The following is a 57,671-nucleotide window of genomic DNA, read 5'->3' on the forward strand; positions in this document are numbered from 1 at the left end:
GGGCACAAGTTACCAGCAGTTTTCTTGGATCGTTTGCCATACTTAATAATCGCTTCTAATGATGTATAAAAAATAGAGAGTAATACTACCTCATCAAGCTAGTGACTCCAAGGCATCAACGACTGGAATACCCTAGTTTTTTCAGGGTTCAGTATCGGCTGGTGGAGTGTTACGATTAGATGCATAAGGAGGACCTATGCGTCAGTTCACTTCAAAACAAGATTTTTGTGATTGGTTAAACCAATTTGAACACTCAAGCCTTGCACCTGAATGGGCATCAACCCCAGGTATTGTTACGGTAAAAGCCGATGGTTTTATTGTTTGTTTGCCCTTTGCTGCCAATGCATTGGTGGAGTCACTCGCGAGTTGGGTATCAGCCCAGCAAGCAGAAGGCGAGGTCGCTTCGTTCAACTGTGAGATTAAGGTTGAACCGAAGTCGTTAGAAACCAATGTTTCAGCGCAAGTCAAAGGCGTGAAGAACATCATTGCTGTTACATCGGCGAAAGGTGGGGTGGGCAAGTCGACCACTTCTGTGAACTTGGCGTTAGCGATTGCCAAATCGGGGGCTAAAGTCGGCTTACTTGACGCGGATATCTACGGCCCTTCTGTTCCTATGATGTTAGGACAGCAACATGCTCAGCCGGAAGTTCGCGACAACAAATGGATGCAGCCTATCTCGTGTCATGGTATCTACACGCATTCTATCGGCTATCTCGTATCGAAAGATGAAGCGGCTATTTGGCGAGGTCCTATGGCTGCGAAAGCACTTGCTCAGTTGCTCAACGAAACTGAATGGCCAGATTTGGATTATTTAGTGATCGATATGCCACCGGGCACTGGGGATATACAACTCACTCTTGCCCAGCAGGTGCCAGTGACAGGAGCTGTTATTGTTACCACTCCTCAAGACTTGGCTTTGGCGGATGCGCGCAAAGGTGCTGCCATGTTCAACAAGGTTGACGTACCTGTCATTGGTTTGGTTGAGAATATGAGTTATCACATCTGTAGCCATTGCGGTGAAAAGGAACATATCTTTGGTGCTGGCGGTGCGCAGAAGATGTCTCAAGAGTATGGTTTAGATTTACTCGTGCAAGTGCCTTTGCACATCAATGTAAGAGAAGACATTGATAATGGTTGCCCAACAGTCGTGGCACGCCCTGAATCGGAACATACGAAGCGTTACATAGATTTAGCTGAGTCTGTTTGCGCGCGATTATACTGGCAGGGTAAAGCAAAACCTGATTCGATCTTGTTTACTATGGTCGAATAAGTCTAAACAATGATTCAAAATGGGTGCTTTTTAAGCGCCCATTTTTCTTCTTATTCCTTGTAATCGTTTGCGTTTGGTTCTTTTATTCCAATTCCTAAATTGACGCCAATCACGACTGGCAACTGCAGTCTGAACTCCCTATAATCAGGCGGTTTACCTAAAATTGTCCTAATACACAGAGCTCATACCAGTGGGCACTGCTAGTATTAGCATATGACACCAATCAACATTCATCGGGTGCAAGAATAATGTCTGATAATAATCAATGCGTCATCGTCGGTATTGCTGGCGCGTCTGCTTCTGGAAAAAGTTTAATCGCGAGCACTATCTATAACGAATTACGTGAGAAAGTAGGCGATCATCAAATTGGTGTGATTACGGAAGATTGCTACTACAACGATCAGAGCCATCTGAGCATGGAAGAGCGCGTTAAAACAAACTATGACCACCCGAGCGCACTTGATCATGATTTACTGTGTGAGCACCTAGAGAAGCTGGTTAAAGGTGAAGCGGTTGAAGTGCCTGAATACAGCTACACGGAACATACTCGTACGGACAATACAACAACAATGACGCCAAAGAAGGTGATCATTCTTGAAGGTATCCTACTTCTGACTGATCCTCGCCTGCGTGACCTTATGCACGCAACGGTATTTATGGATACTCCGCTAGATATTTGTTTACTTCGCCGTGTGAAACGCGATGTTGAAGAGCGTGGTCGTACAATGGACTCTGTTCTTAAACAGTACCAAGAAACAGTACGTCCAATGTTTATGCAGTTTATTGAACCATCAAAACAATACGCAGACATTATTGTTCCTCGTGGTGGTAAAAACCGTATCGCGATCGATGTGCTGAAAGCTCATATTGCAAAACTTCTGAAAGCTTAAGCTATTAACAAGCTGTAAGACTTTATTTTTTATGAGAGAAGTGGCACTTTAGGTGCCACTTTCTTTTTATGGTCCTTAGTAAATCTGAGTGATCATTTATACTTGGGGCTGGCGTCATTTACAGTGAGCGTCAGTTCACACAGCAAGGATAATGCTAATGAAGAAACTGTTCCTTATTATAGCCATTCCTGTCATTGCGATCTTAGGTGCTCTATTAGCTCTAGTACTATTGGTTAACCCAAACCAATTTAAGCCAATGATTGTCGAACAAGCGAAAGCACAGACGGGCTTAGAGCTTGTTATCGATGGGGATATTAGTTGGCAATTTTTCCCTTCAATTGGCTTTGAACTCGGTCAAACTGAGCTTCGCAACCCGCAGGGTTTTAGCAAGCTCAATATGTTCAAAGTTGATAGTGTCATGATCGATGTATCGGTCACGCCATTGTTTAGTAAGCAGCTAGAGATTGGCAATATTGTGCTCGATGGTGCGCAAGTTTCTATTGAAACTCTAAAGGATGGACGAAGAAACGTTGATGCGTTAACTCAAGCGCAGTCTGCTCAGGCAGATGAACCAACGCCTTCAGCGCAGGAATCTACGTCGACAGAATCTGAAACAACTCAAACGTCTTCTTCGGCTTCAGATTGGTCAATTCAATTAGCTGGTGTGACGTTGTCTAACGCTGGCGTAGAGATTCAAGACTTACAGGCCGGTAGTTTCACCAAGCTTTACGATGTAAACCTGAACTTATCTGAGTTCGCTTTCGATAAATGGGTTGAAGCGGATTTTGGTGTGAAGGGTGAAACTAATCAGCAGAAATTCGCGGCGAATGGTCATGCGGAATTTCAGCTTGCTAAAGGTTTTGTTCAGTATGCTCTGCGTAACATTGAGCTAGATAGTCGTTTTAGTGATCCGACGACGAGCATGGAGAGCATCAAACTCTCATTGGATACGTTTGAGTTCGACAAAGCCAATGCACTGACCTACAGCGTAAAAGGTAAGGCGGCGGACTTAAAGATTGATATGAAGGGTGCCGCGACTTTGATGGTCGATAAAGCGATCAGCAAAGTAGTGATGAATAAGATGACACTCGATGCGAGCTTTGAGGGTGAGACTTTACCTCAGTCTCCGATGAAAGTTGATATGGCTTCAGACTTAACGTTTGATTTAAATAAGAGCCACTTAGCCTTTGTTCTTGAGTCACTAACAGCAAATGCATTGGCGTTTGATGGTAAAGCTGACGTGACGTTATCTGAGATACCTAAAGTGCGTTTCGCTTTGCATAGTCCAAATATTGATCTCGATGAGTTCCTTGGATTAAACCAAGCGTCGCAGGATACCAATCAAAAATCACAACAAAGTGCAGGTGAAACACAACCTTCCTCTCCAACGAAAGAAGTTGAACCTGATTTGACGGCGTTAAAAACTTTGGATGTTAAAGGTGATATCACCATTGATAAGTTCAAAGCAAGTAACGCCCACATGCAGAGTGTGAAAGCGGGTTTTTATGTGAATCGCGGTATCATGGAGCTCACGTCATTTAGCTCTAACTTGTACCAAGGCTCTATTTCTGCAAAAGCGAAATTAGATGGCCGCAAAACTCCAGCGACCTACACCGTCCACAAACGCATTCAAAATGTACACGTACAGCCTTTGCTTAAAGATGTTGCTGACAACGACATGCTAGAAGGCACAGGTAATATTAACGTTGACCTAAGTGGTAAAAGCCTCACACCTAGCGGAATTCAAAGTAACCTTATGGGCACTGTTGTGATTGACTTTGCTGACGGCGCGGTGAACGGAATTAACGTTGCCCAATTGATTCGTGAGAATTACGCGAAAATCAAAGGTGAAAAATTCGATGATACTGAAGGGGTACAAAAAACTGACTTCAGTTCAATGAAAGCGACCTTAAAACTGAATAAAGGCAATGTGTCCACTAACGATTTAGCGATGCAATCACCACTGCTACGAATTCGAGGCAAAGGGGATGCAAACTACATCAAGCAGACCGTCGATTTCACGGTTAGTACTTCGATTGTAGGCACGTTAGAGGGGCAGGGTGGTAAAGATATCGACGATTTAAGAGATATCACGATACCAATCAATATTTCAGGTAAGTGGTCTAAGCCAAAGTACAAATTGGTCTTTGATGATGTATTGAAGCAGAAAGCGGAAAAAGAAATTGACCGCGGCGTTGAAAAGCTGACTGATAAGATTAAAGATGAGAAAACTAAAGAGGCAGTAAATAGCTTGATCAAAGGGTTGTTTAACTAGGGATCTTTATTGGTAACACAAATGGCGCTATTCATAGCGCCATTTTTTATGGGCTTAACTAGGTTACCAATCGACCCCTTTCAGTGCTTTTACACCGGACTCGAACGCGTGTTTAACGTTCTTAACTTCTGAGACGGTATCAGCCATTTCAATTAGTGTGCGATGCGCCGCGCGGCCTGTGATGACCACTGATTGCATTTTAGGACGCTTGTTCAATGCCTCGACAACTTCATCTAATTCAATATAGCCATAGCTCACCATATAGGTTAACTCATCGAAAAGAACGACATCGATAGATTCATCTTGGAGCATGCGTTTACACTCTTGCCACACGATTTGCGCAGCTTCAGTGTCTGCAGTTTTGTTTTGAGTTTCCCAGGTAAATCCAGTTGCCATTACTTGAAACTCAACACCGAGCTTTTCCAAAAGGTTGCGCTCACCATTATCCCAAGTACCTTTGATAAACTGCGCAACAGAACATTTGAGCCCATGGCCAACTGCCCGGGCTACAGTACCAAACCCAGATGTTGATTTACCTTTGCCATTACCTGTAATTACAAGCAGTAAGCCCTTTTCTTCTTGAGCTGCGGCGACTTTCGCATCGACTTCCTCTTTCACTTTTTGCTGTCTGGCTTTGTGACGGGCTTCTTTGTTGCTTTCAGAGGTCATGGTAAATCCTTTTTTATTTCATAATTCTATGGCTATGATAGCGCAACATAACACAGGCAAACACCTTTGAATTTTATGGACAAAGGTGGCTAGGTAGAGAGAGAAAATGGCAAAGAAAATTTTGGTCGTGTGTATGGGCAACATATGCCGTTCACCTACTGGCGAAGCAATACTTCGCGCGAAATCAAACGAACGTGGTCTTGACGTCGAAATTGACTCTGCAGGTACCATTGGTTATCACCAAGGTAATCCACCGGATTCTCGTTCAAAATCGGCCGGTGAGAAGCGCGGTTATTCGTTTAAAGGGATTCGTTCGAGAAAGGTGATACCTTCTGATTTCGAAGACTTTGATCTTATTTTAGCAGCAGATAACGCAAATTTAGATGATCTTAGCGCTCAATGCCCTAAGCATTTGCAGCATAAACTCAAGCTATTTTTAAGCTACTCAAGCTCAAATTATGACGAAATCCCAGACCCTTACTATGGTGGCGATCAAGGCTTTGAACTGGTACTGGATTTGATAGAGGATGCCAGTGATAGCATCCTGGATATGCTTGAAAAGCGTTAAGCTGCCATGACTCGGCCGCTGAAGTAATCGTTAGAAACAATGTACTCGGTGTTACGGATCAGTTCATCTTGGATTTCTGCCCAATGCATCGAGTCATGCTCAACACCAGGCACCACTCCGCCTACTCGAATATTAAATGGCGTAAGTTGTTTCGCCCAACTTTGGGTAAAACCGGCGACCATAGACGTTGCGTTATCCAACCCGGATAAATCTTGATAATCGTTATGCGCGATGACATTGACGATGACACCATTTTTCTTCTCTTCTCTCATTCTTTCGGCTGTGGCTTGGCCAAACGTGAACAAAGTCGCTGCCATTAAAGAGAGTCTTTGAGTGAATACATCACTAGCGGATTGATCAAAAATATTTGGCATGGCTTGCACGGTGATCGCATTGATCAGTACATCTGGGGAGCGATGTATTTGCTGATCAATAAAATCGAATAGGGCTTGGGTTGAATTTACCGAATGGTCGGGAATTGGAAATTGGTAGATGTTTTGCGAAATATCGCTACACAGTCGATATGCTTCGGCTAGCTGGGGCGTTTCCTTATCGCACAGGATCACCGTTGCTCCTAGTGATGCAAAATGGCAAGCCATGGTGCTACCAAGCTGAGAGCCAGCAGAGGTGACTAACACAACAGAGCTATTTATATTCATTGGCATTTCCCCCGAAACCAATCAATGAGATTTGTCCACATAGCATGGTTGATTAACTGTTACTAAGTTGTGAATGAGCTCAAATTAATACACTACTCAACACAGTAAAACTTGTTTCTTTGCGGTCTTTCACATTAAAGGGGGTGGTTACTGAATCAGTACGAAAACTGAGACAGCAAGTTTGTGATCTTAATAGAAAAAGGTGCGCACTATGCTTGTGCAGAAATTTGGAAACTGCGCTGGGCAGCGATAAGCTGATTGTATAAATCGGCAGGCATAAGCTGCTTCGGCTCTTTTTCACCTAATTGACGACGTTGATGGCCAGAAAGATTGTGGTAAACCTCTTCTGGTAGATCGTAGGTTTCTTCTGGAAGATAGGTCAGTGCATCTGGTTTCAGGTAGTGGCTCAGCTTCGCACTTGGTAATCCGCTGCTATGGAATAAATTCGCTTGAGTTGCTGAAATATCGTATGAGCTTTGGTCTGAACGCAGGGATTGTGGTTCTGGAAGTTCGAAACGTTGACGAAGAATCTGTTCGCTAGATTCTGGCTGTTCGACTTTTTCCACTGGTGTGTTATCACGAACATCCTCTGAGAACATTGACAGTATTAACGCGAAATCAGCACGGCGTCCTTCGTGTACGGCATGGCTGATTCCACTGCCGAACTGAAGTTCGTTGATAATATTCGCTTTGTCTAAAGTATGGATCTGCATACGTGCCCTCGTTCGATGCTTTTATAGCGACGAAACACGCTGAAACTTTAGAGAAAATATTGAGCAGAAAAGAAAAAAGCCAGCTAAGTGCTGGCTTTTTAAGCGACTAAATTTAAAACCCTAGGGGAGGGATTATTTTGCTAGGTTCGCTGCAACGAATTCCCAGTTAACTAGTGCCCAGAATGCATTCATGTAGTCTGGACGAACGTTACGGAAGTCGATGTAGTAAGCATGTTCCCAAAGGTCAACAGTTAGAAGTGGAGTAGTACCTTCTTCTGTTAGAGGTGTTGCTGCGTTAGAAGTGTTAACGATCTCTAGAGAGCCGTCAGCTTTCTTCACTAGCCAAGTCCAAGAAGAACCAAAGTTGTTGATTGCAGAATCAGTGAACTTCGCTTTGAACTCTTCAAAAGAACCAAATGCAGCGTTGATTGCGTCTGCTACTGCGCCTGTTGGCTCACCGCCTGCGTTTGGAGCTAGACAGTGCCAGTAGAACGTGTGGTTCCAGATCTGAGCTGCGTTGTTGAATACGCCACCAGTAGAAGTCTTGATGATCTCTTCTAGTGTTTTGCCTTCGAACTCAGTACCAGGGATAAGACCGTTTAGCTTAACAACGTATGTGTTGTGGTGCTTACCGTGGTGGAAATCTAGAGTCTCAGCTGAGATGTGTGGTTCTAGTGCGTCTTTTGCGTAAGGAAGAGCTGGTAGTTCAAATGCCATTGCTCGATTCTCCGTTTATATGAAAGAGTGAGACTCTTTCGATTGCTTCCAATGTTATTTGTTATTCATGATCTTTAGAAAAATAGATCACGGTCATTGTGCTGACTTGCGCTCTAGTTTAGCAATTTTTTGCTTTATTAAAAGCTTAGCTAGGCAATTTCTATATGAAATTTCATTATGGTCTAAAACCCCATGTAGAATAGGCTTTTTATTCTTCACCAATGGTTTAGAATATCCGGATAACTTGCAGTAACTCCATTAAGAGGAAGCAATGGAAACAATCGACAAAATCAAACAGCAAATCGCAGAAAACACGATCCTTCTATACATGAAAGGTTCACCTAAGCTACCTAGCTGCGGTTTCTCTTCTCAAGCGGCGCAAGCTCTGATGGCATGTGGTGAGAAATTCGCTTACGTAGATATCCTACAAAACCCTGATATCCGTGCTGAGCTACCAGCGTACGCACAGTGGCCAACTTTCCCTCAACTTTGGGTTGAAGGTGAGCTGATCGGCGGTTGTGACATCATCATTGAGATGTTCCAAAAAGGTGAACTTCAGCCTCTAATCAAAGAAGCGGCTGCTCGCACAGAAGGCGGTGAAGAAGCTTAATTTGCTTCTCTAATGCACTAAATACTGTGTAAATTTACAGTTTTTCTTGATTTATAAGGGCCACATTATCAAAATGTGGCCCTTATTGTATCTATCTGACTCTAGGGTCTGTTGACCTTTTGAGCTGATTTTTGCAGCAGTTTGTGGGTTCTTTATACAAGGCAGAGGCTTTGAAATGTAGTTGCCCTACCTGATAAGCCGATAACGCAGTAGAAAGGAGCCACAAACGCTGCCCGAAGGGTTCGGCTAAAAGCGTTTTACTCTTTGTTGAGAGGTGTTTTGCTTAGAGTGACTAGGCGGCAAACCTCTCGCTGCGATTAAAACGCTTTTTCCTCGAACAAAACTTAACCGCAAAAGGCCAACAGACCCTATTTTATGTCCCGTCTCTTTATCGCCGAAAAACCCAGCCTAGGACGAGCGATCGCTGCTGCTTTGCCTGGTCCTAAAAAAAATGATCAGGGCTTCATTCGCTGTGGGAATGGGGATGTAGTGACATGGTGCATCGGACATCTATTGGAACAAGTAGAACCAGATGCCTACGACGATAGATACAAAAAATGGAACTTAGCCGACTTACCGATTGTGCCTGAGCAATGGCAACTGAGGCCAAGAAAGTCTGCGAGCAAACAGCTTACGGTTGTGCGTAAGTTGCTAAAAGAGTCCAATCAGATCATTCATGCGGGAGACCCTGATAGAGAAGGGCAGCTGCTGGTGGATGAAGTCTTAGACTATTGCAAAGTGAGTAAGAGCAAAAAAGAATCGACCCAGCGACTTCTTATCAGCGATTTAAACTTACCCGCGGTTAAACGTGCGCTCAGCCAAATGCGCAGTAATCGTGATTTTATTCCTTTGTCTGTTTCGGCCTTGGCACGCTCCCGTGCGGATTGGCTCTATGGCATGAACATGTCGCGTGCTTATACCCTGCTTGGCCAAAAGGCGGGCTATCAAGGTGTTTTGTCGGTTGGGCGAGTGCAAACGCCAGTATTGGGCTTAGTTGTGCGCCGTGACGAGGAGATCGAAAACTTTGTTCCTCGTGATTATTTCACCTTACATGCACTCATTCCTTATCAAGGAGAGGGCTGTGCATTTGATATTCGTGCGCGTTGGAAACCAAGTGAAGCGTGTAAGCCTTGGCAGGATGAAGAGGGCAGAGTTCTTAACCGTAAGTTGGTTGAGAATGTTGCTCAGCGTATAGCAAATCAGCCTGCTAAAGTTGTGGAGTCGGAGCAAAAGCAAACTAAGCAATCTGCACCATTACCTTATTCACTGTCGGCTCTGCAAATTGATGCGGCCAAGCGTTTTGGGATGAGCGCACAGCAAGTATTAGATACTTGTCAGTCTTTGTATGAAAAACATAAGCTGATTACTTACCCTCGTTCGGACTGTCGTTATTTGCCTATGGAACACTATGGGCAAGCAAATAGCGTTTGTGATGCTATTAGTAATAATGCTAAAGAGTTGGGGAGCGCCGTTTCTGGCGCTAACCTAAGTATCAAGTCAAAAGCGTGGAACGACAAAAAAGTGGATGCGCACCACGCCATCATCCCAACGCCCAAAAAAGCTTCGGTGAACGCGCTTTCTGGCAACGAAATGAAGATTTATCAGCAGATTGCCCGCCAATATTTAATGCAGTTTTATCCCGCGGCTGTCTACGTAGAAGCAAAACTAGTGTTCGATATTGCGGGTGGTACATTCGTTGCCAAAGGTCGCCAACTTGTTTCGGCGGGTTGGAAAGAGCTGATGGGCAAAGTAGATGATGACGATGCGAGTGTGGATGCCGTTCCACCGTTAGCGCAAGGAAGTGTCCTTACTTGTCGTGAAGGGGAAATTAAAGATCGCAAAACCGAGCCGCCTAAGCATTTTACAGAAGCTACGCTACTGCAAGCGATGACGGGTATTGCTCGTTTTGTCGAAGATAAAGAGTTGAAGAAAATCCTTAAAGAAACCGATGGTCTTGGCACTGAAGCGACACGTGCAGGCATCTTAGATACTTTGTTTAAGCGGCAACTATTAACTCGTCAAGGTAAATCTATTTTGAGTAGTTCTGCTGGGCGGGGCTTAGTACATGCGCTGCCTTCTGAATCGACGTATCCGGATATGACTGCGCATTGGGAACACCAATTGCAGGGCATGGCCGAACGAAATCAAGCCTATGGCCCTTTTATGCAGGCACTGCAAACCCGTATTGACGGTTTGATGTCTCAAGTTAAAACGGGCGAGATTCCACAATCGCTGCGTCATCTACCTAAGGTTGAACGGCCTGCGTTTAAGCGGAAACGCAGAAACAGTGGTAAAGGAAAAACAGCGGGAAGAAAAGGATCGTCGGGCGCTAAAACGCCCTAACCTGTGACGGTTTTCATATACTCTTTCGGCGTAATACCAAACTTGTTCTTAAAGCGTTGACTAAAGCGTTCTTCGGATCGATAACCACACATTTGGGCTAAGTTGAGAGTGCTCCACGGTGAGGATTGCATCAAGTGAAGAGCATGGTTAAGTCTTACTTCTGCCAGTAGTTCTCGATACTGTAAACCTTCTTGTTTAAGTTTACGAATCAGCGTGGCTCTGCTCATCGCAAACCTATCCGCCACCTCTTCCAGTGGATGATTTTCTCCAGGGGAAAGGGCAAGGTAACGACTCAACTTATGGCTTAACGATGCTTCTTGTGAAGGAAAGAGCAACTGCAATACCCCTTTTTCTGCTAGCTGTTGGTATAACGGCATAAGCCATAATATCTGTGTATCACTGCTCATGCTGCTTAGGTCGAAAGAGGCTAGGGCGTCTAAGCTAGAAATCAACGCCTTGTCATGCTTTAAGAGTGGGGAATCCAGGGAACCTTGATGCTCACTACTTAACTGCATCATCGATAATGTCGGCAGGTGATGGAAGCTAAATACCCGAGATAAAAACGGCCCTTTCTCAGGCATATTTTCGAAACTGAGAGAGCTGGATGCAGGGCAAAGTAAAAAATACTGGTGAGTAAGCGCGACTGCATCTTCTTTCCAGTACAGTCTCTTGCTCCCAGACAGTATTTGAATCAAGGCTGGGGAATGCATGGTGACATTTCTTAGCTTTTGCAGTTGCTTAGCTCGAAATGTGGTTACTTGGTACTGATAGTTCATTCCCCAATCCTTATTTTAGCGAGTATAAGCTGCTGTCAGCGTTGCTTTATCGAGAGCAAGGCTGTTTAGTGTAAAACCAATCACTGCTGGCGGTGTGTTTTCATCTAACCCTAGCTTAGCTTTCGGAAGAGCCCAAACGGTAAACTGATAGCGGTGCATGCCATCTTTTTCTGGAGGGCAAGCGCCACCGAACCCCACCAAACCGTAGTCAATTCGATGTTCCTGACCACCAAGTTTTTTGATGTTTGCTCCCCTTGGAAGCTCAGAAACACCGACAGGTATATCAGTAGCAACCCAATGCCAGAAGCCACTTCCAGTTGGGGCATCTGGGTCATACGCGGTAATCGCAAAGCTTTGTGTACCTTGAGGCACGCTATCCCATTGCAACTGAGGTGAAACATTATCCCCATCACAGCCCCAGCCAGAAAATTCGAAGGTTTTGGCCATCGGGTGACCTTCTTGGATATCTTTGCTGCTAATGTTGAATGCTTGTGCAGTGGTTGAAGTAAGTACTGCAAGAGTGAGTAGACTGAGTGTCGTTGTTTTCATGGTTTTGCTCCTACGCTTAAGTTCGAAGTTAGTGTAGCGAGCTTACGATTCTCAAGTTCAACAATAAGTATCAATATAAACTAATGTTTTGTCTATAATGATACTTATCGTAAAGCTTATGGTTGAGGGCTAGTTACCAAGGGAGTGGCTTTCCGTCATAGTTTATGAATTGTCCAGATTGACAGGCTTCTGCTGTCTCTATAACGTTGTATAAGCCACGTGCAGACGTCTCTGTATCGATAAGGGCATTTGGCCCACCCATTTCTGTTTGCACCCAGCCTGGATGAAGAGCTAAGACGGTGAAACCTTGAGGTGAGAGATCATTGCTAAGGCTTTTTACTACAGAGTTCAAGGCAGCTTTTGATGAACGGTAGATATAGCCGCCTCCAGATGTGTTTTCCGTCATGCTGCCGACCTTGGAAGATAAACAGGCAACTTTTTTGTATTGTCCTTGCAGTAAGTTCGGGTAAACCGCTTCGACCAGCTTTAACGGTGCAATAGTGTTTATTTCGAAGACTTTACGCCACTGCTCGACGTCTGTGTTGCCGAACCCGTAGCCTTTCGGACCATAATAACCCGCATTGTTAATAAGCAGATCTAAAGCAGGAAGTTGCTGTGCTAACTCTGAAACAGCAGCATAGTTTGTTACATCCAGCGCATGGCACACTAGTTGGTGATGCTTTAGGTTAAGCAACTCCTGTGAATTGTGCTTACTACGATAACTGGCGTGCACTCGCCAGCCGGAGTGTAAGTAGCGCTTAACTAGACTTAGTCCGATGCCTCGGTTGGCACCTGTGATTAATACGGTTTTCATGAGAAGACCTTGCGATGTCGCTTACTAAAATGACAGCCTAGCAAAAAATTATCGATAAATGGACTGGATTGATTGACTGGCGACGAGCTAATCCGATGAGAGTCTCTCGTTTGCAGTTATGCGATAACAAGGGAAACAAACAGGCCAGCACTTACAAACATGGCAATAAATAGCAATAGTGCCGAAACAGTGCCAGAGATAATTCCTAACAAAAAATAGAGTTGTCGGTACACGGAGTAAAATTGATTAAATGATAATTGTTATCATTTAATCAATTTTTCAATATCTGGTCAAGCTGTTAACATACACTCACAACTCCTAACTCGTTTTCTTGAATGATACCGATCATCTACCACTCTAATTACTCCCAGTTACCACTTCCTGAAGGGCATCGCTACCCGATAAACAAGTACCGTTTACTTTTTGAGGCTATTGAAGATAGAAGGGGGCAATGTGAAAAGTGGGAAAGTGCTTTTCGCTACGTGGAGCCATTAGCACTAAGTGAAAACGAGGTATCTCAAGTCCATTGCCATGAATACATTAAACATCTCACTTCAGGTACTTTGCCTGCTCACAAAATGAGGCGCATAGGCTTCCCATGGAGCAAGACTTTGATTACTCGGACTTTTACTTCTGCTGGTGGTACGTGTGAAACAGTCGAACAAAGTATCAAACACGGCCTGGCAATCCATCTTAGCGGCGGTTATCACCATGCTCATAGAGATTTTGGTAGTGGCTTTTGTTTGATAAATGATTTGGTACTTGCGGCAAAACGAGCCTTGGCTATAGAAGGTATTGGAAAGGTACTGATTGTCGACAGTGACGTTCACCACGGTGACGGTACGGCAACCTTATGTGCTGATGAAAATGATATTGTGACGCTCTCATTTCATTGCGACAAAAATTTCCCCGCACGTAAGCCTGATTCTGATCTTGATGTCGCACTTGCGCGCAATACAGGTGATGATGAGTTTTTGAACGCTTTTACTTCTGTTGTAGAGATGGCGGTCGCGATTCATCAACCAGACTTGATTATATACGATGCAGGTGTGGATATACATCACGCAGATGAGCTGGGTTACTTTGATATTTCAACTAAAGCCATATTTGATAGAGATAAGTTTATGTTTGCATTGGCAAAAGATTTGGGAATACCGATCGCCAGTGTCGTTGGGGGAGGCTACCGCTCCGATCATCATGAACTTGTGCCCATTCACATGCAGCTGATTAATGCTGCCTTTGAGGTGTTTAGTAATTAGAGGATAGACAGGGATGGAACATCGAATTCGTTCGGCAGGGATATTGATTGAAGATGACTCTGTTTTATTGGTTAAAGTCAGAGACTTTACTGGAGAATACTGGATTCCACCTGGTGGCGGTATGGAGCCTGAAGATCGGAGTAGCAAAGCGTGTTTGGTGCGCGAATTCAAAGAAGAGGCTGGTATCGACGTTACGGTGGGGGAGTTGATTTGTGTTCGAGAGTTTCTGGAGACACACACTAAGCGCTATCATGCAGAGTTCTTTTATCACATCACTGGTTACCGAGGTACGCCGAATATTGATAATCTCACAGGCCTTAACGATGAAGAGTACATACAAGCTGTAGAATGGGTTCCCATTGCTGAATTAGATGAGAGAAGGCTCTACCCCAAAGAGTTGGGCGGCGAGCTCATAGCGATGATCAAAGCGCAGCGCTTCTCTGTTCATTTGGGCAGCTATGTTCAGGGTAAACAAGAAAATGTAAATCAGCTTTGATGCTAAAGAGTAAGGATGCTTGCTTAAGGTTATGCTAACTGAGGGAGCCTAAAACTCCACATTCTTAAAACGACGAAAGCTCGCAATAAATGCGAGCTTTCTGAATATGGCGGAGTGCCGAGGTTGCGTTCAACTAGGAATTTACTAAATCCCGATTAAGTTTTCTGGCGCTAAAATGACGAAAGCCCGCATTAAATGCGGGCTTTCTAAATGTGGCGGAGAGATAGGGATTTGAACCCTAGATACGCTATTAACGTATGCCGGTTTTCAAGACCGGTGCTTTCAACCACTCAGCCATCTCTCCGTTGTTGAGGCGCATAATATATAGGTTCGAAAAACTTGTAAACCCTTATTTTTACTGTTTGCTTTAATAATGAGCGTTTAGTTGAGAAAAAGTATTCAAGTGACTGTTTTTTATACTTTTGATGGGCTCAGTTAACAAAAAAGAGAGCCGAAGCTCTCTTTTCTAGGTGTAATGGTCGGACTGACTGGATTTGAACCAGCGACCCCCGACACCCCATGACGGTGCGCTACCAAGCTGCGCTACAGTCCGATTCCACTAATGTAATCTCTCACCTGGAGTTCGTCAATCCTAACACTATGATTTAGTTACTTTTAACGTAAAATCGTTGTAGTTCCGTCAACCCCTGCATAAGAACAGGAAGTGTCGGGTTTTCATCTTTTAAGCGTTTGTAGTTGGTGTCATACAATTTGTAATTACCAAACTTATCAATCACGGTTGTATTCTTTGGTGTGATTAACGCGAGCTCGCGAGAGTCACCAGCAAGAATCCATTTTCTCGAACGTTCATCAAATAAGTTACGGCCACTACTGAAGTCATTTGGATTAGAAGAGACCCCCAATAGATCTTGTAGAAGCGTGACTGATAAATCTAGGTGGCTCGTTCTATGTTGATATTGAGCGGCAACTTTACCAGGCCAATGAATTACCATTGGTACTATCAGCTGATAACTACTGTAGTTAGAGTTTGCACCCCAGCTATTAGTATTGGTTTCGTTGAATTCAGTTCCGTGATTGGAAGTAAGTACAATCACGGTAGATTCTGATAGCTCAAGCGCTTCGATTCGGGCGAACAATTCGGCAAGCTCTTCATCGGCAGTTTGAACCGATTTTTGGTAGCCTACCTTCAGTTTTTCACTATTCGTTTGTTTCTGATTACCACTATCGTAAGCACTGAAATTATCGAGTGTGGTTAACTCTAAGAAGCTGAACCAAGGTGAGTCGCCTTGTTCCTTAACCCAGTCAGACCACGCGTTTATTGCTTGCTTATCTTGAGACTGCTCTCCGTTAAACGGGACGCCAGTAAATTTCATGCCACGGAAAACCGATTCGCCATAAATCGGGTCATCGAAGTTATCACCACTAAATAAGCCAAAGGCATACTCTTTGTCGAGTAAGGTATCGATTACTATGGGTTTGGTGCCTTGTGTTTTTATACTTGGCGCGTATGAACTTGGTAGACCGTAAAATAGGCCAAACACCCCGAATGAATCGTTACTTGAGCTGTAATGATTTGAGAAGTTGAGGTTGCTGGCGGCAAACTGGCTCGCAGCAGGCATCCATTCATCATTTAAAGCGTCGCCACGCAGGTTGTTGACGCTAATAACGAGAACATTTAGAGGGTTTGCACGACGACTAAACTCGAGCTCTTCGAGTGGATAGCTAACAAGCTCAGTGTTTTGCTCTTTGTTTTGCTCTAAACGTTTTAGGTACTCTTCACGATCCAAAAGCCCATGTCGTTCCATAAAAGACTTCGCAGTCATTGGGTAAGACAGTGGGAAGTTCGCGCGCTGAGCTGTGATTGGGTTATAGAAGTAGGCATCTGCCCATACATAGACCAGATGACTAGAAATGAAGCTGACGAAAAACAGTGCCGCTAACGGGCGGCCAACATGTTTATGCGATAACTTACGCTGTTTGCGCCATACCCACTCAGATAGACCGAGTTGAAGCATGAAAATAAGCGGCATCACAATAAAGAGGTGCTGAAGGTCTGCACTCACTCGAGATTTATCATCATTAAACAGCACTTCCCACACAACTGGGGTTAGGTGCAAATTAATCGTTTGATAGGCCTGAGTATCAATGAGAAGCAGAGTGAGCCCTAAAGTCGCGAAACAGACGGCAACAAGCCTAAACAATTTCCTCGATGGGATCAGAAAAGTCAGAGGAAACAGAACTAACAGGTAGAGAGCGAACACAAGGAAGCCAAAGTGCCCCACCCAAGATAATGCTAAATAGAACTGACCTAGCAAAGTTTCGGGCCAAGGAGACTGAGTGATATAACGGGTGCCGATCAACATTGCTGCAATAATGTTGAAGAAAGCAAACCAGTGCCCCCAACCTACTAAACGTGATACACGTTCGCCGTATGTGTTTCCGCTATCTACCATGTATGTCTGTTCTATTTATTGGCTATTAGTGTGATTTTTCTTCAATAGAAGAAACAAGTGCTTGTGCAAATTTTTCAGCAATTAGTTTGCGTTGTGAAGGAGCAACGTCCTGATTTAAGACATTGGTAGCGATATTGCCTGCAATCATCAATGATAGCTCAGGGGTTGCTGAGTGTTTTTCAAGTACAATCGCAATCTCTGTTAGGATCTTCTCAACGGTTTCGTCGCTGTATTTAGATGTAATCGGCATAAGTGTTCTAATGTTGATAATAAAGCGGCTTATGATAACCTACAATGCCACGCAACTGAAACCTATGCAGCGATAAATTTCATCATGAGCCTTCAACTATCTAACGTTATCCTCCACCAACTGCAAAAAAACGATTCAGACGAACTCATCGTTAATTTTAGAACCGATTCTCTAGCTAATGACGCTTCTACCGAGAACTTGATTGCAGAATTGCATCGTGTGTTCAATTCGAAAGCAGGAAAAGGTTTTGGTTCCTTTAAATCAGACAGCGAATTCCAACAATGGTTACAGCAACTGCGCAAAGGTGAACTGGGTTTCTATGACTTTTCGCAAAACAGCGCGACGCGTCTAAAAGAAGAACTGTGTAAATACCCGTTTGCTGATGAAGGCATTCTGGTTATTGCTGAGTACCAATCTCTGGCGACAGATTACCTGTTTGTTGCGATTATTCCATCGAACCAAAGTCTGAAAGTGACTGAAGGTCTCGATATAAGCGCAACGGATTATCTTGATTTAAGCAAAATGGATATTGCTGCGCGCATTGATTTAACTAGCTACGAAACAGATAAAGAGTCAAATCGTTACCTTGCTTATATCAAAGGGCGAGTGGGCCGTAAGGTTGCTGACTTTTTCTTAGATTTCTTACAAGCTGAAGTGGGGTTAGACACCAAGCAGCAAAACCAAGTATTAATGCAAGCGGTGGAAGATTTCTGCGCCGACTCTAAACTCGAAAAAGATGAAGTGATCAGCTACAAGAAGCAGGTGGCGGATTACTGTAATGAGCAGATTAAGTCTGGTGACGAAGTCCAAGTACGTGAGCTATCAGGCGAGTTACCTCCATCCCAAGATGGCACTAGCTTCTTAGATTACACTCAGGAACAAGGCTATGAGCTTGAAGAAAGTTTCCCTGGTGACCGCACCGCGGTTCGTAAGCTAACGAAGTACGTTGGTGCAGGTGGTGGCTTAAATGTGAGCTTTGATAGTTTGCTATTGGGCGAGCGTATTTTTTACGATCCAGAAACCGATACGCTAACGATCAAGGGCACGCCTCCAAACCTGCGAGATCAATTGACTCGTAACCGCTAATCTAGTGTCCCTCTCTTAATATAACTTTAGGACTAGGTGCAATTAATTCGCTCTTAGTCCTACCTTTCCTCACGATAACGTATATTCTTGTATTCATAGCAATTTGTTGAAATAGGTATTGCATGGATCGCAAGTGGGTCAAGTTTGGCGTTTTACTCTTAGGGTTATGGCTGCTGGTCTTAGTCGGAATTGCGACGAGTTATAAAGCGATTGAATCAAGTCGTTCGCAAGTCGAAGAGCTTGGGCATAGTGTCGATAACTTACGAAATTCATTCTTTTATGATGCGCCTTATCGAGCCAAAATGGCTGATCGTCAAGCGCTGGATTTGCAGCTTATTTACGCTCTAAGGTTGCAAATTGATGCTGACTACCAGAAAAGTTGGCTTTCTCCAGACCTCAATCAACTCCTTTTTACGACCGATCGCTTTATAGAACAGGCGCAGGCCTACCTAGATAATGAACTCGCTGTTCAGACACTCGCTCAACTTATCCATGAAACCCGCGATAGATACGCGCTCTCGGACGACTTGGCTAACCAATACTTTCAGCTTAGCGCTAACGTGTTTGAGGCGATGTATTTATCCGAGCAAGCCAACGCTGAAATTTTCCGTCATGTTGACCGCATCTACCAGCAATCGACTCAACTTGAGGGGGATGACAAACAAGCCCTGCAAAAAGTACTCGTCGATGTTTCTCAAGTTCTTAGTAGTTACGCGCAAGGCCGGTATTTAGTCGATAAACTGATTACTCACGATGTCTCTAACCAAATTACGGCTCTAGAGTTTGACTATCGGCTTGTTCTTCACCGTCATATTTATCTGGGTATCGTTCTGACATTGGTTACGATGATCGGTTATCTGGGTCTACTTTACTTGGCTCAATCACCTCGGTTGGAAGCTGAGTCTGAAAGCCTCTTGCCAACGACTAAGGTGACGGAAAATAGCTCAGGTAGTGACGCTCGCATAGCAGTAAAGGAAACCTCGTTACCGCAAATTAATTTCGACACTATGTTGGGTTCTTTGAATGGTGACCTTGAATCAGTCTGCATGCTGCTAGAAGTGTTTGTCGCAGACCATGCTAACGATGTGGCAGAAATTACACGCCTATTAAGTGAGTCTCCAGAAGAAGCTCAGCGCAAAGCCCACAGCCTTAAAGGGGTCGGGGGTAATCTAGGAGCAATTCAACTGAGAGAAGTGGCGACTAAGGTTGAGCTAGCAATCCAAAATGATATTACCCAAGTGTCCGCCCATCTTGAGGAGCTTAAAGTCTGTCTCGATACCGCGATTCAAGAAGCTCAGACTTTTCTGAAACAACAAAATGATAGCTAGCGCTAATTATTCCCTGACGTTAAACCGTTAAAATAGCCTCGATTTTTCTACTATTTGTTTCGAGGCTATCTATGTGGATTCGTCGTTTTAAGGCGATAGGGACATTGTTGTTGATTATGTCGTTGAGTGGTTGTTCATTATTGGAAGTGAAGCTGGAAAGCCAAACAACGCCTTTAACTAAGCAAGAGCTTAACATGCGTCTTTTGACGCGAGAGTACACTCAGCAGTTCTTTGCTCAGATAGAGCAGACAGCCGATGCAATCTCTCTTCAGTATGATGCTCAAGATAAGTTGCACCAATCTTACGTACTTCTTTGGAAGATTAATGCTGAAGAAGGAATCCAGCGAGCGGCTTATCAGGTATCGCCAATGGCCGCCCTCATTGATAGCTGGGTTTTTACACTGCAAATGGAACAATTCTTTAGGCAAGGGCCAGGCACGGATCTATTTACGGGCCAACAAGCACAGCAAGTTGCATCTGAATTGAGCCTGGAGATTGATAAGCTTGCCAAGTCTTTGTTGAAAGGTAGCGCGTACAAAGAAACCAAAACTTTCGTTAGTCAGTTTGCAGCCCAGCATCCGTTCCAAGATCTCACTTTCATTCGCACACCAGCTTATCGTGCATGGTTAGAGGATCAAAATATTGGTGAATATGAAGCGGTTGCAACTTTAGGCACCATGCCCGAAGCGATTGGTGATGTTTCAGATCGCTTGAGTTTGGTTTCGGAGCAAACGCCAAAGTTGATGACATGGAAAGCGCAATTAATTGCTATGAACAGTGCAATCAGTGGCGAGCAGTTGACCGCAACATTGGAAAGTTTGCAGACGACATCCGAATCATTTCAAGACTTTGTTGATAATAATCCCGAGTACATGCAAAACCTTGCTCAACAAATGGCACTTGAATTGCGGCCATTGGTTGCAGATATCGACCAGAAGACGGAGTTGCGTTTAAAGCAGCTGAGTGAAGAACGCAAAGCACTAGAAGCTATGGTTGCACGAGAGCGTGTTGAAGTTGCTTTGATTCTTAGCGCCGAGCGAGAAAAATTTGCTCAGAATTTAGATACTATTTCGCAAGATGTGATCACTTTGGCAATGGATAAAGTGGTTGAGCTAATCAAGAGCACGATCATTTACTTTATTTTGTTTATTGTCGCTATTTTCTTTGCACCTTTGGGGCTAGGTTATCTGTTAGGTAAGCGCTCTGCGGCGAAAAACGTGAAGGGTTAACTTCAACAAAAAGAGCGCCAAAAGGCGCTCTTTTTTGATCCAAAGGAAAGATTAAGCTGTCTGTTTTTGGAACTCAGTCTCTTCTTCTACGGCAGGTGCTGTTGGTTCGCACTTGTCAACAAACCATCCCATGTACGATGTGATAATGGTGACGATAATACAAACAAAGCTTAGCCACATGAACGGTGCGTAAGAAAGCGTGGCTACGCCGAGTATACTTGCCATGTAAATGCCGTTGTCACTCCAAGGCACCATACCTGAAGTCAACGTACCACCAAACTCAGCGTTACGAGATAGATTCTTACGTTTGTAGCCTAAACGGTCATAGTTCTTCGCACAGATTTTTGGTGTCAGAATCAATGATACGTACATTGCTGAGCCAAATACGTTGCCCATAAATGCAGTACCAATAGTACTTGTCGCCAATGAGCCTGCACTTTGAACGCGGCGTTCGAATAGCTTAGCAATAGTTTCCAGAACGCCAACTTTATCCAGTAAGCCACCAAAACCTAGGCCAAATACGATAACGGCAACAGAACCGAGCATCGAAGACATACCGCCACGATTGAGAATAGAGTCAATAAATGCAACTCCAGATTCAATCTCAAACGGCGCCCATGCGGTGTTAAATGCTTGCAAGAAGTTTATATCTTGGATCATCACTGCCCAGATGATACCAAGCAACGAACCAAAGCTGATCACTGGGAATGAAGGCATACGCATTGCGAGCAGGCCTAACACAATGATAACCGGAACAAAAGAGTAAGGCGTAATGTAGAACTGTTGCTCCATGGCTTGGATAACAGATTGCACTTGAGACATGTCTACATTGCCCGCATAGTGGAAGCCGAAAGCAGTGAACATGATGCCTGTGATGATGTAGCTAATAAGGGCTACCGGCAGCATGCCTTTAATATGCTCTACCACCTCAACGTTAGACATCGAAGAAGCTAGGATGACTGAATCAGACAGTGGAGACATTTTGTCACCAAAGTAACAGCCAGACAGTACCGCACCAGCAGTAATTGGTGCTGGAACGCCTAGGCCCTGCCCGATACCCATCATTGCAATACCTGCGGTACCCGCAGCCCCCCAAGACGTACCAGTAGCAAGTGCCGTCAAGGAACAAATGATCATAGTCGCAAGAAGGAAAATAGAAGGGTGAATTGCTTTAAGACCATAGTAAATGATGGTTGGTACAATACCACCAGAAATCCAAGTACCTACTAATGCACCAACAGCAAGAAGAATGAGTACAGCACCAAGTCCATTAGAAATACCGTTTAGAGCCGCTTTTTCTAGTTCTTTGTATTGGTGGCCTAAGCGAATCCCCAACACCATAATGATGAACCAGCCAATATAAAGCGCAAGTTGAATTGGCAGATCTAATTGGGCAGTGAACGAAAATGCCATCAATAGAAATAGTCCGAGGGAGACAATAACCTGCATCAAGCTGGGCAGACGGGGGGTAAGTTGCGTCATACAGAGCCTCTTATAAGTGTTATGAGTTAGTACAAATAGCAACATGTTTGCTATTTGTCTTACGAGTGTTAACTCCTTTTAGGTATGAGGTGCACTTTACAGTAGCTAGAATAATATTTCGAGAAAATGTCCATCTATTGTGATTTGAGTCTGTGAAAGTTTATTTTGATGGTTAAATATATGGTTAAAGGTTAATTTTAATGATTTGTAATGTTTAGATTTGTGAATTTTGTGTAGCACGTGCTTTTTGGTTTTGTAGTAATTGGCGCTTGTTTTGGTTGTGAAAATAACAACAGAACAAAAACTCGGCAAAATGGCCCTTTTGGGCCGTGTTGAGCAAAGTGGAGACAAAAGTTACAGATTTGATGCATTTTTCGCTTGAGATTTTGCTGCGAAAATTGAATATTGGGGTATTCCCTTTTTTTGAGTTGATTACACGGAGAGTTGAGAATGAGAGTAGGTCTAGTTGGTTGGCGCGGCATGGTAGGTTCAGTACTAATGCAGCGAATGGTCGAAGAAAAAGATTTCGACTTGATTGAACCTGTTTATTACAGTACATCTCAAATCGGTATCCCAGCCCCTGTTCTTGGTGGTAAAGATGCGGGCTTATTGCAAGACGCTTTTGATATTGAAAGTTTGAAGCAGCTTGATGCGGTTATCACTTGTCAAGGTGGTAGCTACACAGAGAAAGTATACCCAGCACTTCGTCAAGCGGGCTGGAAAGGTTACTGGATTGATGCGGCTTCTACTTTGCGTATGGCGCAAGACTCTATTATCACCCTAGACCCAGTAAACTTGACGCAGATTCAGCAAGGCATTCACGGTGGCACTAACACCTTTGTTGGTGGTAACTGTACCGTTAGTTTGATGCTAATGGGCTTAGGTGGCCTGTTTGAGAAAGGTCTGGTTGAGTGGACAAGTGCAATGACATATCAAGCAGCATCAGGTGCTGGTGCACAGAATATGCGCGAACTTATTTCTCAAATGGGTGTTATCAATGATTCTGTTAGTTCTGAACTGGCTAACCCATCAAGCTCTATTCTTGATATCGATAAGAAAGTGGCAGACACCATGCGTTCTCCATCTTTCCCTACAGACAAGTTCGGTGTTCCGCTAGCGGGTTCATTGATCCCTTGGATTGATGTGAAGCGTGAGAATGGCCAAAGTAAAGAAGAGTGGAAAGCGGGCGTTGAAGCAAACAAGATCTTAGGTTTCCAAGATGCTCCAGTGCCAATTGACGGTACGTGTGTTCGTATCGGTGCAATGCGTTGTCACTCTCAAGCTTTGACGATCAAGTTGAAGCAAAATGTGCCAATGGATGAAATCGAAGAGATGATCGCTACTCACAATGATTGGGTAAAAGTGATTCCAAACGATCGTGATATTACTGCGCAAGAGCTAACGCCAGCGAAAGTTACGGGTACATTATCTATCCCAGTAGGTCGTCTACGTAAGATGGCGATGGGGGATGACTTCCTAAATGCGTTCACTGTGGGTGACCAACTACTTTGGGGTGCAGCTGAGCCACTTCGTCGTACACTGCGTATTATTCTTGCTGAGAAAGCTTAATTCAGAGCCTCTTTAATTGAAAAAGGGTTGATATGAAAGTATCAACCCTTATTCTTTCTCGCTTCTCGCTTCTCGCTTCTCGCTTCTCGCTTCTCGCTTCTCGCTTCTCGCTTCTCGCTTCTCGCTATTCGTCTACTACAACGCGTTTATCAGGATCGGCCAGTTCGCTACCACAGTGCTTACAATACATGGCATCAGAATCATGCCCCGAGCGGTTGCAGTTTGGGCATTTCACTAACTCCTTATGTGCATTCATCTCATTACTTAACTCGGCGGTGATAATCCCTGTTGGGACCGCGAGGATGGAATAACCAAGCAGCATAGTGAGTGAGGCAATGGCCTTACCTAAATGAGTTTGCGGAACCATATCGCCATAACCGACGGTCGTGATTGTTACGATAGCCCAGTAAATGCTTTTGGGGATACTGGTAAAGCCATTGTTAGGCCCTTCAATAACGAAAATCAACGCGCCAAAGATAGTCACCAAAATGCCAACGGTGCTAAAGAAGATCAGTATCTTTCTGCGTGCCATAAGGAGAGAGCGCAAAAGAATATTGGAGTCTTGTAAATAGCGGACCAGTTTCAAAATACGGAAAATGCGCATTACTCGGAGTAATCGAATGACACCCATAAATGATGCGCCGGGGAAGAAGAGTGCTAAATATGTTGGCAAGATAGCGAGCAAGTCGACGACGCCATAGAAGCTGGTGGCATAAGAGCGAGGCTTCGGAGAGCAATAGAGCCTTAGTAAATACTCGACGGTAAAAAGGGCGGTGAAGCTGTACTCGATGTAGCGCAGCTCTTGAGACCATTCAGACATCACATTCGGTAATGACTCTAAAATAAGTACGAGTAGTGAGGCGATGATCGCGATGATAAGCGCAATATCGAATGCTCGGCCAGCAGGTGTGTGCGTACCGAATATAATGACATAAAGGTGATGTCTGAATGAATTACGAGGCATGTGTAAGAGCGACCTATGAAACAGTCGCTCTATAATACCTAGATATTTGAAATCAGGCTAATCGAATGGGTTTACGCAAGGCCAGGAAACAAGTTACGCAGTCCATTGGCAATAAATTCAATTCCGAGTGCGCCCAGAATCAAACCCATGATACGAGTGATCACGTTGATTCCGGTTTGGCCAAGGAAGCGGACGATCAGTGGTGCAGAGCGGAATAACAGCCACGTGCACAGCGCAAACAACACTATCGTGAAAATAATGCCCACGGTGTCAAACATACTTGGGTAACGAGAGCCGTAGACTATCGTAGAACTGATCGCACCTGGGCCAGCCATTAAAGGCATCGCCAGCGGTACAACACCAATTTGCTCTCGGCTGACGTATTCTGATTTCTCTTGTTTATTTTGCTTATCTTCACCCAACTTACCACTCATCATTGAGAAAGCGATGCTCAAAAGTAGCAAACCGCCAGCCACGCGAAACGAATCGAGAGAGATACTGAACATATCCAATAACATCTGGCCTGCGAGTAGTGAGACGACAAGAATGATAGCGACAGCTACGTTCGCCGTTACGGCGGTCTTGTGCTTTTCTTCCTGAGTCATATGGCCGGTCAGTGACACGAAAACAGGCATGATGCCCACAGGGTTGACGGCAGCGACTAAGCCGAGAAAAAACTGCAGAAAAATAGCGATTTCGAAGGTTTGCATTGAAGGATGTCCACAGCAAAGTTAACAACAAGATTAGTACACGCGGAATATAGTCTAAAATCTGTTCGCCAACGAATGAAAAAAACTAACCTGTAAATCATTCCATTACTGAGAAAATCTAATTATTGAAGAAATCGTAAATATAAATGACATACTTTGTTACGTAGAATTCGTTATGCAATGAGGTTGTTTGACACAAACGTTAACATCTGCACATTTTCGATAAAAAATAAGTCGGTATGTAGAGAGAAATGCAGCTTTGGATATACTCTCAGTAGCACAAGGTTAGTGGATCACATGAAAGTTTGTGGCCAAAAAATGAAACTTTTTTACAAGATATTGTTGTTTTTCCATTTAATGCAACTGAACGCTGATATTTTGAACAATTATCTTTTGTGATCTAAATCTTTATATTTCATGTGTTTACGTGTTTTTTTGAGATTTGAGTACCACTAAGTAGGTAAATAGTTTTTCAGAACTGATCTGGGTCAATTTTTTTCATAACCTGAAATAATATACTCAGCCCTGAAAGCAATTTACTAAGAAGCCTGCTTACTTAGATGACGAAAATAGTCGAACAGTAGTCTTACTAAAAAGTTTTTAATATTTGTTAATTTTAGGAGAATCCCTATGCCTGTTACTAATATGGCTGAACTAGATGCAATGATTGCTCGCGTTAAGAAAGCGCAAGAAGAGTTCGCTACTTACTCTCAAGAGCAAGTAGACAAAATCTTCCGCGCTGCGTCTCTTGCAGCTAACCAAGCTCGTATCCCGCTAGCTCAACAAGCGGTTGAAGAATCTGGTATGGGTATTGTTGAAGATAAAGTAATCAAGAACCACTTCGCTTCTGAGTTTATCTACAATAAATACAAAGACGAACAAACGTGTGGCATCCTAGAAGAGGATGACAACCTAGGTACTATGACTATCGCAGAGCCAGTAGGTATCATCTGTGGTATCGTACCAACAACTAACCCTACTTCTACTGCAATCTTCAAATCTCTAATCTCTCTGAAGACTCGTAACGGTATCATTTTCTCACCACACCCACGTGCGAAAAATTCTACTAACGACGCAGCTAAACTTGTTCTAGATGCAGCAGTAGCAGCAGGTGCTCCAAAAGACATCATCGGTTGGATTGACCAGCCATCTGTAGAGCTTTCTAACGCTCTAATGAAGCACGATGACATCGCTCTTATCCTTGCAACTGGTGGTCCAGGCATGGTTAAAGCAGCTTACTCTTCTGGTAAGCCAGCAATCGGTGTAGGTGCAGGTAACGTTCCTGTAGTTATCGATGAAACAGCTGACATCAAACGTGCTGTAGCTTCTATCCTTATGTCTAAGACTTTCGATAACGGCGTAGTATGTGCTTCTGAGCAAGCAGCTATCGTAGTTAGCGAAGTATACGACGAAGTAAAAGAGCGTTTCGCTTCTCACAAAGCTCACGTTCTATCTAAAGCTGACGCTGACAAAGTACGTAAAGTACTTCTTATCGACGGTAACCTAAACGCGAAAATCGTAGGTCAACCTGCTCCAGCAATCGCTGAAATGGCTGGTGTTAAAGTTCCTGCAGACACTAAAGTGCTTGTTGGTGAAGGTCTAGGTAAAGTTTCTTACGATGACGAATTCGCTCACGAGAAACTATCTCCAACTCTAGGTCTATTCCGTGCTGACAACTTCGAAGACGCAGTTGCTCAAGCGGTAACTATGGTTGAAATCGGTGGTATCGGTCACACATCTGGTCTTTACACTAACCAAGACGTTAACGCAGACCGCATCCGTTACTTCGGTGACAAGATGAAGACTGCACGTATCCTTGTAAACATCCCAACTACTCACGGTGGTATCGGTGACCTTTACAACTTCAACGTAGCACCTTCTCTAACTCTAGGTTGTGGTTCATGGGGTGGTAACTCTATCTCTGAGAACGTAGGTCCTAAGCACCTTATCAACAAGAAAACTGTAGCGAAGCGAGCTGAAAACATGTTGTGGCACAAACTACCTAAGTCTATCTACTTCCGTCGTGGTAGCCTTCCAATCGCAATGAGCGACCTAGAAGGTAAGAAACGCGCATTCCTAGTAACTGACCGTTTCCTATTCAACAACGGTTACGCTGATGAAGTAGTTAAACTGCTTAAAGAGCAAGGCATCGAAGTTCAAACATTCTTCGACGTAGAAGCGGATCCAACACTATCTGTTGTTGAGAAAGGTGCAGAAGCAATGAAGAGCTTCCAACCTGACGTAATCCTAGCTCTAGGTGGTGGTTCACCAATGGATGCTGCGAAGATCATGTGGGTTATGTACGAGCACCCAGAAACTCACTTCGAAGAACTAGCAATGCGCTTTATGGACATCCGTAAACGTATCTACAAGTTCCCTAAAATGGGTAAGAAAGCTGAGCTTGTATGTATCACTACAACTTCAGGTACTGGTTCAGAAGTTACTCCATTCGCGGTTGTTACTGACGACAAGACTGGTGCTAAGTACCCACTAGCTGACTACGAAATCACGCCAAACATGGCTATCGTTGATGCTAACCTAGTTATGAACATGCCTAAGTCTCTAACAGCATTCGGTGGTTACGATGCAGTAACTCACGCTCTAGAAGCTTACGTATCTGTTCTTGCTAACGAATACTCTGATGGTCAAGCTCTACAAGCACTTAAGATGCTAAAAGAGTACCTACCATCAAGCTACGCGAACGGTGCAAACGACCCAATCGCTCGTGAGAAAGTACACAACGCAGCAACTATCGCTGGTGTAGCATTCGCGAACGCATTCCTAGGTGTTTGTCACTCTATGGCGCACAAGATTGGTGCTGAGTTCCACCTACCACACGGTCTGGCGAACGCACTACTAATCTCTAACGTTGTACGCTACAACGCGAACGATAACCCAACTAAGCAAACTGCGTTCTCTCAATACGACCGTCCACAAGCACGTCGTCGTTACGCTGAAGTTGCTGACCACCTAGGCCTAAGCCAAGAAGGTGACCGTACTGCTCAGAAGATTGAACGTCTACTAGCATGGTTGGACGAGCTGAAAGGCGACCTAGACATCCCAATGTCTATCCAAGCTGCAGGTGTTTCTGAAGCTGACTTCGTAGCGAAACTAGACGAACTAGCTGTTGAAGCGTTCGATGACCAGTGTACAGGTGCTAACCCACGTTACCCTCTAATCACTGAGCTGAAAGAAGTTCTACTAGCTTCTTACTACGGTAAAGCATTCGTTGAAGGTGAAACTTTCGAAGGTACTACGGTAATCAAGAAGAAAGCAGACCAAGAAGCAGCGAAAGCGCCTAAAGCTAAGAAAGCAAAAGCTGACGCATAAGTAAGCCGTTAGTTATGAGATAAGTTTTCGCTAGCACGACACTTATCTATCGGGAAAAGATAAAGCCCCAGTCGAATGACTGGGGCTTTTTTTGTTCGATAGCTTCAGTAGTGTCTCTCTTGTCACTATCATTGACGGGTGAGTACGTGTGTAGCAAATCTGCAAGTGGTAACTTGGCCGCGTACCCAAGTGCGCTGGTGTTTTATCGCTAGTGTAGGGGCTTTGTTACACAATGATTTCAGGAGTTATTTATTGCCCATAGAAGCCAGAGCTAGAAGTATACTGGAGATACAGTAGAACAGCGGTTGTTAAGTTAAATACGTTTACAGCTGACGTTGATGATGGTGATTAAACCAATAAATAAAAAAGGCCGATGTAGTCACATCGGCCTTTATGGTTATGTTATCTAACTATTTTTCGTCTTCTGGTAGCTTAACGTTTAATTCAAGAACAGAGATGTCATCATCTTTGTGTTCAAAAGAGAGATCAACCATCGAAGGATCAATGGCGACATACTTACTGATCACTTTAAGAATATCTTCTTTAAGCTGCGGTAAGTATGAAGGTGCTGGATCGCCCTGGCTTCGACGCTCTGCAACGATAATTTGCAGGCGTTCTTTGGCTAAGTTTGCAGAGTTCTTTTTCTGCGGGCGGAAAAACTCAAGTAATGACATGCCGATTTAGCCTCCGAATAGACGTTTAAAGATTCCTTTCTTCTGTTCGGTCAGGAAGCGGAAATCCACTTGCTGACCCAGCAGTCGCTCTACCGCATCATCGTAAGCCATTCCCGCATCTGATTGCTCGTCGAAGATAACTGGAACGCCTTTGTTAGACGCATTTAGAACGGCTTGGCTCTCTGGAATAACTCCTAGCAAACCAATGTGCAGAATCTCCTCTACATCTTCAACACTGAGCATTTCACCTTGAGTGACACGCGCAGGGTTATAACGTGTAAGCAGAAGATGTTGCTTCACTGGTTCTAAACCTTCTTCGGCACGGCGAGACTTAGAGTCAAGAATACCGAGAATGCGATCAGAATCGCGTACAGAAGAAACTTCAGGGTTTGTTGTTACGATAGCTTCATCTGCAAAGTATAGTGCCATTAGTGCACCTTGCTCGATGCCCGCTGGTGAATCACAGATAACGAAATCGAACCCCATTTCGTCGAGTTCATCTAGAACACGGCGCACACCTTCTTTGGTCAGTGCGTCTTTATCACGTGTTTGAGAAGCAGGAAGAATGAATAAATTCTCGGTACGCTTATCTTTAATCATCGCTTGGTTTAGTGTTGCTTCACCATTAATGACATTGACGAAGTCGTAGACTACTCGACGCTCGCAACCCATGATTAAGTCGAGGTTACGTAGACCAATATCAAAATCGATAACTGCTGTTTTTTTACCTTTCATCGCTAAACCTGAAGCGATAGCAGCGCTTGATGTAGTTTTACCTACACCGCCCTTGCCTGACGTTACAACAATAATGCGTGCCATTATGTGTTCCTTATAAATCTTAAATTGTTAATAACTCGAATTGTAGCGAGTCATCATCCAAACTAAACATAACTTTTTGTTGCCAGTATTCTTCCGAAAATTGTTCGGTTAACCAGTAATGACCCGCGATAGACATGAGTTCAGCGTTGAGCTTATTGCAGATGATTACCGCATCTTTGTTACCACTTGCACCTGCAATGGCACGACCACGTAGGGTTCCATGAATATGAATAGAACCATCTGCAATGACCTCAGCACCTTCGCTGACATGATTAAGTACCACTAAGTCACAATCTTTAGCATAAATTTGCTGGCCTGAACGCACTGGAGAGCGAACTATTTTCGTTGGCGCAAGCTTAGCTGGTGCCTGACTAGGAGACTTGCTCGCCGACATGATGGCAAATGAAGCCTCACTGGCTAAATTTTGCGTGCGTTTGTCTTTACAGCCAGCAACACCGACGGGAATCATTCCCGCAGCAGAAACTCCGTGCTTCAATGCATGAAAGTCTATATCACCATCCACCTTTGCAATGTTGATGACAACAGGGGCATTGGCAAAAAAGGCGGGAGCCTGTTCGACTTTATCATTGAGAAATTTGACCGTTTTTTCCACGTTATTGTCACTAAGGTGCAAAACGGACAATGTGAAACTACTGCCTTTTAGGTCTGGTGAATGTGACATCTTTTACTTACAACCTCGTAAGGGCGTTGCCTGAGACTAGGGTTGTCATGTTATATTCCCACAATAAGCACAGCAAGTTATCTTGCGCTCAATTGAGTGTTTTGCTCTCAAAAATAACGAAACATTGACGTTCATTGAATAGAAACGGACAAAAGGCTTCCCATGCTTTGTGCAATTTACAAAAGTTCTAAAAAAGAAGGCGCTTACCTCTACATTCCGAAGAAGGACGATTTTTCACAAGTTCCTGACACATTGATGCAGATGTTTGGCAAACCTATTATGGTAATGGTCATCAAATTGGATGGCCGACAATTGGCCTCGGTAGATATTGAGAAGGTGAAAAAGTCACTTGATGAAGAAGGCTTCTTCCTCCAACTTCCACCTCCACCGAAAAACTTGTTAGATGAATACAAAGAGCAGAAGAAAGCTCGCCAGCAGTCCGAAGAATAATAAGACACGGACTTGCGATACTTTGCTCAAGGAGGGCAATGTGAAAAAATTATTGTCAGTCGTACTAGGTGCAACCATTGCAAGTTCTGTTTGGGCAAATGAACAGAGCTTTGAGCAATACGTTGATGGGTTGAAACAAGAGGCGAGAGATAAGGGCATCTCAGAACAGGTTATCTCGGCCGCTTTTGCTGATGTGACATACAAGCCACGCGCGGTAAAAGCGGATCGCAATCAGCCTGAGAAAAAGCTAACTCTTGATGAATACATTCCTCGCGCTGTGCCTGATTGGAAAGTAAAGCAAGCTAAAGAGCTGTATGACAAGCACTATGATGAGCTTTCTCGTATTGGGGAAGAATATGGTGTCCAGCCACGGTTCATTGTCGCTCTTTGGGGCGTAGAGAGTAATTTCGGCCGCTTTACTGGTAATTACAGCGTTATTGATGCGCTTTCCACCATGGCATATGACGGGCGTCGTGAAGCGTTCTTCCGCAAAGAAGCAATGGCGGCGCTGCAGATTCTTGAAGAAGGCCATATTCCAGTTGAAGATTTTAAAGGATCATGGGCTGGGGCGATGGGGCAGTGTCAGTTTATGCCAAGTTCCTTCTTGTCTTTTGCCGCGGATGGAAACGGTGATGGCAAAAAGGACATATGGACCAGTGAAGCCGATGTATTTGCGTCTGCCGCCAACTACCTAAGTCAATCGGGATGGGGTGATAAATACACTTGGGGTCGCCAAGTTAAACTCCCTAACGGTTTTGATACGAGTATCCAAGGTCGCAGTGAAGAGAAAGGGAAGTATCTTCAGGATTGGAGCAAGCTAGGCGTGACTCGTTACGATGGTCGTCCATTGCCAAAACTTGATGAAGACATTAAGGCTTGGTTGATCGCCCCGGATGATGCGAATGGGCGAGTTTACTTGGTATACAATAACTACAATGTATTGATGAAGTGGAACCGCTCTTACTACTTCGCTCTGGCGGTAAGCCATTTGGCCGACAGAATCGTACTATGATTTGTTAAAGGAGCTCTGCGGAGCTCTTTTTTGTTAGGAGTTTCCGTGTTATCTGATCGCGCTTCTCAAATGGTGGTCTTTGCCACTTTACTTACTCACAAAAACTTTACTGCTGCTGCACGCAATTTAGGAGTGTCGGTTTCTCATGTGAGTAAGCAACTAGCACAACTTGAGGAATCGTTAGGGGTTAAGTTAGTCCAGAGGACAACTCGTACATTTACGCCGACAGAAGCAGGCGAACATTATTTTCACCATTGCCAAAAGCTAGTTCAAACTATTGAAGAAGCGCAGAGGGAAATCGAAAGCCAGCGCGATGAAGTGGCCGGGCTAATTAAGATTGGGCTTTCCCAATCTTTCGGCACTTTGCACATTTTACCTGCTATCGATGAACTACGAGTACGTTATCCTAACCTGCAAGTAGAAATGCATTTGTTTGACTATCGAGTTGATATGTTGCAAGAGGGGCTAGACCTATGGATCACCAACAATGAAACTCTGCCTGAAGGCTATGTGGCTCAGCGACTCGCTGACAGTAAGTTTGTGGTTGCCGCGTCTCCAGATTACTTAGTGAAACACAGCACACCTCTTCATCCTAATGACCTGGCGCAGCATAACTGTCTTATTTATCGGAGTTGGGAGCGTGATTACACAAGTTGGGCGTTTTCTAGACCGCATGAGCAGTTAAACGTAAAAGTTTCGGGTAATTACTCTGTGGATTTGGCGGAAGCGGTGCGAGACGCAGCCGTCGCTGGGTGGGGGATCGCCTATTTGGCGACATATCTTATTCGTGATGAATTTAAAACTGGGAAGCTCATTCAGCTCTTGCCAGACTGGCAACCGAGCCAAGATATGCCCTTTTATGCGGTGTATCCAAGTCGACGATATCTGCCTATTAAGACAGCTGCCGTGATTGATTTTATTAAGCAGAAAATTGGTTCACCTTGTCACTGGGACAGACGGTTAGCGCCACACTTACGTGGATTTAAATTGTAAATGTGAGTCGCCAAATTGTTTCTATTCTTACAAACATCTTTTCCTGATGGAAAAGATGCGAAAGAGCAAACGTTTATATTTAATCAAAACAAACAGTTATTAGAGTGATGGTTAATTGTACTAACGAAAGTACACTCCATTAACAACTGTGATTTGCATCTCGTTTTTATCTGAATATTATCCGACGCCATTCTTGTTCCCCCCATTTTGTCGGATCTTCTTATGAACTCAATCCTAGGTATTGTGGCCATTCTGTTTTTAGCTTGGCTACTTTCTACAAACAGAAAAAGTATCAATGTAAAAACGGTATCGTTAGCATTTGCATTGCAGATCTCTTTTGCGCTTTTGGTTCTCTACGTACCAGCGGGTAAAGATGTCCTGAACAGTGTCACTGGCGCTGTCTCAAACCTTATCAATTATGGTCAGGAGGGTATTGCTTTCCTTTTCGGTGGGTTAGCAACGGGCGGCTTTACGTTCGCTATTAACGTGCTTGGTATCATCATTTTCTTCTCTGCGCTGATTTCAGGCCTTTACCATATTGGTGTTATGCCAAAGGTGATTAATTTGATTGGTGGGGGGCTCCAGAAGCTACTTGGTATTGGCCGAGCGGAATCGCTTTCTGCTACAGCGAACATTTTTGTCGGCATGATTGAAGCGCCTTTGGTTGTAAAACCATACCTAAAGCACATGACTGATTCTCAATTTTTTGCTGTTATGGTGGGTGGTCTTGCATCCGTAGCTGGTGGCACATTGGTGGGCTACGCGTCATTAGGTGTGGACCTGAATTTCCTAATTGCGGCTGCGTTTATGTCTGCCCCTGCTGGTTTGCTGATGGCGAAAATCATGGTGCCAGAAACAGAAGCTATTGATGCTGAGACTGAACTCGACAATGTTGAAATGCCACGTGCCACCAACGTAGTTGAAGCTATGGCGGATGGGGCGATGTCTGGTTTGCGCATCGCAGTGGCTGTGGGTGCAACACTATTAGCGTTTGTTAGTGTGATTGCGATGCTAAACGGTATGCTAGGTTGGCTAGGCAGCTTAATGGGTACAGAGCTTAGCTTTGAACTTATTCTAGGGTATCTGTTTGCGCCTGTTGCATGGTTGCTCGGTATTCCTTGGTCTGAAGCGATTACTGCAGGTTCACTGATCGGTAACAAGATTGTTGTGAACGAATTTGTCGCATTTATCCAGTTAACAGAAGTGAAAGCGCAGCTAAGTGCGCACTCTCAAGCAATCGTGACGTTTGCACTGTGCGGTTTTGCTAACATCTCTACCATGGCAATGTTGATTGGTGGTTTAGGTAGCGTGGTACCAGAGAAGCGCCCATTCATTTCGAAATTTGGTTTCCGCGCAATTGCCGCAGGTGTCATGGCGAACTTAATGAGCGCATCAATTGCAGGTGTCATTCTAAGCCTGTAATCACTCCAACTCGCTCAAAAACAAAAGGGTTGATGTTATTGAACATCAACCCTTTCTATTTCTCTGAGGTGGTGTTTAAAGCTCTACTTTTTAGTGTGGAACTGTTCACACGCTAGCATGGTATTTTCAATAAGACTAGCAACGGTCATTGGACCAACACCGCCTGGTACTGGAGTAATAAAGCTCGCATTTTCTCTTGCTTTATCGTATTCAACATCGCCAACTAGTTTGCCTGATTCTAGACGGTTGATGCCAACATCGACCACCACGGCTCCTTTCTTGACCCAATCGCCAGGAATAAAGTTAGGTTTGCCAACGGCGACCACGACGACATCAGCTTGACGGACGTGCCCTTCAAGATCTTTGGTAAAGCGGTGACAAGTTGTCGTTGTGCAGCCTGCTAAAAGCAGTTCTAGTGTCATTGGTCGACCAACAATATTTGATGCTCCAACAACAACCGCATGCTTTCCTCGTAGCTCAATATTGTAACGGTCTAGTAGGGTAATAATCCCTTTCGGCGTACAAGAGCGTAACTTAGGGATGCGTTGTGCTAAACGTCCAACATTATAAGGATGGAAGCCATCTACGTCTTTCTCTGGATGAATGCGTTCCAACACGTGAGTAGCATCAATGCCTGCTGGAAGAGGTAGTTGAACTAGAATACCATCAATTTCAGCATCAACATTTAACTCATCAATAAGGGCTAGGAGTTCTTCTTCCGAAGAGGTTGCCGGAAGGTCGAATGACTTAGAGACAAATCCAACTTCTTCACAAGCGCGGCGTTTACTGCCCACGTACACTTGAGATGCTGGGTCTTCACCAACCAGTACTACTGCCAGACCAGGTGCACGCAGGCCGGCTTCTACGCGAGCCTTAACTCGAGCAGCAACTTCTGATCGAACAGTTTGGGAAATAAGCGTTCCATCGATATTTTGAGCAGTCATGACTTTCCTTCAATTAGAATGGCGAATAATTTGCAGCGCATTGTCGCAAATTATTTGATGAACATCTATAAGCAAACGTTTGCTTCGTGGTAATTTTAATCAATTGATGTGTTGGTGTCCTTTTTTTGTTCATTCAGATCATATTGTTACGAAAAGCCCTTGTTTTAAGAAATCGAACTCGTATAATCCTTTCCCTGTAGCGCGCCCTTAGCTCAGCTGGATAGAGCACGTCCCTTCTAAGGATGTGGTCATAGGTTCGAATCCTATAGGGCGTGCCATTTATTTAAAGACCCCGATAACTCCTCGAGTTGTCGGGGTTTTTGCGTTTTAGGTTGTGGCGTCTTTAGTGGTATATAGGTAATTTGGTGAATCTTGTTTGGATTTTAGGCATGGAAGGCTGCGGCAGATGAAGAATTTAGCCCTATTTGATTTTGACGGAACAATAACGACAGAAGATACATTTACAAAATTTCTGTTCTATTCGACGCCTAAACTTAGGTTATATCTAGGGTTGCTTATCGTATGGCCTGTCATTTTGTTGTACAAAGTTGGCTGGCTGCCGGCTTGCCGAACCCGACCTATTTTATCCTTTGTCGCTTTTTGGCGACGAGATGTTCAAATCGTAGAACAGCTTGCTCAGCAATTCTCTTCCACCTATTTGCCGACAGTGATAAGAGAAGTCGCTCAAAGGCGCTTGGAGCTGCATAAACAGTGTGGTGACGACATATATTTAGTGTCAGCAGGACTCAATCTCTATTTACAGTTTTGGTGCCAATCGCAAGGCATCGAGCTGGTATGCAGTACGTTAGAGCAAAAACAAGGACGTTTTACTGGGCGTTATCAAAATGGGGATTGTAGCCACGAGCATAAAGTGCGCTTGCTGACTCGTCGAGTAGATACGTCATCATACGTAAAAATCTATGCATATGGGGATACGCTTGAGGATTTACCAATGCTTCGACTTGCTCATGACGCTTATCTAGACTGGCGACCACTAAAGGAAATAGACGGCCATTCAATAAAGGCTTCTTAACTTCGCAAATAGTTTCCATAGCTTTCATTCCTATGTCGTATTTGTCGAATCGTTACAATAAAAGACTTAATTTGGTTCATTGTTCCGTCAAAATGCTCTGAGACGATTGATTGTAAGGTATGAAGTATTATGGAACAGCAACACGTTAGCGTAGAGTATCAAACGCAATTAGCAGGTCGAGGAGCACGATTGGTAGCCTCTCTGATCGACTCTTTGATTTTGGCTATTTTTATTCTCCCTTTAATGTATTTCACAGGGGGCTTTAGCGGTTTGATGCAAAGCCCACCAGTAGAGCCAAGTTTGGGATATTTGTTGGTTATAGGATTTGTTAATTTTGTATTGTTTGGAGCGATCAACCGAACACTTCTACGTGACAAGGGGCAAACGATAGGTAAGAAGGTGATGAAAATTCGCATTCAAGGCCTTGATGGTAAGACGCCTCGTCTTACTGAGTTGCTTTTCAAGCGTTACGCCTATTACTTCTTAATTGGCTATGTACCTGTCGTGGGTGGTTTTATTAGCATTCTTGGAGTCTTGTTCATTTTTGGCAAAAGCAGGCGATGTGTGCACGATTTTATTGCTTCGACTCAAGTTGTTCGCGCGACATAGGCTATTAGTCTGACTCAATAAAAAGCAGCGTTTACTAACGCTGCTTTTATGTTTGTGCTTTGTTTCTGTACATACGCAACGGTTTTCGGTAGCATGTCGCTCCTTCTTTGAACTCCGATTCAATCAGGTTAGTTTCCAGTTCTTTGTATTTAGGCACCATGCGCAGTATTCATACCAAAATCAAACCCGAATTTGAGCCTTTGTTGTCAGAGTTAGCATTACACGCTCTGCTACATTTGCATACCAATTATTCGGGCAAGCTTTTGGGATACAAATCGCGCAGTGATATCAATGACATCATTTCCCACTGGCTGAACAAAGCATCGAACAGTAAAAAATATAAGCCTTTCAAGAAAAAAATACGTTCTCTTGTTACTCATGCACGCTCACAGCGCCTTGATATGGAATCTATGCTTGAGAACTTATTACCACCTCAAGGTGGGGATGAACTGCCTCATTTGGATAGTTTCTTGCTGCTTATCAATATGCTTGAGAAAGAGCTAAATACCACGGTGCTGGTTTCAAGTCCTGAGTCTGTTGATCTTAAGTTCAATCCCAAGGGATGTTTGCTCTGTGTCCTGTCGCAAGATCTCAATGCACACTTTAGTGAACGAAATCGTCTTGTCGCCGATATTTCGATGCTGTTTCGTGGCACTAACGGAGAAAAGCACGCATTTCTACGAACTATTTACTCCTCTTCAATCTTTGAACATAAAGTTGAATTTGAAGATGGGGAGTTTATTAGAGTTTCTCTATTGCTACGTTGATCTTGTAGACAAAGGGTAGCGATTAACTACCCTTGATATGATTTTGTAGGCTTATGCTAGCTTAAACTTTTGTAGCTGCTGGCTCACTTGCTCTACCTCCAGCCTGTAGCTACTTACTATATTGTCCATGTTGCTCGCTAACTCTCCAGTATGTAGCGCAATTTCCGCTAGTACATCGACATCTTTATCAACATCTTCACTGGCTTTCGATTGCTCGATAGTCGAGTTTGCTATGCTGGTAATATGTTCGTTGACCGTCTCAATTAAGTGCTCAAGCTCCGAAATACTGTCATTCACCCCGGAAACAGATTCAAAGGTAGAGTCCGTGGCTTCTCTGCTCTTATTCATGTTGCTTACAGCGGTTTGAGTATTATTCGTGATATTACTTAGCAGTTGGGAGATGTGCTCTGTCGCTTCTTTACTGCGCTGTGCAAGGTCGCGAACTTCAGAAGACACTACCGCAAAGCCTCTCCCGTGTTCGCCAGCGCGAGCAGCTTCGATCGCTGCGTTGAGAGCAAGTAGGTTAGTTTGCTCGGAAATACCGTTAATGGTGTCGACGATTTTGCTCACACTCAATGCGTCTTGTTCGAGTTTTTCCATGCATGTTTGTGTCTGTTCTATTTGCGATACTAACGCTTCCACTATTTTATAGGAATGTTGACTTTGCGACTGACAGTTAAGAACTTTGTTTGTCATTTGCTCGGTCTCTTGCAACGCGCGTTCAGATGAGGAGGCTATTTCCAGGCTGGATTGAGAAAGCTCGGTCATTGCGGTTGCGATGTTGTTACACTTATCATTCGTCGCCTTACTACTTTCACCTAAATCACCAGCTCCTTTTACGATGTGTTCTAAACGTTCATTACTGTGATCGTTGGTATCTCTGATATTAGAGAGTAGATCGTTGATGCTTGTTGTCAGCCCATTCACACTCTGAGAAATATGGCTCAATTCGTTGTTGCCCTCTGACGGTAACTGAATGCTCAAGTTTTTATCTGATGACATGGTCGCTAGGCTACCTGTTACTGAACGAACTTGCTTCCTTAAACTACCTACTGACACATAAACACCGACAATGAGGATGAAGCTGATAGCAATAGCTGCGGCTATCATGGTGCTCATGTTAAAGGTTGCTTTATTTGCTTGTTGCTGAGAACTATTAAGCATTTGATCTTTAAGAGTATTTCTAATTCCGTTTATCAACTTGATTCTATCTGTGGCCATTGCAAACCAAGCACTCGGTTCAGGGCCTTCTAAACTGCCTAAGCTGTTTTTCTGCTCCAAGAACTTATTCTGGACTGCTTCTACATTCAGCCACGTTTGGCTTCTTTTAGCCTGATTTAGCTGTTCAAGTAGCTGATTGGGTAGGGAGATGTTTGCTTGTCGCTGTGCATAGCCACCAGAAGCGAGGTAATCTTGGATCGCAATGTATTGTCCAATTGAGGAGTGCTTTCTGGAAAAAGCGCCATTAAGCGCTCCTCGTACTTGGCCTGCGCGCTCTTTCATCTCCATGATAGCGATTAAGCTTTTACTTAAGTTGGAGACTTCCGCATTGGAAAGTTTTCCACTCACTAATGAGGCGTTATCAATCGAAAGTTGATTCAAATTCGAATAGTAGGCGAATGGTGAACGTGAAGGTTTGAGTTGATCAACGCTTTGACGAACTTCTGCTAGGCTTCGTAGCTCGTTCTCTATATCTGAACTGAGTTGATTTAACCAGTTTTGGGGTAGAGTGTCCGAGCTAAAAGATCGGAATTGTTGTATGTGGTGATCGGTATTCTTTCGATGATTCGATAATGCCTCTACCTGTTTTGGGTTTCCTTTACTTCCGAGCACGCCTGCGCTTAGTCCGCGTTCTACTGCAAGGTTATGAGCGAGGTTGTCGTAGAGTAAAATGAGCTCAGTGGCAGATTGGTCTCTACGCGCTTCATCAAGGGTCGATTTGTAGTTTAGAACTAATTCGACGGCCAATGTAAGCGATATTAAGATTGGTACACCAGCAAGTACAAGCACTAAGCGATTAAGGCTAAACCTTTGAATTAAAGCGTTCATACGCTCTCCTAGCGTGGTTATTATTATTTATAAGGAAATTATAAGACGCCAGAAAAAATATGGATAAACCCATAGCTCTATTTGAGGGATAACTAATACATACTTACTAGATATGTGATCATGGTCATATGGGGTAATTTTTCTGCTGAGGAGGTGTCACAAAAAGTTCATCTAATTCAATATTGAGGTTTTTCTAATAATTCATCATATTGTAATGACTATGTAACAAATTAAGGAGTGCCTATGCAGCATCAAGAAATGATACAACCTACCCAGCTTGGCGTGATTAGCCGAACTTGTTTATTCTCCTTTGCCGCTATTTTGTTTGTCTTTGTTTTTATCTAAACCCTAACTGAACTAAGCCTTATTAAGTTTGTGGTTACTCACTTCTTCTTCACTTATTAGGGCGGTTCACTGGCTCTTCTCGATACTGTTGTGATATTTTTGCTGTATCTGCTTATTGTTAAAGAGTTGTATGCCGAATGCCTCTGCTTATCCCCAATTTTTCCAATCGATATGCTGACTTACCGAATGCCTTTTACTCCTTGGTGGATCCTAAACCATTGGAAAACAGCCATTGGATAGCATGGAATAGCGTATTGGCCGAGCAACTTGGGCTACCTGAAAATCAGCCAAGTGGTGATCTGAAATATTTTCTTTCGGGAGAAGGTGACTATCAGACAACCCCCGTGTTAGCGATGAAATATGCTGGGCATCAATTTGGAGTATACAATCCTGATCTGGGAGATGGTCGCGGCTTATTGCTTGGTGAAGTGACGTCGCTAACAGGGCAAGTGTTCGATATTCACCTTAAAGGCGCGGGACTCACTCCCTATTCACGTATGGGAGATGGCAGGGCGGTATTACGTTCGACGATTCGTGAATATCTTTGTAGTGAAGCGATGGCAGGATTGGGTATCCCCACCACTCGCGCTTTAGGGATGTTGACCAGTGACACCCCAGTTTATCGAGAGAAAGTGGAAAGTGGCGCTTTGTTGCTGCGTGTTGCTGAAAGCCACATCCGATTTGGTCACTTTGAGCACCTTTTCTACACCAATCAATTAAGTGAGCTGAAACTGCTGGCTGATAAAGTGATCGAGTGGTATTGGCCAACATGCTTAGATAGCGAATCTCCTTATGCTGCGATGTTTGCAACCATAGTCGAAAAAACAGCGCACATGATTGCACATTGGCAGGCGTATGGCTTTGCACATGGTGTGATGAATACCGACAATATGTCCATTTTGGGTCAGACGTTCGATTATGGACCCTACGGTTTCTTAGATGACTATGAACCGGGTTATATCTGCAACCATTCTGATTACCAAGGTCGATATGCCTTTGATCAACAACCTAGAATTGGTTTATGGAATCTGTCTGCTTTGGCCCATGCGTTGTCTCCACTTGTGGACAAAAATGAGCTTGAACAGGCGCTAAGCCAGTTTGAAGTAACCCTAGGCAGAGAATTTAGCCGACTGATGCGAGCAAAGCTTGGCCTGCATTGCAAGCTCGAACAAGATAGTCAGCTATTCAATGCTATGTTTGAGCTTCTGCATCAAAATAGAGTCGATTACACTCGTTTTATGCGTGAACTCTCTAACCTTGATACTCAATCAATTCAAAATGTCTCAGACTTGTTTATAGATAGAGATGCCGCGAAAGCGTGGCTTGAACTCTACCTTGCTCGTTGTGAATGTGAAATAGATGAAGCGGGGCAAGCTATCTCATCGAAAACACGTTGTGAAAAAATGCGTCAGGTAAATCCCAAGTACATACTTAGAAATTACTTGGCTCAAATCGCCATTGATAAAGCTGAGCAAGGCGACTTTAGTGAAGTAGAAGCGATCGCAGAGTTGTTAAAATATCCATTTGATGAGCAACCAAATAAAGATGCTTATGCGAATCTGCCTCCAGAATGGGGGAAAAAGATGGAAATTAGTTGCTCCTCGTAAAGAACTGAATGGCTGATAAAATTATTCTTATAAATGTAACGAAGTTGTGACCCTCGTCTGCTCTTTGTTCAAATTATGCAAATTAATCAATCAGCAGATGGGATGCATCTCTCTACACTAATAGCCAAGCATCATTGGTAATGAATTAGGGTTTATGAGCGCTAAAATACTTGTTGTAGATGACGATCAAGAGATTCGAGAACTGTTAGATGAATATCTAACTAAGTCGGGCTACCTTGTAGACACGGTCGCAGATGGCGAGCAGCTTAAGCTATACCTAGAGCAAACTGGTTATCCAGAACTGGTTTTGTTAGATGTAATGCTACCAGGCGATGATGGCTTTACCTTATGTCAGTATATTCGTCGAGAGTCTAGTGTTCCGATCATCATGCTCACTGCGGTATCGGATGAAACGGATCAAATCATCGGCTTAGAAATTGGCGCTGATGATTACATCGCCAAGCCTTTTAACCCGAGGCAGCTTGTTGCGCGCATCAAAGCCGTGTTGCGTCGGGTGCAATTGAGTGACGACAAACCAGCGGATGCGCTCCCTAAACATATCACCTTTGGTGATTGGCGACTTGATACCCTCGCACATAAGATCATCCACCTTGAAAATGGCCAAGAGCATGATTTATCTGGCAGTGATTTCGCGCTTTTGATGCTGTTTTTAACTCGCCCAAATGAGGTCTTAGACAGGGACACGATTTCATTTGCGACTCGTGGTAGAGAAGCGCTGCCGTTCGAGCGCGGAATTGATGTTCAACTGAGTCGGTTAAGGAATCGTTTAGGCGATAGCGGAAAATATCCTCAGTACATAAAAACTATGCGTGGTAATGGCTACATTCTTGCTGTTCCCGTGACGACAGAGCACTAAGTTATGCTCTCATTACTTCGAGTAATCAAACCCAATTCGCTGGTAACCAGAACGTTGGGGCTCGCGTTACTTGCCGTGGTTTTAGCTCAGGGTATTGCTACCGCTATTTGGTACAGTGAGTCAAAGCAGAAGGAATTGGCGGGCATTCAAGATGCGTCGCAAAGCATGGCCAATATGTTTGCCTCCACCGTGACCTTTTTCCAATCCCTTCCAGTGCGTTACCGACACATCGTTTTGGACCAAATTCGTAATATGGGCGGGACGCGTTTTTTCGTCTCGTTTAATAAAGAAAAGCTGGTTGTTGAGCCGATTGAAGAGACTCAGCTAAAACAAGCTTCCATACGAGCGGTAGAATCTGTATTGAATCAGAAGCTGACCAAGGTCGACTCTATCTCAGTAGACTTCTCTCACCCAGATAACCTTCGTTTGTTAAAAAATGATATTTACTTGCACGATCTACCTAAATCTTGGGCGCACCATACGTTAACTTTGTCACCGATTGACCCTCCAATATTGGTGGTTCAAATTGAATTGAGCAGCCATGAATGGGTCTACATTGCGGCGCTCTTGCCCGCCCCTTATGTAACCTTAGATGACACGGTGATTGCCCGAGAGCAAATACTGTTTTTGATTCTCTCAACGACTCTCCTGTTGGGCTTGACCTACTTACTGATGCGCCGCCAAGTCAAACCGCTCAAGCGGCTAGCGAAAGCGGCGAATGAAATGAGTATGGATATCGATCAGCCTCCGCTTGCTGAAGAAGGGGCAAGTGAATTGGTCACAGCGACCCGGGCTTTTAATCGTATGCAGCAACGTATACGGCGTTATGTCTCGGATAGAGAGCATCTGTTTTCATCCATTTCTCATGATCTAAAAACCCCGATAACCCGTCTTCGCTTACGTGCTGAGCTTCTGGAAAGTGACACTAAGCGCAGCAAATTCAACAAAGATCTCGATGAACTGGAAATGATGGTCAAGGGAGCGCTGCAATGCGTGAGAGACACTGACTTACACGAGAACAACGCCTTTATTGATCTCAATGAGATGATCGTCTCTGTTATCGAGCCGATGAACCACAAATCACAAGTTGTCGAGTTTGAGCCTGCGAAGATGGAGCCAATTGTGGCCAAACCGTTAGCGATTAAAAGGGTGTTAACTAACGTACTCGATAATGCGGTCAAATACGGTGACAAAGCGAATGTTGTCATCGATGTTTCGGATGAGTGGATCACCGTAACGGTAGATGACGTGGGCCCCGGTATTCCAGAAAACAAACAAGAGCAGGTGTTTGAGCCCTACTTTAGGTTGGCTGACGATGACCAAGGGCATGGTTTAGGGCTTGGAATCTGCCGCAACATTCTCCATGGACATGGTGGAGATCTCATTATTAGCAATCTTCCTCATGGCGGTCTTCGCGCTCAACTCTTTATCCCGCCTAGCTTAGAAGTCTAATGTAACTTTCTTGTTACATTGGCTTTACGCTTTGTTTCAATCTAAAAATTCTATTTGGATAGACTTCGTATTGTTCAAGCACGAAGTGAACGGGTCAGTTATGTGGTCGGCCCCGATGTCTAATCCAATACATGGAAGATAACAATGAAAATCAATAAAACCCTACTTACTTTATCGCTTTTGTCTGCCTCTGCTCTTTCTCATGCGGGAGAAGTGGAAGTTCTTCACTGGTGGACTGCTGGTGGTGAGGCCAAATCTGCTGCTGTTCTTAAAGAGATGCTCGAAAAGCAAAACCATACATGGAAAGATTTTGCGGTTGCAGGTGGCGGCGGTGAGTCAGCGATGACGGTACTGAAAACGCGTGCGGTCTCAGGAAACCCTCCTTCAGCGGCGCAAATCAAAGGACACGATATTCAAGAGTGGGGCGGATTAGGCTTCTTGACGTCTCTGGATAAAACAGCGAAAGCTGAGCAATGGGATTCAATCCTTCCATCGGTCGTGACTAAAGTCATGAAGTTCGATGGCGAGTACGTTGCGGTTCCAGTCAACGTTCACCGCGTAAACTGGTTATGGGCAAACCCGGAAGTATTGAAAAAATCGGGCGTTGAATTGCCAACCACATTAGACGAGTTCTTCGCAGCGGCAGAAAAAATCAAAGCGGCTGGCTTTGTACCTCTCGCTCACGGCGGCCAACCTTGGCAGGATGCAACCGTATTTGAGGCCGTTGCTCTGGATGTACTTGGTAGCGAAGATTACAACAAAGCCTTTGTTGACCTAGATATGGATACATTATCAGGCGATAAAATGGTAGAGGTGTTTACCAAGTTTAAGAAAGTGCGCGACTACATTGATGCGAACTCTCCGGGCCGTGACTGGAACGTAGCAACCTCTATGGTCATCAACGGTGAAGCGGCGATGCAAATCATGGGCGACTGGGCAAAAGGTGAGTTTTCTGCGGCGGGCAAAGTACCGGGCAAAGATTACATTTGTGCTCCTGCACCGGGTACGGAAGGTCAGTTCACGTTTAATATCGACAGCTTTGCGTTCTTTGAACTGAGCGACACAGCGAATCAACAAGCTCAGCAAGATCTGGCGAAAACCATTCTAACTAAAGAGTTCCAAGAGGTGTTTAACCTTAACAAGGGCTCTATTCCAGTACGCCTAGATATGGACATGAGTAAGTTCGACCAATGTGCGCTGGACTCGATGGCAACGTTCAAGGCAAGCGCGAAATCTGGCGACCTAGTACCTAGTATGGCGCACGGTCTATCGACGACAAGTTACGCTCAAGGCGCAATTTATGATGTTGTCACCAACTTCTTCAATGATGATTCCGCCGACCCTAAAGAGGCAGCTAAGAAGCTAGCAAAAGCTGTTAAAGCGGCAATCTAACTCTTGAGTTAGAACACTCATCACCCCCAAAGGGCGAGTAGGCTTGTGGGGAGCCTATTCGCCCTTTCCTTAATCTCTAACCCGGATTTTAGGTTAGATAAGATGACGTAAGGATTCGTTATGGAGCATGTTGTATCTCGGTACGCCAATAAGTCTGCGCCAAAGCCGAGCTTTGCTGACAGATTACAGCGCTGGCTACCGAAAATCGTTCTTGCGCCGACCATGCTAGTCACCGTGGTGTGTATCTACGGTTATATTTTTTGGACGGCTGCACTTTCTATGACCAACTCTCGCTTTCTACCAAGCTTCAATTTTGCTGGCTTTATCCAGTATGAAAAGTTGATGGAAAATGACCGTTGGCTCACTTCAATTACCAATTTAGGTATCTTTGGCCTGTTGTTTATGCTGATTGCGATTGGTCTAGGAGTAGGTCTAGCAATATTGCTTGATCAGAATATCCGTCAAGAAGGGGCAATCAGAACCATTTACCTTTACCCAATGGCACTCTCATTCATTGTGACGGGTACCGCATGGAAGTGGATTTTAAACCCGGGGCTTGGCATTGAGAAGTTGATGCAAGATTGGGGATTCACTGACTTTAAATTTGATTGGCTAGTGGATTCCGAAATGTCGGTTTATACACTCGTTATTGCAGCGGTTTGGCAATCTTCAGGCTTTGTTATGGCGATGTTTCTCGCCGGGCTACGCGGCATCGATTCTTCAATCATTAAAGCAGCACAAATTGATGGTGCAAGCCTGCCAACTATTTACTGGAAGATCATTTTACCTTGCTTGCGTCCAGTGTTTTTCAGTGCCGTTATCATTACCTCCCACATTGCGATTAAGAGTTTCGACTTGGTGACTGCAATGACGGCAGGTGGTCCAGGTTATTCGTCGGATTTACCGGCTTTGTTTATGTACGCACACTCATTCACTCGTGGTCAAATTGGTCTAGGCGCTGCCAGCGCGATGATGATGTTAGCGGGTATTTTGGCGATTCTAGTGCCATACCTATACTCAGAACTTAGGGAGAAAAAATCATGACCAACAACATGAATTTTGCCCGCCTATTTATTTACGCATGCCTCATCTTTTTCTGTGTTGTCTATTTGATGCCGCTGTTTGTGATGGTGATTACCTCGTTCAAAACGCTACCTGATATCAAAGCAGGGAATTTAATGTCGTTGCCGAAAGAATGGGTATTTGATGCTTGGTATAAAGCGTGGGATAGCGCCTGTACGGGGGTGAAATGTGAAGGTGTGAAAGGGTATTTTTGGAACTCATTCCAGATGGTGATCCCTGCGGTAGCTATCTCTACGTTACTTGGGGCGTTTAATGGCTATGTTGTGACCAAGTGGCAGTTTCGCGGCTCTAACCTGTTTTTTAGTTTGCTGCTTTTTGGTTGCTTTATTCCATTTCAGGTGATTTTGCTCCCTATGGCGGCGGTGCTTGGTAAATTAGGTTTGGCCAACACCACAACGGGTTTAGTGATTGTTCACGTGATTTACGGTATGGCTTTTACTACCTTGTTCTTCCGTAATTTTTATATTGGCATTCCAGATGAACTGATTAAGGCCGCCAAGCTTGATGGGGCGGGTTTCTTTACCATTTTCTTCAAAATTCTGTTGCCGCTGTCGACACCCATCATCATGGTCACTGTGATTTGGCAATTTACCGCAATTTGGAATGACTTCTTATTTGGTGTGGTCTATTCAGGCTCGGAGACACAACCTATAACAGTTGCGCTTAACAACCTTGTTAACACCAGTACGGGGGTTAAAGAATACAACGTAGATATGGCCGCGGCCATTATCGCAGCTCTGCCAACACTCCTTGTCTATGTATTGGCAGGAAAATATTTTGTTCGCGGCCTAACGGCAGGATCAGTAAAAGGATAATTACCATGGCGACACTAGAACTTAAACAGATCCGCAAAACATACCCAAAGGCGGAACAAGAAACACTGAAAGGCATTGATATCAGCATCGACTCTGGTGAGTTTTTGATTCTGGTCGGCCCATCCGGGTGCGGAAAATCGACCTTAATGAACACCATTGCGGGGTTGGAAGGGATCAGCGGAGGCGAAATCGTGATCGATGGCCGTGATGTCTCACAGATTGAACCTAAAGACCGTGATATTGCGATGGTATTCCAGTCTTACGCGCTGTACCCGAACATGACGGTGCGCGGAAATATCGCGTTTGGCCTAAAGATTCGCAAGATGCCAGACAACGAAATTGAAGAAGAAGTGCAGCGTGTGGCAACCATGCTGCAAATTGATCACTTACTTGATCGCAAGCCTTCGCAACTTTCGGGAGGTCAAAGGCAGCGTGTAGCGATGGGCCGAGCATTAGCGCGCCGTCCTAAGCTCTACTTGTTCGATGAACCTTTATCTAACCTAGATGCAAAGCTTCGTGTGGAGATGCGCCATCAGATCAAGCGGCTTCATCAACAGCTCAACACTACTATCGTCTACGTAACGCACGATCAAATCGAAGCCATGACGCTCGCCGATCGTATCGCTGTGATGAAGGATGGCGAGCTGCAACAGCTTGGCACACCATATGAAATCTACACCAAGCCGAACAATATGTTTGTTGCAGGCTTTATGGGCTCTCCATCAATGAACTTCATTAAGACCATGGTTGACCTTGATGACAGTGAGCAACCGGTGATTAAGGTGAAAGGGAGTAACGATCAAGAGCATCACATCAAACTGCCGCCTTCAATGCGTGAGCAAGATGGCAAGGAAATCGTGATTGGCCTGCGTCCAGAACACATTACTGAGTCTGAAAATCCAGACTCATCGGCTTCAACCATGTTGAATCTCCAGCTTGAAGTGTTGGAGCCGACAGGACCAGATACTATTGCGATGATTAAAGTGAATGACCAAGAAGTCGCGTGTCGCCTATCTCCAGAGTTTGAGGTGAAAGTCGGGCAAGTAGCACCACTTCATTTTGACCTGTCCAAAGCGGTGTTCTTTGACGCTCAGACCGAGCAGCGTATCGACTTCAATTGATCGTCAATTTGAGTGCACTCCTGAGTAACGTCACGGGGGATTGATCAGGTTTGGCTTGCTACCTGATTTGGGAGTGCACTCATCTCGCAATTCTTTTTGATAAAGATGTTAATAAATGCCTCAATAGCGACTATGCTTAAAGGGAAGTTTGGAATTGGCCGAATGGAAGCTGAACCATGGTGCCAACTTAGATGGAGGGGAGGGACTTCATGCTTTTGTCTCCTTTGCATATTCCCTCTCCTCACATTTTATTTCTCTTCTGTAACTGCATTTGCATTCCTTTCATGTAGAACTAATACACTCCAACGTGTTGCGTGTGGAATATCACCCATTTGTCTGTAATGTATGGGTGGAAATCCCCCCAAATAGATAGCTTTGATGACACGCGCATAGAAAATCTTCTACTCAGCAGCAAGTTAACCTTTTGTTAAATAATGGAAAGTTAATTAAATGTTACACTTGGCTCGATAGTTGCCCTGTATAGGTACAACACCCAGTGATGGGGTTGTCCAATTAACAAGGAGAATAATAATGTTTAAGCCATTGACCCTACTATCTGTATCAATTCTTGCTGTAACCAGTTTTAACGCTGCTGCAAACTGTGATCCTGGAGAGACGGTGATTAAGTTCAGCCACGTAACGAATACAGATAAGCACCCGAAAGGGATTGCGGCTTCATTACTTGAGCAACGCGTCAACGATGAGATGAATGGAAAAGTGTGTATGCAGGTTTTCCCTAACTCAACACTTTATGATGATAACAAGGTACTGGAAGCGCTATTAAACGGTGACGTGCAACTTGCTGCCCCTTCTTTATCAAAATTTGAGAAGTTCACGAAAAAGTACCGCATCTTTGATCTTCCTTTCCTATTTGAAGATGTGGATGCAGTTGACCGTTTCCAAAACTCTGAGTCTGGTGAAAAGCTAAAAAATGCAATGAAGCGTCGTGGTTTACAGGGACTGGCTTTCTGGCACAACGGTATGAAGCAGATGTCAGCGAATCAACCCCTCCTTTCTCCAGATGATGCTAAAGGTCTTAAATTCAGAGTTCAGGCTTCAGATGTTTTAGTTGCACAGTTTGAGCAGCTTGGTGCTAACCCGCAAAAAATGTCATTTAAAGAAGTGTATGGCGGTCTGCAAACTAAAGTTATCGACGGTCAGGAGAACACTTGGTCAAACATCTACGGTAAGAAATTCTTCGAAGTACAAGACGGTATTACGGAAACCAACCACGGTATTTTGGATTACCTAGTCGTAACCTCTAATGATTTCTGGAAAGGGTTACCAAAAGATCAGCGCGAGCAGCTAAACACCATTATCCAAGAAGTGACGGCGACGCGTAATGCGGAATCGACCAAAGTGAACCTTGCGAATAAAAACAACATCATCGAAGCGGGTGGTGAGGTTCGTACGTTAACGCCAGAACAGCGCCAGAAATGGGTAGCGGCTCTGCAACCAGTCTGGAAAAAATTTGAAAAAGACATCGGTTCGGATTTGATTGAAGCGGCGTTAGCTTCAAACCAGTAATGGCTTAAGCCAACCTGAAAATAACTATAACGATCCCCCTAACCATTGGCCCTCTTGTCGGGAGGAGGGCCTTTCTTTTCCTGTAATGCCGAGCTGGTCACCCAGTTTGGTCTATAAAGCGATGTAACTATGGAACAGTCTATTTTTGCCAGAGTAGGTCAGGTAACTGACGCCATCGAGGAGACGCTGATTGCTTTCTTCCTTGGGGCGATGACTTTGCTCACTTTTGCCAACGTTATTTTTCGATATGTCTTCAATGACAACATTCTTTGGGCCCTAGAGCTTACCGTTTTTCTGTTTGCGTGGATGGTCTTAGTCGGCGCTTCTTATGGTGTAAAAAAGCACTTTCATATTGGTGTAGACGTTGTCATCAATATGGCACCAGAAAAGCTTCGTAAAATCTATGCCTTGATTGCAGCGGCATGCTGTTTGACCTTTTCTGTTTTGCTGTTAATCGGCTCTTGGAACTATTGGTATCCGTTTGCGACTGAACGAGCTTGGTACGAGACAGATGACATCCCTATGCCGGAAATGTTGCAGTTCCTAGCCGATTGGCTCAACGAAGGTGAGCGCTACGAAAAACTGCCACGTTTTATTCCATATATGGCGCTGCCTATTGGTATGGCACTAATGACGTTCCGTTTTGCCCAAATTACCGTTCAAATTGCTACTGGTAAGCTTGATCGCCTCATCGCTGGCCACGAAGCGGAAGAAGAGCTAGAAGCGCTCAAAGAAGAGCTAAAAGATGCGGGTGAGGCGATGGAGCCAAAATCTGCAATGGATTCTGACAAAAATGATAAGAGCAAGGAGAGCTAAACCATGGATATTCTGTTTCTATTCGTGATGGTGGTTGGCTTTATGCTCGTAGGTGTGCCAATTGCGGTATCACTGGGCTTGTCGAGTATTCTGTTTTTAATGATGCATTCGGATGCTTCGTTAGCGTCTGTCGCTCAGACACTTTTTAATGCCTTTGCTGGGCACTACACCTTACTGGCGATTCCATTCTTTATTCTGGCATCGAGTTTTATGTCTACCGGCGGTGTTGCGAAACGTATTATCCGTTTTGCGATTGCAATGGTTGGCTGGTTCCGAGGCGGCTTAGCGATGGCTTCCGTGGTCGCGTGTATGATGTTTGCGGCTCTTTCTGGGTCTTCACCAGCAACGGTCGTTGCGATTGGTAGTATCGTTATCGCAGGGATGATCAAAAACGGCTATTCGAAAGATTTCGCGGCTGGGGTGATTTGTAACGCTGGTACGCTAGGCATCTTGATTCCACCTTCTATCGTCATGGTTGTTTATGCGGCAGCGACGGATGTGTCGGTGGGTCGTATGTTCCTTGGTGGTGTTATTCCTGGTCTGCTTGCCGGTGTGATGCTAATGATTGCCATCTACATTGCGGCGCGCATTAAGAATCTACCTAAACAGCCATTTGTTGGTTGGGGTGAAATGTTTGCTGCGGCGAAAGATGCAAGCTGGGGTTTACTGCTGGTAGTAATCATCCTCGGTGGTATCTATGGCGGTATCTTTACGCCTACTGAAGCTGCAGCGGTTGCTGCTGTGTACTCTTTCTTGATAGCGAATTTCATCTATAAAGACATGGGGCCATTTGCTGATAAGAAAAACACTAAACCTGCGATCGTTAAAGTATTCCAAGCTTTTGTCCATAAAGACACTAAGCATACTCTGTACGATGCAGGTAAGTTGACCATTATGCTGCTGTTTATCATCGCTAATGCTTTGATCTTAAAACACGTGTTGACTGAAGAGCGCATTCCGCAAATGATCACGGAATCCATGCTATCAGCTGGTCTTGGGCCAATTACCTTCCTGATTGTGGTGAACGTATTGCTCTTGATTGGTGGCCAGTTTATGGAACCGTCTGGGCTGTTGATCATTGTGGCGCCATTGGTATTCCCTATTGCGATTGCCCTCGGCATTGATCCTATTCACCTGGGGATCATGATGGTGGTGAACATGGAGATAGGTATGATCACCCCACCGGTTGGGTTGAACTTATTTGTTACCGCCGGGGTCGCTAAGATGTCGATGATGCAAGTTGTGAAAGCGGCACTGCCTTGGGTTGCAGTTATGTTCCTCTTCCTCATCATTGTTACTTATGTACCTTGGGTATCGACATGGTTGCCAACCACTTTAATGGGACCTGAGATCATAACAAAATAAAGTGACTCGAAAGAATTAGCCTCGCTTAACTGCGGGGCTTTTTTGTTCTATTCGTTGTTAAATTAATCAGTTGGGTGGCGAGGGGAATCGAAAATGATTACTATGCGCAAAGTATTCATTTTATAAATGAAAAAGTTGGAAATACAAAAAACGGATATTAAATGAAACGACAGTGGTTATGGCTTGTAGCTTTAGTGATAAGTAGTGTGCAGGCAGCAGAAATAGAAATCTCCCCGGCACCAAGTTGGGTGGTCGAACAATCATTTGAAGCGCAGGCTCAGCGTAAAGATAGAGTAGATGGCAGCATCTACATGCTGGTTTCTAATCAGTTTAATGCGTTATCAAATACACCGACGTTCTATAATCGTTACGTCACTCAAGCAGTGAACTCTGAAGGAGTAGAGAGTAACTCTCAAATAGCGATTGACTTCGATCCTAGTTACGAAGAAGTGGTGCTCCATAATGTCAAAGTGTGGCGTGAGGGAAAGCCTTTGGAACGACTATCTAGTATCGACGTCAAGCGATTTAAGCGTGAAGTCGACCTAGAAAAGCTGCTTTATAGTGGTCAAGAAACCTTCTACATTGTGATTAACGATGTTCAAGAAGGGGATATCATTGATTATAGTTACTCGATTAAAGGGCTGAATCCGGTCTTTAGTGGCAAAGTTGATCGTTGGATAAAAATGGGCTGGAGTGTGCCTGTTCTAAAGACTTACGCAAGGATCCTAACGCCTAAGGATAGCCAGTATACAGTTAATCGATACGGTGACAGCCGACACCTAAAAGCTGAAATTAACCAAGATGGCAAAATTGTTGAGCATATATATTCTGATGATCGTCGTTCATACAGTTATCTAAATGAAGCGGATCAACCAGATTGGTTTATTGAGTACCCATATATCAATATCAATAACTATGAGAATTGGGAGGATGTCGTTTCTTGGGCTTTGCCTCACTACCAGATAGACGCCCAAGGTAGTAAGTTTGCTGCTGAAGTGAGTAAGCTGAAATCTATTGAAGATCCAGAGAGACAAGTGATTGCTGCGATTAAACTCGCTCAGCAATCGATACGCTATTTGGGGATAGAAAATGGTATAGGCTCCCATGCCCCTAGACAACCAGAGCAAACTTTGCAGCAAGGGTATGGAGACTGCAAAGACAAGTCAGTATTGTTGACAGCTATGCTGCGGGAACTGGGTATTGAAGCAAATCCTGCATTAGTGAGTACCGTCTACCGCAAGCACCTAGCTGAGCAACCCTCCGGGCACAGCGCATTCAACCACGTTATTGTCACTTTCTATTTTCAGGGCAAGACCTTTTGGATTGATCCTACCCAAACAGAGCTGTCGGATAGCCTAGCCACAATGACTCAATCAGAGCTTGGTTATGGTTTGATCATTAAACAAGGTGAAATTTACCCGACGCTTATCGACACAAATAACCTCAATCAAGTTGAAACAACATCCACCTTTAAAGTGGCTTCTCATGAGAATGGTACTTCAACGCTACACGTAGAAACGACTTATATGGGCAAGCAGGCTGATAAAATGAGGCGTTACCTTTCGGCTAATTCAATTGAACAAGTGATGGATGAGTTTGAAGGCTTCTACAACAAACACTATGAAGGTATCTCTGCTTCCAAGAAATTCTATTACTTCGATGACTTAATGAAGAATGAAGTGTACATGACAGAGAATTATGACATCGAGAAAATGTGGTACCAAAATGAAGATGATGACCCACAGTTTGAGGTGTATGCTGATGTGATTGGTGCGAATGTATATGTGTCAGAAGCGAAACGGCGCAGTACCCCTTTTTACATAGGGAGACCAGTCAAAGTTGCTCAAACCATGGTGGTTGAGTTGCCATCGCCTTGGAAAATTACTTCAGACGAGCTGAAAGTAAACAATGAGGCATTTGATTTTTCTTTGTCGCTTAATGGAGAAGAGGGGAACTGGCTATCAAAAGTTTCAGGCGAGTATCGTCAGGCAAGGATTCATTACCAACTTGAAAGAAAGCAGCCAGATGTGATGCCGAATGCGCTTAAAGAGTACAATCAACAAATAGAGCGAGCGTCAGAAAGCGTAGTATATCAATTCACGCGCTACGAATAACGAGCAAAACTAAGCCCCTATTTTATTCATCTAACTAGGGGCTTTTTCTTTTCTTAGGTCAGGAGTCTATTCCGTTTTGTAGCTGTTCTTATCAATCCCGTATTTTTGCATTTTGTCGTAAAGCGTTTTACGTGCAAGTTGTAGGGTATCGAGTGTTTCGTTGATCTTTCCATGGTTGCTCGCTAATGCTTGTTCAATTAGAGCTTTCTCAAACTCAGCGACTTGGGTAGCAAGCGGAATTGAATCGGCAATAGGTTGTGTCGGGTTTAGATGACCAAGGTTTCCTAACAGGACAAATCGCTCAGCACTGTTGCGTAACTCCCGGACGTTACCAGGCCAATCGTGGCTCATCAGAGTTTGCAAATCTGTATCGGGTAGCGCATTTGCCGCTTTCCCGTAGCGAGAAGCTGCGACCAGAAGAAAGTGATGAAAGAGGGCTGGGATGTCTTCTCTACGTTGTCTAAGTGGTGGTAGATCTAAGGTCACCACATTCAAGCGGTAGTAAAGGTCTTGGCGAAATTCGCCTTCCTCAGCGGCTTGCTTTAGGTCGACTTTAGTTGCGGCTATGACACGAATATCAACTGGGATCAGTTCATTGGAACCCACTCGCTCTATTACTCTTTCTTGAAGCACTCGCAGTAATCGAATCTGCGCTTGCATTGGCATTGATTCAATTTCATCCAGGAAGAGAGTGCCTCCTTGAGCATGCTCAAACTTGCCAATCCTTTTGCTATCAGCGCCGGTGAATGCACCTTTTTCGTGACCATACAGTTCACTTTCAATCAAGTTTTCAGGTACGGCTCCACAGTTTATGGCAACAAAATTAGCCTCTCGACGAGAGCTCTGCTCGTGTATAGAACGTGCGAATAACTCTTTGCCTGTTCCAGTTTCTCCAAACAGTAAAATATCGGCACTGGTGTCGGCGATATGAGTAATAGTATCGCGTAAGTTTTGTATTAATGGAGTATTACCAATAATTCGAGGCCCCAAGGTTTGACTGGCTTTAAGGCTACGTTTCAGCTCTTGGTTTTCGAGTGTTAACTGACGCTTTTCGAGGGCACGATTGGTGGTGTCAATTAATCGATCGATTGCAAATGGCTTTTCAATAAAATCGTATGCGCCATTCCTTAACGCATTGACGGCCATCGAAATATCGCCATGACCAGTAATCAGAATGACAGGCACTTCTTTATCTTGGTTGAGAACCGTTGACAGTAGGTTTTCACCTGATAATCCTGGTAGACAGATATCTGAGATTACGACTTTGGGCATTCCGTGTTCTTTGATAGCTAGCATGGCTTCTTCAGCACTGGCGTAGAAACGGGCTGACAGTTCTTCTAGCTCAAAGCTTTGTTCGATTGCGATGCGAATATCACTTTCGTCGTCGATAAAAAATACGTCGTACATCAATTCTCCTTGTCCGTCGCAGTCGAATTAGTGGTTTTAATAGGAAGTTGAACCGTAAATCTAGCTCCACCAAGAGGTGAACGAGTGACACTTAATTCGCCATTCATCGCTTGGACTATTTGCTGGGATATAGAGAGCCCCAAGCCCAAACCATTTTTCTTAGTAGTATAAAAAGGTTCAAAAAGTTGCTTTGCTGCGACTTCGTCGATGCCAGGTCCATTATCATCGATAAAAATACGCACTCGCGCTTGATCTTGTTGATAGCTCACATTGACACGTCTATCAGGTATTAGCTCGACTGCTTGGGCGGCATTGGTGATTAAGTTGATCAGAACTTGTTCAATCTGAATCGCATTGATTTCTACTTTGGCATTTAAGTGCTCTAAATCAACGTTAAGAGGGATTTGATAGCTTTTAATTTGTGGTGCGACCAACTCTTTAGCAGAAATGATGACAGAGGAGAGATCCAGTATTTGCACATCATTTGAGTCAGACTTGCGGGTAAAAGATTTTAGTTGATTGCTGATCTTAGCCATGCGATCCGTCAAATTGGATATTCGGTTCAGGTTGTCATCAACGCGGTCATATTTTTCTTTGAGGAGGAAACGGCGGCCATTGTCAGCGAAGCTTCGGATTGCAGCAAGTGGGTTATTTAGCTCATGGCTGATACTTGCAGACATCTCTCCAAGGACGGCAAGCTTCGCCGCTTGAATCAGTTCATTTTGGGTTTGCCTTAGCGCTTGCTCGGTTCGAGTACGTTCGGAGACTTGAGCTTGAAGCTCCGACGTGCGCTCCATGACCAGAAATTCCAACTTTTGCTTGGCCTCTGACTGAAGTTGTTCAAATTGTCGCTTCTTTTGATATCTCTGATACCACAGCTGAAGGGCCAGAAATGCAATAACGAACAACAAACTCAAGACTAAACCAAAGCTCAACGTAGACCAAAATAGCGTCACTTTCTCGGTTAGTACTCGGATGGTGAGATCCAGCTTAGGAACATGTCGATTTGAAGCAATATAGTCGCCTTTAATCCAATTCTGATGTGGGTTTTCTAGCTCAGAATGTTCTGTGTTCAAGTCCCCAACCAATCCAAGGGAGCGAATCGGGGTATCCAAATACTGGCGACTATTAAAAACCTTGCTCCTGTTCTGCTCACTTAGAGTTGTTAGGCCTTTGAAGAGCCAAGATGGATTACTCGACATAAAAATAATGTCGTGTTTATCTGTCGCGACGAAGGTATTTTGTTTTCCTTTCCAGCTCTCCTCAATCGCGGAAAGATCCATTTTGACGACGATAACTCCGATGTAATCCGCTGCGTAAGCCACG

General features: G+C 44.2%; 50 protein-coding genes and 3 tRNA genes (1 of these 53 running past the window's edge). 32 read left to right on the forward strand and 21 right to left on the reverse strand.

The window, feature by feature from the left end; translation table 11 throughout:
* The first annotated feature begins 196 nt into the window (after nt 1-196).
* From apbC to AC4MRV_RS10945, 3 genes are all read left to right on the forward strand, one after another.
* Nucleotides 197-1,270: an iron-sulfur cluster carrier protein ApbC gene (apbC, locus tag AC4MRV_RS10935; protein ID WP_491187379.1), complete on the forward strand. Its 1,074-nt coding sequence runs from the start codon at nt 197-199 to the stop codon at nt 1,268-1,270.
* Nucleotides 1,271-1,518: 248 nt separating this feature from the next.
* The gene (gene udk, locus AC4MRV_RS10940; protein WP_491187380.1) at nt 1,519-2,160 is read left to right on the forward strand and encodes a uridine kinase; all 642 of its coding nucleotides are present in this window, start codon (nt 1,519-1,521) and stop codon (nt 2,158-2,160) included.
* 157 nt (nt 2,161-2,317) lie between these two features.
* Entirely contained in the window at nt 2,318-4,435 is a 2,118-nt protein-coding gene (locus AC4MRV_RS10945) for an AsmA family protein (protein ID WP_491187381.1), read from the forward strand.
* A gap of 63 nt (nt 4,436-4,498) precedes the next feature.
* Here AC4MRV_RS10945 and cobO read toward each other — a convergent pair whose 3' ends face one another.
* Nucleotides 4,499-5,104 carry a cob(I)yrinic acid a,c-diamide adenosyltransferase gene (gene cobO / locus AC4MRV_RS10950; protein ID WP_491187382.1) on the reverse strand — a complete coding sequence of 202 codons (606 nt, stop codon included), beginning with the start codon at nt 5,102-5,104 and terminating at the stop codon, nt 4,499-4,501.
* A 106-nt stretch (nt 5,105-5,210) separates the two neighbouring features.
* Here cobO and AC4MRV_RS10955 point away from each other — a divergent pair, with 106 nt between their 5' ends.
* Entirely contained in the window at nt 5,211-5,672 is a 462-nt protein-coding gene (locus AC4MRV_RS10955) for a low molecular weight protein-tyrosine-phosphatase (protein WP_491187383.1), read from the forward strand.
* On the opposite strand, the gene AC4MRV_RS10960 is transcribed toward AC4MRV_RS10955, so the two are convergent.
* The 3 genes from AC4MRV_RS10960 to sodB all read right to left on the reverse strand — a co-directional run bounded on the left by AC4MRV_RS10960 (nt 5,669) and on the right by sodB (nt 7,761).
* Nucleotides 5,669-6,331: an SDR family oxidoreductase gene (locus AC4MRV_RS10960; protein WP_491187384.1), complete on the reverse strand. Its 663-nt coding sequence runs from the start codon at nt 6,329-6,331 to the stop codon at nt 5,669-5,671. The two genes, AC4MRV_RS10955 and AC4MRV_RS10960, sit on opposite strands and share 4 nt — an antisense overlap.
* A 209-nt stretch (nt 6,332-6,540) precedes the next feature.
* Complete coding sequence (locus AC4MRV_RS10965) at nt 6,541-7,044, reverse strand: VC2046/SO_2500 family protein (protein ID WP_491187385.1); 504 nt, start codon at nt 7,042-7,044, stop codon at nt 6,541-6,543.
* Between the two features lie 132 nt (nt 7,045-7,176).
* Nucleotides 7,177-7,761: a superoxide dismutase [Fe] gene (gene sodB / locus AC4MRV_RS10970; protein WP_491187386.1), complete on the reverse strand. Its 585-nt coding sequence runs from the start codon at nt 7,759-7,761 to the stop codon at nt 7,177-7,179.
* A 271-nt stretch (nt 7,762-8,032) separates the two neighbouring features.
* Between sodB and AC4MRV_RS10975 the strand changes: the two genes are divergently transcribed.
* A complete protein-coding gene (locus AC4MRV_RS10975; protein ID WP_491187387.1) occupies nt 8,033-8,371 on the forward strand; it encodes a Grx4 family monothiol glutaredoxin in 339 nt (112 codons plus the stop codon).
* Between the two features lie 375 nt (nt 8,372-8,746).
* Nucleotides 8,747-10,714, forward strand: a complete 1,968-nt coding sequence (locus AC4MRV_RS10980) for a DNA topoisomerase III (RefSeq protein ID WP_491187388.1) — start codon at nt 8,747-8,749, stop codon at nt 10,712-10,714.
* Here AC4MRV_RS10980 and AC4MRV_RS10985 read toward each other — a convergent pair.
* The 3 genes from AC4MRV_RS10985 to AC4MRV_RS10995 all read right to left on the reverse strand — a co-directional run bounded on the left by AC4MRV_RS10985 (nt 10,711) and on the right by AC4MRV_RS10995 (nt 12,853).
* The gene (locus AC4MRV_RS10985; protein WP_491187389.1) at nt 10,711-11,490 is read right to left on the reverse strand and encodes a helix-turn-helix transcriptional regulator; all 780 of its coding nucleotides are present in this window, start codon (nt 11,488-11,490) and stop codon (nt 10,711-10,713) included. The two genes, AC4MRV_RS10980 and AC4MRV_RS10985, sit on opposite strands and share 4 nt — an antisense overlap.
* A 15-nt stretch (nt 11,491-11,505) precedes the next feature.
* On the reverse strand, nt 11,506-12,039 hold the full coding sequence (locus tag AC4MRV_RS10990; RefSeq protein ID WP_491187390.1) for a YbhB/YbcL family Raf kinase inhibitor-like protein: 534 nt from the start codon (nt 12,037-12,039) through the stop codon (nt 11,506-11,508).
* A gap of 133 nt (nt 12,040-12,172) precedes the next feature.
* The gene (locus tag AC4MRV_RS10995) at nt 12,173-12,853 is read right to left on the reverse strand and encodes an SDR family oxidoreductase (protein ID WP_491187391.1); all 681 of its coding nucleotides are present in this window, start codon (nt 12,851-12,853) and stop codon (nt 12,173-12,175) included.
* A gap of 335 nt (nt 12,854-13,188) precedes the next feature.
* On the opposite strand from AC4MRV_RS10995, the gene AC4MRV_RS11000 reads away from it, so the two are divergent.
* A complete protein-coding gene (locus AC4MRV_RS11000) occupies nt 13,189-14,112 on the forward strand; it encodes a histone deacetylase family protein (protein WP_491187392.1) in 924 nt (307 codons plus the stop codon).
* A gap of 13 nt (nt 14,113-14,125) precedes the next feature.
* Complete coding sequence (locus tag AC4MRV_RS11005) at nt 14,126-14,608, forward strand: NUDIX domain-containing protein (RefSeq protein WP_491187393.1); 483 nt, start codon at nt 14,126-14,128, stop codon at nt 14,606-14,608.
* A gap of 213 nt (nt 14,609-14,821) precedes the next feature.
* Here the strand turns inward: AC4MRV_RS11005 and AC4MRV_RS11010 are convergent.
* The 4 genes from AC4MRV_RS11010 to AC4MRV_RS11025 all read right to left on the reverse strand — a co-directional run bounded on the left by AC4MRV_RS11010 (nt 14,822) and on the right by AC4MRV_RS11025 (nt 17,272).
* A tRNA-Ser gene (locus AC4MRV_RS11010) sits at nt 14,822-14,912 on the reverse strand.
* Nucleotides 14,913-15,084: 172 nt separating this feature from the next.
* Nucleotides 15,085-15,161: transfer RNA gene (locus tag AC4MRV_RS11015), tRNA-Pro, on the reverse strand.
* 52 nt (nt 15,162-15,213) lie between these two features.
* Complete coding sequence (locus AC4MRV_RS11020; RefSeq protein ID WP_491187394.1) at nt 15,214-17,022, reverse strand: DUF3413 domain-containing protein; 1,809 nt, start codon at nt 17,020-17,022, stop codon at nt 15,214-15,216.
* Nucleotides 17,023-17,047: 25 nt separating this feature from the next.
* Nucleotides 17,048-17,272: a YejL family protein gene (locus AC4MRV_RS11025; RefSeq protein WP_491187395.1), complete on the reverse strand. Its 225-nt coding sequence runs from the start codon at nt 17,270-17,272 to the stop codon at nt 17,048-17,050.
* A gap of 84 nt (nt 17,273-17,356) precedes the next feature.
* Between AC4MRV_RS11025 and yejK the strand changes: the two genes are divergently transcribed.
* From yejK to AC4MRV_RS11040, 3 genes are all read left to right on the forward strand, one after another.
* Nucleotides 17,357-18,358 (forward strand): nucleoid-associated protein YejK, encoded by a 1,002-nt coding sequence (yejK, locus tag AC4MRV_RS11030; RefSeq protein WP_491187396.1) that lies wholly within the window; start codon nt 17,357-17,359, stop codon nt 18,356-18,358.
* 122 nt (nt 18,359-18,480) lie between these two features.
* Nucleotides 18,481-19,686 carry an Hpt domain-containing protein gene (locus AC4MRV_RS11035; RefSeq protein WP_491187397.1) on the forward strand — a complete coding sequence of 402 codons (1,206 nt, stop codon included), beginning with the start codon at nt 18,481-18,483 and terminating at the stop codon, nt 19,684-19,686.
* A gap of 71 nt (nt 19,687-19,757) precedes the next feature.
* Nucleotides 19,758-20,915, forward strand: a complete 1,158-nt coding sequence (locus AC4MRV_RS11040; RefSeq protein WP_491187398.1) for a chemotaxis protein — start codon at nt 19,758-19,760, stop codon at nt 20,913-20,915.
* 51 nt (nt 20,916-20,966) lie between these two features.
* Here the strand turns inward: AC4MRV_RS11040 and nhaC are convergent, their stop codons facing one another.
* Nucleotides 20,967-22,397: a Na+/H+ antiporter NhaC gene (gene nhaC, locus AC4MRV_RS11045; RefSeq protein WP_491187399.1), complete on the reverse strand. Its 1,431-nt coding sequence runs from the start codon at nt 22,395-22,397 to the stop codon at nt 20,967-20,969.
* A 450-nt stretch (nt 22,398-22,847) separates the two neighbouring features.
* On the opposite strand from nhaC, the gene asd reads away from it, so the two are divergent.
* Complete coding sequence (gene asd / locus AC4MRV_RS11050) at nt 22,848-23,966, forward strand: aspartate-semialdehyde dehydrogenase (RefSeq protein ID WP_491187400.1); 1,119 nt, start codon at nt 22,848-22,850, stop codon at nt 23,964-23,966.
* Between the two features lie 124 nt (nt 23,967-24,090).
* Here asd and AC4MRV_RS11055 read toward each other — a convergent pair whose 3' ends face one another.
* Both AC4MRV_RS11055 and AC4MRV_RS11060 read right to left on the reverse strand, forming a co-directional pair.
* On the reverse strand, nt 24,091-24,930 hold the full coding sequence (locus AC4MRV_RS11055) for an ion transporter (protein WP_491187401.1): 840 nt from the start codon (nt 24,928-24,930) through the stop codon (nt 24,091-24,093).
* A 71-nt stretch (nt 24,931-25,001) separates the two neighbouring features.
* Nucleotides 25,002-25,640: a YchE family NAAT transporter gene (locus AC4MRV_RS11060; RefSeq protein WP_491187402.1), complete on the reverse strand. Its 639-nt coding sequence runs from the start codon at nt 25,638-25,640 to the stop codon at nt 25,002-25,004.
* A 630-nt stretch (nt 25,641-26,270) separates the two neighbouring features.
* Here AC4MRV_RS11060 and adhE point away from each other — a divergent pair.
* On the forward strand, nt 26,271-28,970 hold the full coding sequence (gene adhE / locus AC4MRV_RS11065; RefSeq protein WP_491187403.1) for a bifunctional acetaldehyde-CoA/alcohol dehydrogenase: 2,700 nt from the start codon (nt 26,271-26,273) through the stop codon (nt 28,968-28,970).
* 410 nt (nt 28,971-29,380) lie between these two features.
* On the opposite strand, the gene minE is transcribed toward adhE, so the two are convergent.
* From minE to minC, 3 genes are read right to left on the reverse strand one after another with little or no spacing between them, the layout of a single operon-like run.
* A complete protein-coding gene (gene minE, locus AC4MRV_RS11070; RefSeq protein ID WP_053440267.1) occupies nt 29,381-29,644 on the reverse strand; it encodes a cell division topological specificity factor MinE in 264 nt (87 codons plus the stop codon).
* A gap of 6 nt (nt 29,645-29,650) precedes the next feature.
* Nucleotides 29,651-30,463, reverse strand: a complete 813-nt coding sequence (gene minD, locus AC4MRV_RS11075; RefSeq protein WP_491187404.1) for a septum site-determining protein MinD — start codon at nt 30,461-30,463, stop codon at nt 29,651-29,653.
* A gap of 19 nt (nt 30,464-30,482) precedes the next feature.
* Nucleotides 30,483-31,145 (reverse strand): septum site-determining protein MinC, encoded by a 663-nt coding sequence (minC, locus tag AC4MRV_RS11080; RefSeq protein WP_491187405.1) that lies wholly within the window; start codon nt 31,143-31,145, stop codon nt 30,483-30,485.
* 162 nt (nt 31,146-31,307) lie between these two features.
* Between minC and AC4MRV_RS11085 the strand changes: the two genes are divergently transcribed.
* From AC4MRV_RS11085 to AC4MRV_RS11100, 4 genes are all read left to right on the forward strand, one after another.
* A complete protein-coding gene (locus AC4MRV_RS11085; protein ID WP_491187406.1) occupies nt 31,308-31,595 on the forward strand; it encodes a YcgL domain-containing protein in 288 nt (95 codons plus the stop codon).
* 40 nt (nt 31,596-31,635) lie between these two features.
* Complete coding sequence (locus AC4MRV_RS11090) at nt 31,636-32,607, forward strand: lytic murein transglycosylase (protein ID WP_491187407.1); 972 nt, start codon at nt 31,636-31,638, stop codon at nt 32,605-32,607.
* Between the two features lie 45 nt (nt 32,608-32,652).
* Nucleotides 32,653-33,600 (forward strand): LysR family transcriptional regulator, encoded by a 948-nt coding sequence (locus AC4MRV_RS11095; protein WP_491187408.1) that lies wholly within the window; start codon nt 32,653-32,655, stop codon nt 33,598-33,600.
* 222 nt (nt 33,601-33,822) lie between these two features.
* A complete protein-coding gene (locus AC4MRV_RS11100; RefSeq protein WP_491187409.1) occupies nt 33,823-35,022 on the forward strand; it encodes a NupC/NupG family nucleoside CNT transporter in 1,200 nt (399 codons plus the stop codon).
* An 83-nt stretch (nt 35,023-35,105) separates the two neighbouring features.
* On the opposite strand, the gene folD is transcribed toward AC4MRV_RS11100, so the two are convergent.
* A complete protein-coding gene (folD, locus tag AC4MRV_RS11105) occupies nt 35,106-35,966 on the reverse strand; it encodes a bifunctional methylenetetrahydrofolate dehydrogenase/methenyltetrahydrofolate cyclohydrolase FolD (protein ID WP_491187410.1) in 861 nt (286 codons plus the stop codon).
* A 201-nt stretch (nt 35,967-36,167) separates the two neighbouring features.
* Here folD and AC4MRV_RS11110 point away from each other — a divergent pair.
* The 4 genes from AC4MRV_RS11110 to AC4MRV_RS11125 all read left to right on the forward strand — a co-directional run bounded on the left by AC4MRV_RS11110 (nt 36,168) and on the right by AC4MRV_RS11125 (nt 38,375).
* Nucleotides 36,168-36,244: transfer RNA gene (locus tag AC4MRV_RS11110), tRNA-Arg, on the forward strand.
* Nucleotides 36,245-36,372: 128 nt separating this feature from the next.
* A complete protein-coding gene (locus AC4MRV_RS11115; RefSeq protein WP_491187411.1) occupies nt 36,373-36,999 on the forward strand; it encodes an HAD-IB family phosphatase in 627 nt (208 codons plus the stop codon).
* A 129-nt stretch (nt 37,000-37,128) separates the two neighbouring features.
* Nucleotides 37,129-37,608 carry an RDD family protein gene (locus tag AC4MRV_RS11120; protein ID WP_491187412.1) on the forward strand — a complete coding sequence of 160 codons (480 nt, stop codon included), beginning with the start codon at nt 37,129-37,131 and terminating at the stop codon, nt 37,606-37,608.
* 158 nt (nt 37,609-37,766) lie between these two features.
* Nucleotides 37,767-38,375 (forward strand): DUF2913 family protein, encoded by a 609-nt coding sequence (locus AC4MRV_RS11125; RefSeq protein WP_491187413.1) that lies wholly within the window; start codon nt 37,767-37,769, stop codon nt 38,373-38,375.
* Nucleotides 38,376-38,426: 51 nt separating this feature from the next.
* Here AC4MRV_RS11125 and AC4MRV_RS11130 read toward each other — a convergent pair whose 3' ends face one another.
* A complete protein-coding gene (locus AC4MRV_RS11130; RefSeq protein WP_491187414.1) occupies nt 38,427-40,424 on the reverse strand; it encodes a methyl-accepting chemotaxis protein in 1,998 nt (665 codons plus the stop codon).
* A gap of 482 nt (nt 40,425-40,906) precedes the next feature.
* On the opposite strand from AC4MRV_RS11130, the gene AC4MRV_RS11135 reads away from it, so the two are divergent.
* The 11 genes from AC4MRV_RS11135 to AC4MRV_RS11185 all read left to right on the forward strand — a co-directional run bounded on the left by AC4MRV_RS11135 (nt 40,907) and on the right by AC4MRV_RS11185 (nt 54,938).
* On the forward strand, nt 40,907-42,376 hold the full coding sequence (locus tag AC4MRV_RS11135; RefSeq protein ID WP_491187415.1) for a protein adenylyltransferase SelO: 1,470 nt from the start codon (nt 40,907-40,909) through the stop codon (nt 42,374-42,376).
* Between the two features lie 154 nt (nt 42,377-42,530).
* Nucleotides 42,531-43,253, forward strand: a complete 723-nt coding sequence (locus AC4MRV_RS11140) for a response regulator (protein ID WP_491187416.1) — start codon at nt 42,531-42,533, stop codon at nt 43,251-43,253.
* A 3-nt stretch (nt 43,254-43,256) separates the two neighbouring features.
* Complete coding sequence (locus AC4MRV_RS11145) at nt 43,257-44,705, forward strand: ATP-binding protein (RefSeq protein ID WP_491187417.1); 1,449 nt, start codon at nt 43,257-43,259, stop codon at nt 44,703-44,705.
* Between the two features lie 144 nt (nt 44,706-44,849).
* Nucleotides 44,850-46,097 carry an ABC transporter substrate-binding protein gene (locus AC4MRV_RS11150; protein WP_491187418.1) on the forward strand — a complete coding sequence of 416 codons (1,248 nt, stop codon included), beginning with the start codon at nt 44,850-44,852 and terminating at the stop codon, nt 46,095-46,097.
* Nucleotides 46,098-46,217: 120 nt separating this feature from the next.
* On the forward strand, nt 46,218-47,141 hold the full coding sequence (locus AC4MRV_RS11155) for a carbohydrate ABC transporter permease (RefSeq protein ID WP_005473402.1): 924 nt from the start codon (nt 46,218-46,220) through the stop codon (nt 47,139-47,141).
* Nucleotides 47,138-47,995, forward strand: a complete 858-nt coding sequence (locus AC4MRV_RS11160) for a carbohydrate ABC transporter permease (RefSeq protein ID WP_005473363.1) — start codon at nt 47,138-47,140, stop codon at nt 47,993-47,995. Before AC4MRV_RS11155 ends, AC4MRV_RS11160 begins: the two co-directional genes overlap by 4 nt.
* A gap of 5 nt (nt 47,996-48,000) precedes the next feature.
* Complete coding sequence (locus tag AC4MRV_RS11165) at nt 48,001-49,116, forward strand: ABC transporter ATP-binding protein (RefSeq protein WP_491187419.1); 1,116 nt, start codon at nt 48,001-48,003, stop codon at nt 49,114-49,116.
* 531 nt (nt 49,117-49,647) lie between these two features.
* Nucleotides 49,648-50,643 carry a TRAP transporter substrate-binding protein gene (locus tag AC4MRV_RS11170; RefSeq protein ID WP_491187420.1) on the forward strand — a complete coding sequence of 332 codons (996 nt, stop codon included), beginning with the start codon at nt 49,648-49,650 and terminating at the stop codon, nt 50,641-50,643.
* 129 nt (nt 50,644-50,772) lie between these two features.
* Nucleotides 50,773-51,459, forward strand: coding sequence for a TRAP transporter small permease (locus tag AC4MRV_RS11175; RefSeq protein WP_491187421.1), 687 nt, complete (start codon nt 50,773-50,775; stop codon nt 51,457-51,459).
* A gap of 3 nt (nt 51,460-51,462) precedes the next feature.
* Nucleotides 51,463-52,824 carry a TRAP transporter large permease gene (locus AC4MRV_RS11180; RefSeq protein WP_491187422.1) on the forward strand — a complete coding sequence of 454 codons (1,362 nt, stop codon included), beginning with the start codon at nt 51,463-51,465 and terminating at the stop codon, nt 52,822-52,824.
* 161 nt (nt 52,825-52,985) lie between these two features.
* Entirely contained in the window at nt 52,986-54,938 is a 1,953-nt protein-coding gene (locus AC4MRV_RS11185) for a DUF3857 domain-containing transglutaminase family protein (protein ID WP_491187423.1), read from the forward strand.
* A 66-nt stretch (nt 54,939-55,004) separates the two neighbouring features.
* Here AC4MRV_RS11185 and AC4MRV_RS11190 read toward each other — a convergent pair whose 3' ends face one another.
* On the reverse strand, nt 55,005-56,345 hold the full coding sequence (locus tag AC4MRV_RS11190; protein ID WP_491187424.1) for a sigma-54-dependent transcriptional regulator: 1,341 nt from the start codon (nt 56,343-56,345) through the stop codon (nt 55,005-55,007).
* Nucleotides 56,345-57,671 carry the 3' portion of a sensor histidine kinase gene (locus AC4MRV_RS11195; protein ID WP_491187425.1) on the reverse strand. Its footprint extends 482 nt past the window's final position, so only the last 1,327 of its 1,809 coding nucleotides appear in the window; the start codon falls outside the window, past its right edge; it ends in the stop codon at nt 56,345-56,347. Before AC4MRV_RS11195 ends, AC4MRV_RS11190 begins: the two co-directional genes overlap by 1 nt.

Source organism: Vibrio sp. (assembly GCF_984391705.1).

Coding starts and splice junctions, on each gene's coding strand:
- apbC (WP_491187379.1), top strand. CDS start 197: ATGCGTCAGTTCACTTCAAAACAAGATTTTTGTGATTGGTTAAACCAA.
- udk (WP_491187380.1), top strand. CDS start 1,519: ATGTCTGATAATAATCAATGCGTCATCGTCGGTATTGCTGGCGCGTCT.
- AC4MRV_RS10945 (WP_491187381.1), top strand. CDS start 2,318: ATGAAGAAACTGTTCCTTATTATAGCCATTCCTGTCATTGCGATCTTA.
- cobO (WP_491187382.1), bottom strand. CDS start 5,104: ATGACCTCTGAAAGCAACAAAGAAGCCCGTCACAAAGCCAGACAGCAA.
- AC4MRV_RS10955 (WP_491187383.1), top strand. CDS start 5,211: ATGGCAAAGAAAATTTTGGTCGTGTGTATGGGCAACATATGCCGTTCA.
- AC4MRV_RS10960 (WP_491187384.1), bottom strand. CDS start 6,331: ATGAATATAAATAGCTCTGTTGTGTTAGTCACCTCTGCTGGCTCTCAG.
- AC4MRV_RS10965 (WP_491187385.1), bottom strand. CDS start 7,044: ATGCAGATCCATACTTTAGACAAAGCGAATATTATCAACGAACTTCAG.
- sodB (WP_491187386.1), bottom strand. CDS start 7,761: ATGGCATTTGAACTACCAGCTCTTCCTTACGCAAAAGACGCACTAGAA.
- AC4MRV_RS10975 (WP_491187387.1), top strand. CDS start 8,033: ATGGAAACAATCGACAAAATCAAACAGCAAATCGCAGAAAACACGATC.
- AC4MRV_RS10980 (WP_491187388.1), top strand. CDS start 8,747: ATGTCCCGTCTCTTTATCGCCGAAAAACCCAGCCTAGGACGAGCGATC.
- AC4MRV_RS10985 (WP_491187389.1), bottom strand. CDS start 11,490: ATGAACTATCAGTACCAAGTAACCACATTTCGAGCTAAGCAACTGCAA.
- AC4MRV_RS10990 (WP_491187390.1), bottom strand. CDS start 12,039: ATGAAAACAACGACACTCAGTCTACTCACTCTTGCAGTACTTACTTCA.
- AC4MRV_RS10995 (WP_491187391.1), bottom strand. CDS start 12,853: ATGAAAACCGTATTAATCACAGGTGCCAACCGAGGCATCGGACTAAGT.
- AC4MRV_RS11000 (WP_491187392.1), top strand. CDS start 13,189: ATGATACCGATCATCTACCACTCTAATTACTCCCAGTTACCACTTCCT.
- AC4MRV_RS11005 (WP_491187393.1), top strand. CDS start 14,126: ATGGAACATCGAATTCGTTCGGCAGGGATATTGATTGAAGATGACTCT.
- AC4MRV_RS11020 (WP_491187394.1), bottom strand. CDS start 17,022: ATGGTAGATAGCGGAAACACATACGGCGAACGTGTATCACGTTTAGTA.
- AC4MRV_RS11025 (WP_491187395.1), bottom strand. CDS start 17,272: ATGCCGATTACATCTAAATACAGCGACGAAACCGTTGAGAAGATCCTA.
- yejK (WP_491187396.1), top strand. CDS start 17,357: ATGAGCCTTCAACTATCTAACGTTATCCTCCACCAACTGCAAAAAAAC.
- AC4MRV_RS11035 (WP_491187397.1), top strand. CDS start 18,481: ATGGATCGCAAGTGGGTCAAGTTTGGCGTTTTACTCTTAGGGTTATGG.
- AC4MRV_RS11040 (WP_491187398.1), top strand. CDS start 19,758: ATGTGGATTCGTCGTTTTAAGGCGATAGGGACATTGTTGTTGATTATG.
- nhaC (WP_491187399.1), bottom strand. CDS start 22,397: ATGACGCAACTTACCCCCCGTCTGCCCAGCTTGATGCAGGTTATTGTC.
- asd (WP_491187400.1), top strand. CDS start 22,848: ATGAGAGTAGGTCTAGTTGGTTGGCGCGGCATGGTAGGTTCAGTACTA.
- AC4MRV_RS11055 (WP_491187401.1), bottom strand. CDS start 24,930: ATGCCTCGTAATTCATTCAGACATCACCTTTATGTCATTATATTCGGT.
- AC4MRV_RS11060 (WP_491187402.1), bottom strand. CDS start 25,640: ATGCAAACCTTCGAAATCGCTATTTTTCTGCAGTTTTTTCTCGGCTTA.
- adhE (WP_491187403.1), top strand. CDS start 26,271: ATGCCTGTTACTAATATGGCTGAACTAGATGCAATGATTGCTCGCGTT.
- minE (WP_053440267.1), bottom strand. CDS start 29,644: ATGTCATTACTTGAGTTTTTCCGCCCGCAGAAAAAGAACTCTGCAAAC.
- minD (WP_491187404.1), bottom strand. CDS start 30,463: ATGGCACGCATTATTGTTGTAACGTCAGGCAAGGGCGGTGTAGGTAAA.
- minC (WP_491187405.1), bottom strand. CDS start 31,145: ATGTCACATTCACCAGACCTAAAAGGCAGTAGTTTCACATTGTCCGTT.
- AC4MRV_RS11085 (WP_491187406.1), top strand. CDS start 31,308: ATGCTTTGTGCAATTTACAAAAGTTCTAAAAAAGAAGGCGCTTACCTC.
- AC4MRV_RS11100 (WP_491187409.1), top strand. CDS start 33,823: ATGAACTCAATCCTAGGTATTGTGGCCATTCTGTTTTTAGCTTGGCTA.
- folD (WP_491187410.1), bottom strand. CDS start 35,966: ATGACTGCTCAAAATATCGATGGAACGCTTATTTCCCAAACTGTTCGA.
- AC4MRV_RS11115 (WP_491187411.1), top strand. CDS start 36,373: ATGAAGAATTTAGCCCTATTTGATTTTGACGGAACAATAACGACAGAA.
- AC4MRV_RS11120 (WP_491187412.1), top strand. CDS start 37,129: ATGGAACAGCAACACGTTAGCGTAGAGTATCAAACGCAATTAGCAGGT.
- AC4MRV_RS11125 (WP_491187413.1), top strand. CDS start 37,767: ATGCGCAGTATTCATACCAAAATCAAACCCGAATTTGAGCCTTTGTTG.
- AC4MRV_RS11130 (WP_491187414.1), bottom strand. CDS start 40,424: ATGAACGCTTTAATTCAAAGGTTTAGCCTTAATCGCTTAGTGCTTGTA.
- AC4MRV_RS11135 (WP_491187415.1), top strand. CDS start 40,907: ATGCCTCTGCTTATCCCCAATTTTTCCAATCGATATGCTGACTTACCG.
- AC4MRV_RS11140 (WP_491187416.1), top strand. CDS start 42,531: ATGAGCGCTAAAATACTTGTTGTAGATGACGATCAAGAGATTCGAGAA.
- AC4MRV_RS11145 (WP_491187417.1), top strand. CDS start 43,257: ATGCTCTCATTACTTCGAGTAATCAAACCCAATTCGCTGGTAACCAGA.
- AC4MRV_RS11150 (WP_491187418.1), top strand. CDS start 44,850: ATGAAAATCAATAAAACCCTACTTACTTTATCGCTTTTGTCTGCCTCT.
- AC4MRV_RS11155 (WP_005473402.1), top strand. CDS start 46,218: ATGGAGCATGTTGTATCTCGGTACGCCAATAAGTCTGCGCCAAAGCCG.
- AC4MRV_RS11160 (WP_005473363.1), top strand. CDS start 47,138: ATGACCAACAACATGAATTTTGCCCGCCTATTTATTTACGCATGCCTC.
- AC4MRV_RS11165 (WP_491187419.1), top strand. CDS start 48,001: ATGGCGACACTAGAACTTAAACAGATCCGCAAAACATACCCAAAGGCG.
- AC4MRV_RS11170 (WP_491187420.1), top strand. CDS start 49,648: ATGTTTAAGCCATTGACCCTACTATCTGTATCAATTCTTGCTGTAACC.
- AC4MRV_RS11175 (WP_491187421.1), top strand. CDS start 50,773: ATGGAACAGTCTATTTTTGCCAGAGTAGGTCAGGTAACTGACGCCATC.
- AC4MRV_RS11180 (WP_491187422.1), top strand. CDS start 51,463: ATGGATATTCTGTTTCTATTCGTGATGGTGGTTGGCTTTATGCTCGTA.
- AC4MRV_RS11185 (WP_491187423.1), top strand. CDS start 52,986: ATGAAACGACAGTGGTTATGGCTTGTAGCTTTAGTGATAAGTAGTGTG.
- AC4MRV_RS11190 (WP_491187424.1), bottom strand. CDS start 56,345: ATGTACGACGTATTTTTTATCGACGACGAAAGTGATATTCGCATCGCA.